Below are 54518 nucleotides of genomic sequence, written 5' to 3'. Positions count from 1 at the left end.
CGATCTCCCGGCCGGCACGCCGGAATGGAAAGCCGCGAGCGATGCGTTCGCCGACGACTTCCTGCGCGCGCTCGACGGCGAGCCGAGCGTGCGCTCATGGTGGACGTTCTGACTGCCTCACCGTTTCAGCCAGTCTAGCCATCCGAGCGCGATCGCCGCGTTGACGATGACGCCGGCCGTCGCCGCGAGCGCCGCGATCATCGTCCAGAAGGCCGAGCGGCGGGAAGCGAGCGCCGATTCGCGGGCAAGCTGCGCCGCATCGTTCGCGGATGAAACCGACGCGAACATCGCCCGGAACTGTTCGTTCTGGCGCTCGGTATCCTTGTCGCGCAGCCAGGCGCGTTTGCTGGCCGCTTCGGGATCGGCGTGCGAGGCTTCCTCGAGATCGGCGCGAATCGATGCTTCGCCGGCGGATTCGTACCGGCGATAGCGGGCCTGCCGGGCGGCTTCTTTGTCGTTGTCGCTCATCGTTCCTGAGAATATACGGCCGGTCGTCGCGCAAAAGATCGCTCCACGCACCGCGCAGCGCCGTGCGTCGCCAATCGAAAAGCGTCGCCGCTCCTGCGTCAGCGATCGTTCGCCATCGCCTTGAGACGATCGTTGCCGGCGTCGCGGGCGGCGTCGGCGGTGGCGAAGTTTTCTTCCGACACCATCGCGCGCTTGACCTCCTGCGCCTCGAAATCGACGAGCGCGAGCACCCACACGAAGCCGCCTGCCTGTTCCGCCGTCTGCACGAACGCGCGGAGCCTGCCTTCATTCGACGATGCCATCACGATCTCCCATTCTTGAATGCGCTGCCGTCAGGGTTCGAAGTCGAGTCCGCCGAGCAACACCGACGGCTCCGCTTGCGAGCGCGTGACGAAATCGACTTCGCGCGCGCCTTGCCATGCGGCGAACTTCGCGCCGAGCGAATCCAGATACCGTTGAAAGCGCGCTTCGCCGCCGGGGCGCAGCAGGCGCTCGATTTCGTCCTCGTCCCAGGTGAGGAACACGCTGAGATCGAACGGATATTGACGCGCCCGCTCGCCGTTGTCATGCGGCGGCGCACTGACGTGCAGCCGCGTCGGTGCAAAAGGATGTTCGTACGGAACGATGTCGATACGCAGGCCACGGCCGATCTGCCGCGCGACGCATTCGACGATGCGCGGCATGAATTCCGCTTCGAACCTGAGCGCCTGTTCCCGATTCAATGCATGTTCTCCGCTGCGCCCGAGCCGGATGCGCTCAGACGGGCGGCAGGTCTTCGAGCGATTTCTCGATCTGCCCGTCCTGCACGCGCGCCTCGATGCCGACGTGGCCGTTCGCGTAGGGCAACGCGCTGACCTTGGGTCCGAGAAACGTTCGGCCGCCGAGAGTGAAGAGCGTGCGGACTTCCTTGCCGCTTTTGATGGCGTCCACGACTTGCCGGACATCCACGATGCTGGTGGGAGCCGCCCATTCGTTCCTGGCGGAATCGAAACTGCCCCAGCGCACGTTGGTCACACGGTCGTTGACCCAGCGCACGCCGTCGATCGCCAAAGTAGCCATAGCTGCCTCCATGGTCGTCGTTCGGGGGTGGTGGTCTGACGATGCTAGCACGGTGCATCGTGCCGTGGCGCACTTGCTCTTCGGCTTACTTCGCGATGGCGTCGCTCGCGGGACTGTTATGCAGCATGCGGTCGCTGTTCGGCGGCGGGTTCGGGCGCTTGACGGGCATGTTGTCGGGGTTGTGCGGGCGCGTCGCGCTCGCTGCGGGCGACCCGGGCGCGTCGGGCGGCTTGACCATCGACGCGTTGTCGTCGGGGCGCGCGGCCTGCGTGTGTTGTGCCTGTGCGGCGAGCGCGGCGCAGAAAAGCGCGCCTGCCGCGATCAGTTGCTTTGCCATGGTCGCCTCCGTTCGAACGCCATCGTTCTGATGTGACAGGCGTTTGTCCGAAAGATTCGCGTCCCGGGCGGCGCAAACGTGATTGTCCCTCTGCGTTAAAATCGTGGATTCGCCGCCATCCGACGCCGTTCGTCTCATCGCCATGTCCGCCGTTCCCAAGATCAGCCCCCGCCGCGTGTCCGTTGCTCCGATGATGGACTGGACGGATCGCCATTGCCGGTCGTTGCACCGGCTCGTCTCGCGCCATGCGTGGCTGTACACAGAGATGGTGACGACCGGCGCGCTGCTGTACGGCGATGTCGCGCGGCATCTTGCCTTCACGCCCCACGAAGCGCCTGTCGCGCTGCAACTCGGCGGCAGCGAGCCCGACGATCTCGCCAGAAGCGCGAAGCTCGGCGAGCAGTGGGGCTACGACGAAATCAACCTGAATTGCGGATGCCCGTCCCAGCGCGTGCAGCGCGGCGCATTCGGCGCGTGCCTGATGAAGGAACCGCAGCTCGTCGCCGACTGCGTGAAGGCGATGCGCGATGCCGTTTCCATTCCGGTGACCGTCAAGCACCGCATTGGCGTCGATGCAGTCGAGGACTACGCGTTCGTGCGCGATTTCGTCGGCACGGTGGCGGATGCGGGGTGCGAGGTGTTCATCGTCCATGCGCGCAACGCCATCCTGAAGGGCCTCAGTCCGAAGGAGAATCGCGAGATTCCGCCACTCAAGTATGAGTATGCGTACCGGCTGAAGCGCGACTTTCCGCATCTGGAAATTTCGATCAACGGCGGCATCAAGACGCTCGATGAAGTCGAAGAGCACCTGAAGCATGTCGATGGCGTGATGCTCGGACGCGAGGCGTATCACAATCCTTTCGTCCTGGCTGAAGTCGATAAGCGCTTCTATGGCGCTGCGTCGCCGGTTCCGACGCGGGAGGACATCGAGGCGGGGCTGATCGAGTATGCGCGTGCGGAGCTCGCCCGCGGCACGTATCTCGGCGCGGTAACGCGGCATGCGCTCGGCTTGTATCGCGGCGAAGCGGGTGCGCGCGGATGGCGGCGCGTGTTGTCGGACAGCAAGAGACTCGCGAAGGGCGACCTCGGCATCTTCGATGAAGCGCGCGGCCACTTGCGCGATGGCGTCGAAGCGATCGAGGCGTGAAGCATGCCGGCAAGCACGGATCGCAAAAAAATGCTCGAAAGGGCTAGGCAAGCGGAAACTCAGTTCGTATAATCTCGCTTCTCGATCGGCAGGCAATTCTGCTGAAGCGAGAAGGCAGTAAAACTGCTGTCAGTGGTGGCTGTAGCTCAGTTGGTAGAGTCCAGGATTGTGATTCCTGTCGTCGTGGGTTCGAGTCCCATCAGCCACCCCAAGATTTCAGGCAAAAAGCCCAGTCGAAGACTGGGCTTTTTGCTTTCCGGCGCTTCCAAATGCGGTCGCGCATCGGCCGGCTGCTCAACGCCCGCCCCTATAATGGCGCTCGTCACGATAACCGAGCGAGCCGCCGTCTCGCCCGCCCGCGGTCCAGCCAATGCAAAAACTCATTCTGCCGTTCGTCTCAGGCTTTCTCGCCGCCCTCTTCTTTCGTGAATCGACTTACGCGCTGCTGCACGCAGCGGGACTCATCGATGCAACCGGCTTCTCCACCGCGCCGTTCCTGCCGCTCGGCATCCCCGAGTTCATCGCCCATGCGTTGTGGAGCGCCGTCTTCGCCGTCCTGATGGCGTGGCTGCTGCGCGTCGCGCCCGACAACCGCGCACCGTGGATCGGCGCGCTCGTGTTCGGCGGCATCGTGCTGACGGCGGTGAGCGCCTTCGTGATCGATCCGGCCCGCGGCATCTGGCCGGCCGGCAACATGTTGCCGCGCCTCGCGCCGAGCTTCATCGCGAACGCCATCTGGGGCTGGGGCGCGCTCGTCTTCATGCGCGCATTCATGGGACGCGGCGAAGCGCACTAGGCGCCTCACGCGCGAGCGCAACGACCGTCAGTCCTTGAGCAGCCGCAGCGGGTGCGTCGCCGGAGACCACGCGCCGTCGAACATGTGCTCGACGTCTTTCGGCTCGACATCCTCGGCGCGCCTGACCTTCCATGCCGGCTGGTCGTCCTTGTCGACGATACGCGCGCGTATCCCCTCCACCACGTCGCCGCGCTCGAACACCGAGCGCGTGAGATCGAGGTCGCGGCGCAGCGTCTCGGCCATCGTCGAGAAGCGCGCCCGATCTACCTGCTGAAGCGATACATCGACGGACAGCGGCGAGCGTTCGCGCAACTGCGCCGCCGTGCTGCGCGCCCACGCGCTTCCCGACGCGTCGGCTTCGCGTTCCAGCGACGCCAGAATCGCCGCGCCGTTGCCCGCCGCGAAACACTTGTCGATGAGCGGTCGGGCTTCCGCCAGCGCGCTGGCGTCGGGGATCGGCGAGACCTTGTACTTCGTCGTCTCGTTCTCGATGAAACGCATGATGTCCACGCCATCCAGAAAACGCTGGTGCCGCAGCGATTCGATCAGCCCGGGCAGCGCGCCATCGTCGAGATAGGCGTCGGCCATGCGGGCATAGAGCGCATCGGCCGCGCCCATGCTCGCGCCCGTCGCCGCGAGATAGCGGCCGATCGCGCCCGGCGCACGCGCCAGGAACCAGCTCACGCCGACATCCGGGAACAGGCCGATGCGCGTCTCGGGCATCGCCATCTTCGTGGACTGCGTGACGATGCGCAGCCCGCCCGTATGATGCGCGCCCTGCGAGATGCCCATGCCGCCGCCCATCACGACGCCGCTCACGACCGCGACATACGGCTTCGGAAACGTGAAGATCGCGTGGTTGAGCTTGTATTCGTCGATGAAGAACGCGTCGATCGCATCGCGGTCGCCCGCCTTCGCCGCGTCGTATAGAAAGCGGATGTCGCCGCCCGCGCAGAACGCGCGCGCATGCGGGCTGTAAATCATGACGGCGCGGATGGCCTGATCGTGACGCCAGGCCCGCAGCGCTTCGCTGATCGCGCGCAGCATCGGCGGCGTCAGCGCGTTGAGCGCCTTCGGACGATCGAGCGCAATGAAGCCGATGCCGTTGGCGGTGTCGATACGGATGTCTTCAGTGGTCATCGTGTTGAGAGTCGGAACGTTCTTTCGGTCAATCACCAGAGCCAGCGGCAAGCCCGGAGCCAGCGGCGAGCCACGCATCGAGCGACAGTTCGACGAGCGCCGCCACCGGCGTCGCTGGCGGCGTCGCGCCTGTCAGTTCCAGCGCGACGATGCCATGCAGGTTCGCCCACAACGCCTGCGCGCACGCAAGCGGCGCGACGGCCTTCAGCGCGGCAAACGCATCCGCGAAAACCGACAGCATCGCGGTGTCGGCGGCGCCCGCTGCATCGGCGGGTTCCATGAACATCAGCCGATACATCTCCGGCTCCGCCATGCTGAACTCGACGTACGCGCGACCCATCGCTCTCAGGCGCGCGGCGGGATCAGCAAGCGTCGCGTGCGGAGCAAAGGCCGCGCGCAGTTGCGCATTTCCTTCCTCGCGCAACGCTCGCGCGATCTCGCCGCGGCTCCTGAAATGAAGATAGAGCGCCGCCGGCGAGTAGTCGATCGCATCGGCCAGCTTGCGCATGGAGAGCGACGCGAGTCCCTCGCTCCTCACGATGCCGCGCGAGACTTCGAGTATGCGCTCACGCAGCGCGTCGCGCTGCCGTTGCTTGTGCTGGCGCAATTGCCGTGTCCGCTCTTCATCCGGACTCATGCGAGGCATTGTCGGCACCGTTACTTTCCACGTCAATTTTGAAAACGGGCGGCGATGCCGCGCAAGACGCCGCCGCTCAGACGATCATCGGTCCGTCGTCGTCCCTGCGTGTTGCCGAAGCCGCACGATAAAGCGGCTCGTCCGAGTCGCCCAGCACGGCGGAAGCGAACACGATGCAGAAGCCAAGAATCAGGACACCGACGGCCGCCCAGATGAGCCACAGTGCATTGGACTCGACGAGCGAATGAAGAAAAGAGTGAAGCATGACGACCCCGAGCGATTCTTATAATGGATGCTCTGTAGAGCGAGGGCTCCCGAGCAAGTAATATGCCGAGCGAATCGCATCGCACGCGGCAGAATCGTTGTCATGTTACTCCGAGGCGCGAGCGCGCGAAAGGAGACCGCCGCCGCTGGAAGCTCTTACACCGCATGCGTGTAAGAGGGTAAGAGGCGCTCATGTCACTCGCCTGTCACCGCAGCACTACTCCACCGTCACGCGTCCCGGCGGAAAATGCCCGCTTTTAAGAAGCACGGGCATGCCGTTCGTCACGCGCAAGTGTTCTCGCGCGACTTCCTCGATGCGCGCGCGCCCCGCATCGAACGCGCCGATCCAGCCGGCGCTGTCGTACGTCTGTGCGCCAAAGTGATCTTCGAGCGCTTCGACAGAAATGGCGCACGGCACGCGCCGGCCGTCGACCAGCGCGGCGAACTCGATCGTGAGATTGGAATCGCGATAATCCGGCGCGTCGGGAAGGAAACGAATGTCCATGATTGTCTCGTTGCAGAAACGTCTTTCCGCTCGGTGTCGCTGCGGCAAGCGGACTCGCGCGCGCATGACGTTCAGGGCGACCATGGTACTCGCCGATGCGCCGGCAGGTCCAGCGCGCGCCATCGCGCACGCGCGACTCAGGCGTCGAGCACGTCGTCGTCGATGTCGACGACGAGCAGTGAGCTCGCGCGCGGATCGGCGTAATTGAAATCGAGGTGACGGCTCATTTCGCGCACGCGCTGGCATACTCGCTCGCGTGCATCGTTCGGCAGATGCGGATAGTCGCGCAGCACGCGCGGGTTGAAGCGGTAATGTACGCCCCACGCGATATTGCCCGCATGATTCGCCACGCCGCCCGTGCGCCAGCTGACGAACAGCGCAGGTGTCGTGTCCGTGCCGATCTCGGCGATATCCGCACTGCTCGGAAACAGATCGACGAGGCAGTGCGCGATATCGTAAAGCACGGCGTGGCGAAGATGGATGGCTCGCATCATGTCGATTGCAGCAACCGGTCGATGTAATCGCGCGCCGCCTGTTCGACGTGCGCGAGTGCTTCCTCCTCGGTGGCGAAGCGCCGCTCGGGGCCGAGGTTGACGAGCGCCTCGAAGTGGCGCGCGTTGTCGGGACCGCCCTGCCCGAGGCTCACCGAACCGACGTAGATGCCCGCGCCCGCCTGACCGTCCTTGCCCTCGTGCGCGTGCACGAGTCGCGCCGATGCGCTGATGTAATAGCTCCGGTACGGTCCCGTGACTCTTTCCGCCATTGCTGTTGCCTCCTTGCCTGGTCGTGTGCTCGCGTCGCTCCGTACAGCACGAGGCGACTGCAAATCGAACCGATTACGAATCGAATAAGGCGCGCGATCCGGCAAATAGTTCACGGCACGTCAATGCTGGATCGAGCTCGCGCCTCGTGATCGACGCCTCGCAAGGGGCGCGCCCGCGTCGCGTCGCCGGCGTATGGGACAATGCGGATCTCAAAAAGACGCGCGGCGCGGGCTCGGCATCGCGCAGTCAGAACTCAAGAGGTACAGATGAAGCGATCCGATCGGCGAAAGAGCCGGCTCTCCGCTACTGCGAATACGGTTTCGATGCCGCGCGATATGCGCGACGTTTCATGGCTGCGCGCGTCCATGTTCGGCGCGGCGGCGTTAGCGATGGCGGGGCTGGGCGCCTGCGCGTCGTCGAATGATGCTTCGCTCATCAATCTGCCCGATGGGCAGACCGGCTACGCCGTCAATTGCAGCGGCGCGGACGCCGGATCGAGCTGGGCAAGCTGCTATGTGCTTGCCGGCAAGGCGTGCGGCGCGACGGGTTACGACATCGTGTCGAAGGACAACGAAGAAGGCGGGCCCACGGGCGGCGGCATCAGCAACGTGATATCGGCGAACGTGAAGAATCGTTCGATGATCATTCGCTGCAAGTAGGCTGGCGACGCCTGCCCCAGGCGACGCCGCCGTCTAGTGACGGTCGAGCGCGAGCGACGCGAAGCTGTGTCCGAGGACGGCGCACAACGCCTCGACGACCATCTCGTGATCTTTCCGCTGCGGCAGTCCCGACACCGCGACCGATCCGATCACGCCCGCATTCGCGACGCGAATCGGAAACGCCCCGCCATGCGCGGCGTACTGAACAGGATCGAGGCCGTATTTGTCGGCGAGCGTGGCGCCGCTTTGCTGGAGCGTCAGTCCGATGGCATATGAACTGCGGCGGAAGTGCTCGACCGTTTTCGATTTACGCTCGGCCCAACGCGCATTGTCGGGCGTAGCGCCATCGAGTGCGGCGAAGAACAGGCGATGGCCGAAGGTGCGCACGTCGATCGCCACGGCTGCATCGCGCGCAAGCGCCATCTCGCGCAATTGCGATCCCAATTGCCAGGAGTGATCGGCGTGGAACTGCGGGAACACGAGCGTGTTCTCCTGCTGCGCGATGGCTTGAAGATCGTGTGGAAGGTCCATCGTCTTTCCTTGCGTGAGTTGGACGGATGATGCCCGGATCGGCAGCGTGTCGCGCAAAAACAAAAAACCCGCTCAGAGGCGGGTTTGATGATGCGACGGGCTTTCCAGTTCTGCTAGTGGTTGCGGGGGTAGGATTTGAACCTACGACCTTCGGGTTATGAGCCCGACGAGCTGCCAGACTGCTCCACCCCGCGTCCGTCGAAGAAAAGATTATAGGGCATCGTTCTATCGAGCGCAATGATTAGTTGAACATTCGCGCTTTTGCCAAATAAACAAGCCGCGCGTTTTCGGCCACTCGGTCGCAAAGGCGTCCGAAGCGTGCGTGGCATAATCGACCGCTATCACTTCACCATCATCATCGATACAAGAACGCGGCATGCAGGCTTTGCGTCGGGGAAAAATCGGGAGAGTCGGCGGGATCGTGGCCCTGTGCGCGATGCTGCTGCTCTCGTTCGCGCCCGCCGCATCGCAATGGCTGAACGCACAGCGCGTCGATGCGCAGTTCGCCTCCGTCTGCGCGTCGGGAGACTCGCGGGCGGAAGCGCCATCGCACGCCGATGACCACGCCCTCACCCATCTCGAAGCCTGCGGCTATTGCGACTTCATTGCGCATGCTCCGACGCCGCCGGCGCCTCATGTCGCGCTCGCGTCATTGCGCTTGCCGCGCGACTCATTCCCTGCGATAGAACGCGCCGGCACCATGCATCGCGTCCGCTTCGACGATGCCCAACCGCGCGCACCGCCCGCGCTCGCCTGACCTGCTGTTTCTCTTGCAAGCTAATCAGGCATCACCAAGGACAACACCATGACGATCCAATCCGCCTTGCGCGGCATGCTCGCGTTCGCGCTCATCGCGTCGGCGCAAGTCGCATTCGCTCACGCGCTTCCCAAGCTGCAGCAACCCGGCCCCGGCGCAACGGTCAGCGCGCCCCACGAGGTGTCGATCGTATTCGGCGAAGCGCTCGAACCGACGTTCAGCTCCATGCTCGTCACCAACGCGCAAGGCACGCAAGTCAATACCGCGAAGTCCGTCGTCGATACGAACGACAAAAAACACATGAGCGTCGCACTGGGCGATCTGCCGCCGGGCGTTTATAACGTGCAGTGGACGGCGGTCGCCGCCGACGGACATCGCACGCAAGGTCACTACAACTTCACGGTCAAGTGAGGCCGCAATGAAAAAAACCGCTGTACTGTTGGGCGCGCTCGTGTGTGCGTCCTTCGCGCCGTTCCTCTCCGCCGCGCACGCGGCCACGCTCGAAGCGCGCGACTGCTGGGTCCGTGCGATGCCGCCGAATCTGCCGTCGTCGGGATACTTCGTGGTCGCGAACAACGGCGACAAGCCCGCGACGCTCAGCGCCGCCGACACCCCCGCATTCGGCATGACGATGATGCACAAGTCGGAAAACAAGGGCGGCACGGCGACGATGTCCGCGGTCGAAACCGTCGATGTCCCCGCGCACGGCACGCTCGCGTTCGCGCCGAAGGGCTATCACCTGATGCTCGAAGAGCCAGGCAAGGCGGTGCAGGTCGGCTCGACGATTCCGCTCACCCTCACGTTCGCCGACAAGAGCACGGTCAAGGTCGATTGCGCGGTGAAATCGGCGGCGACGGTCGGCAAGTAACGCCGCCGCAGAAGCGTTCGGAAAACAAAGCGCGCCGGGCGTCGTCAGACGCCCGGCGCGCTTTTTCATGCGTTCGACGAAGCCGTTACCTCACGGCCTGTTGAACATGTCCATGATCTGCCGGCGCTCGTCGGTGGTGACTTGCGGCACCGGCGGCGCCTGCATGCCGGCCGGGCCGACGCCGCCCGCCGTGGTGGAATCGCCGGCCATCGGATTGCTGTTGTCAAGGCCGATGCTCGCGACGAAGCCCGCGCCGGGCGTACGGTCGGCGAAGAAGAGTTCGCCGTCAACAGTCGCGATGCCGTCGGGCATCGGCATCTGCTGCTGCGGGATGCCACGCAGCGCGCGTCCCATGTACTCGACCCAGATCGGCAACGCGAGCTGCGCGCCGAATTCCTTGCTGCCGAGCGACTTCGGCTGGTCGTAGCCCATCCACGCCACCGCCACGAGCTGACGCTGATAGCCCGCGAACCAGCCGTCCTTCGCGTCGTTGGTCGTGCCGGTCTTGCCCTGCAGATCGTTGCGCTTGAGCACGTTGGTGCCGGAGCCGGTGCCCGACGTCGCCACCGTATGCAGCAGGCTGTTCATCACATACGCGTTGCGCGGCTCGAGCGTCTGCGGCGCATTGCTCCCCGCGGTCAGCGGATCGGCGCGAGAAATCACCGTGCCGCGCGCATCCGCGATCTGCGCGATCAGATACGGATTGATGCGATAGCCGCCGTTCGCGAACACCGAATATGCCCCGCTCAACTGCAGCGGCGTGACGAGTCCTGCCCCGAGCGCGAGCGGCAGATACGGCGGCGTCTTGTCCTTGTCGAAGCCGAATTTCTGCGTGACGAAGTCCTGCGCGTAGCTCGTCCCGATATACGAAAGGATACGGATCGACACGAGATTCTTCGATTTCTGCAAGCCGGTGCGCATCGACATCGGGCCGTCGGGCTGATCGTCGTCCTTCGGCTCCCACGGCTCGCCGCCCGCCGGCGCGGGGAAATACAGCGGCGCATCGTTGATGATGGTCGCGGGTCCGAGCCCCTTGTCGAGCGCCGCCGAATAGATGAACGGCTTGAAGCTCGAACCCGGCTGACGCCACGCCTGCGTGACGTGATTGAACTTGTTCTTGTTGAAGTCGAAGCCGCCGACGAGCGCGCGAATCGCGCCGTCTTGCGGCGTCATCGAAACGAGCGCGCCTTCCACTTGCGGCAACTGCGTGATCTGCCAGTTGCCCTTCGCATCCTTCGTCAGGCGAACGATGGAACCCGGCTTGATCGCAAGCGCCTTCGACGCATTGCTGCGCAGCGCCGCCGCGACGAAGCGCAAGGCGTCGCCGGAGATCGTCGCCGTCTCGCCGCCGACGAACTGCGCCGTCACCTGCTTCGGCGTCGCCGACGTGACTACCGCCGCGACGAGATCGCCGTTATCCGGATGATCGACGAGCGCATCTTCGATCGACTCGGCGCGATCGTCCGATGCCGACGGCAAATCGATATGCCCTTCCGGCCCGCGATAGCCGTGACGGCGCTCGTAATCCATCACGCCCTTGCGCACGGCGCGATAAGCGGCGTCCTGATCGGCGGAACTGATGGTCGTCGTGACGGTGAGGCCGCGCGTGTAGGTCTCTTCCTTGTACTGCGCGTACATCATCTGCCGCACCATTTCCGCGACGTACTCGGCATGCACACCGTATTCCGTTCCGGACGACTTCGTGTGCAGCTCTTCGGCGATGGCCTGATCGTACTGATCGCGCGTGATGAAGTTGAGGTCCAGCATGCGCTTGAGAATGTACTGCTGACGCACTTTCGCGCGCTTCGGGTTCACCACCGGGTTATAGGCCGACGGCGCTTTCGGCAGGCCGGCGAGCATCGCGGATTCCGCGAGCGTGATGTCCTTCAGGTCCTTGCCGAAGTACACGCGCGCCGCAGCGGAAAAGCCGTACGCACGCTCGCCGAGATAGATCTGGTTCATGTACAGCTCGAGAATCTGATCTTTCGTGAGCGCGCGCTCGATCTTGTACGCGAGCAGCATTTCGTAGATCTTGCGCGTGTAAGTCTTTTCGCTCGACAGGAAGAAGTTGCGCGCCACCTGCATGGTGATCGTGCTTGCGCCCTGCGATGCGCCGCCGTGCATCAGATCGGTCACGCCCGCCCGAAGAATGCCGATGAAATCGACGCCGCCGTGATCGTAGAAGCGATAGTCCTCGATCGCGAGCACCGCTTTCTTCATCTGATCAGGAATGTCCTGGAAGCGCACGAGGCTGCGCCGCTCTTCGCCGAATTCGCCGATCAGCACGTGATCGGCCGTATAGACGCGCAGCGGCACCTTCGGCCGATAGTCGATGAGCGCGTTGAGCGACGGCAGGTTGGGTTCCATCACGACGAGCGCATACCCGACGATCAGCGCGCCGACCACTGCGGCGATCGCCGCGAGGCCCGCGAACCACATTGCGATGCGTGCGAATGGAGAGCGTCCGCGTCCGCGTCCGCCACGGCCGTCGCGTCCGCCGCCGCTATTGCGGTCATTGCGGCCGTTGCGGCCATTGCGGCCGTTGCCGCCGCCATCGTCGCGTGAGTCGTTGCGTGAGTCGTTCCAGCGAGGCTCGCGGTCGTATCGCGATGTTTTCGAAGAGTCGGGACGTTTGATGATAGGCATGACAGGGATGGTTCCGCGCGCGTAGAAGCGCGCGCTGCGTCGCTGATCGAGGCGCCGGCGAGCGCATGTACGCGGACGCGGCAAAGACGAGACGAGCGGATGAGCGGGCCGGTATCGACCGTGGGTAACAGCGCATTTTAAAGAATTCGGCCACGCTGCTACAAAACACACCGCATTTTTTTGTAAGTAAATGCCGCCGGTCAGCCGTTTCGCGCGGCTCAGGGAAAACGCGCGGTTACCCACAGAAAGTGTTGAGAGCCTTGTGGACAACCTTATGAGAAAATAGGCAAGCCATTGATCGGCCGCGGTTTTCCCTGCACGCTCAAGCGCTGTCCAGTTCGAGGCGAGTGACGGCGAAAGCGGGACTGAGGGCACGCACACCGACGCGCCGAACCGATATGATGGATGCTCGTTTTCCCGCCGTTTCGCCGGCGAACGATCGCAATAATGAAGTGACGCTGTTTCGATAATCAGGACCGCGTTTGCTATGTTTGCAATCGCCTTACTGTCTGCGAGCTTCTCATGACGACCAAGCCAACCGAACGCATCGTTGTATTCGTGACCCCCGCGCAGAAGCTCGCTATCAGCAAGACTGCGGACGATCTCGGCGTCAGCGTGAGCGAGCTGATGCGGCGCGCGGTGCTCAACTTCAATGCGACGAGCGAGCAGATCAAGGCCGCAGGCATCGTCGATCGCCTGCGCGCGCCGAAGACGCCCGATCCTCTCCATATCGCGCTGCGCAGCGTCGCCGCGAAAGCCGCGGCCCGCGAAGCGCGCGAAGCCGCGAATGCAAACCGGCGCGCGGCGAGTACGCAGATCGTGACGGGTTCGCCGACACCGCAACCCGTGCTTCCCGCCGATGCGGAACCTGCTGGCGAAGACGCGTCGCTGACCGGCGACGGACGCGCCGGCCACTGACATCATCGCGCCTCTTTTCGTGCCGCCTTTCCTTCGCGGCATGCGCTCGCGCGCCTTCACGCGCCGTTACACTCCTTAACGTTGCTTAAGTCCACATTAAGTCGCGGCGTGCTTTAATAGACGGGGTAAACCCGCGCACGAACGTGACACGCACGAGGCTTGCAAACCGCTCGACGCCCCCTCACATTCGACGCGCGCACAACAGTTCATGCGCGCATATGCGCAACGCATGCAGCGGTTCCATCAAGGAGAAATACATGTCGCTTTTCGATTCCATCTCGCGCACCGTCAAGGGCCTTCTGAACGACGCCGCCGACACCATGCAGGACCCGTCGCGAGACGCGCGGCAGATCGTGCGCGAACTCGACGACAGCATCGGCAAGGCGGAGAACTCGCTCATCGAGATCGAGGCGCAGGTCGCCACGCAGCAAAGCAAGCGCGACGCCGCCGCCGACAAGGCGAAGAAGTACGAAGACGGCGCGAAGCGCGCCTTGCAGGCCGGCGACGAAGCCCTCGCACGCGAAGCGCTTGCCGCGCAAGCCAATGCCGAGACGGAACGGGATGCACTCGCCGCCGAACTGCTGACCCTCGTGCCCTCGGTCGATCATCTCAAGCAGCAGATTGCGGATATGCGTCAGCGCCGCAACGACCTCAACGCGCGCTCGAACATCCTGCAAGCGAAGCAGCAGATCGCGCAAGCGAAGGACACGGCGGCGACGGCGCTCGGCGGCATCGGTGGAAAGAATCTGTCCGAGGACTTCCAGAAGCTCGAAGACAAGGTGCAGCTTGCGAACGCCCGCTCGGACGCGCGCCTCAATTCCGCTGACCAGAAGTCCGGCAAGGCGCTCGACGACAAGCTGGCCGCGCTCAACCGCGGGCCATCCGTCGAAGACCGTCTGGAAGCGTTGAAGAAGCAGTTGAACACGCCGGCGCAGTAACGATGCCTCTTGCCGCGCCGGGCATTCGCCTTGCGTCGGCCCGGTATCTGGCAATTCGCATGAGACCGGAGCTCGAAGCTCCGGTCGACAATGGAGACGGGCGTTTATCGCGTCCGGCCCGCTCATGAAAAAAACACTGACGGCTCTGGCCTTATCGATGTCCATCGCGCTGTCCGTCGCGTCGCCGCTTGCGTTCGCGGTGCCGACGGCGCAGCAGGTCGAGCAATCGATGACGCAGGGCAACTGGCGGCAAGCCGATGCGCAACTGAGCGAAGTGCTTCAGGCGCATCCGAACAACGCCCACGCGCATTACCTCTACGCGCAGGTTCTCGACCGCGAAGGCCGCTATAGCGATGCCCTTTCGCACCTGCAGCAGGCCCGCTCGCTGGATCCTTCGATCAAGTTCACGGACCCGTCGCGGTTCGCGTCAACCGAGGCGCGCATCCGCAACGACGCGAGCCGCGCGAGCACGAACGCCGGTACCGCAACGAATCGCAGCTCGAATGGCTCGGTCACGCAGAATCCCTTCAACCCGGGACAGGCGGCGGCGCCTCGATCGCATGGCCCGTCGATGGGTATGTGGATCGGCCTCGCCGTCCTTGTCGCGGCGATTGCGCTCGTCTTGCGCTGGGGCCTGCGACGCGCCCGCGCCCGCGGCGACGGCCGCGCCACCGACGACCGCCGCGCGCAACTGAAGCGCGCGACCGAACTGCTGAACGACGTGCGTACGCTGAAGCTCGATGTGAAGCTGTCCACGGCGCCCGGCCACGAAGCGCTGCTGCGCGATGTCGAAGGCACGGAAACGCAGCTGCGCGAGATGGTGGAAGCGCTGTCGAACTCGAAGAATCCGGTGCCGCCGTATGCGATCGAGGACCTCGAGAATCAGATGGAAAGTCTGAAGGCGCGCGCGGAAGGCCGGCCCGATCCGAACGCCGCTCAGGCAGGTTCGCCGGGACAATCGCCGTATGCGCAGGAAGCCGAGCGTTTCGGGCGCTATCAGCAGCAGCCGTATCCGCAACAGGGACAAGCGCCCTATCCACAGCAGGGGCAACAGCCGCCCGTCATCATCCAGCAGGGCGGCGGCGGGTTCGGCGGCGGCATGGGCGGGCTTCTGACCGGCGTGTTGCTGGGCCAAGCGCTCTCGCATGGGCGCGACCGTGTGATCGAGCGCGAAGTCCCCGTCGAACATCGCAACGACGGCGGCAGCGGCGGCTTCGACTTCGGCAACAACGGGCTTGGCGACGCGGGCGGCGGCGGCCTCGACTTCGGCAACGGCTCGAACGACTGGAACGACAATAGCGGCGGAGGCATCGACCTCGGCAGCAACGACGACAACTGGCGCGATTCCTGATCGCGTCGTATCGATCAAGGCCCCGTTCCTACGGGGCCTTCGTCATTTCGGCCAGCGATTCACCCGCCGCCCAGAAAGCGGAGCAGCGCCCAGAGAAACTTGAAGAAGCCGACGATGAACTCCCAGACGCGCTCGAGCTGATCCCAGCTCGCGACGCGCAGCACGGTCTGTAGCATCATGCGGCATTGCCTGAAAAACGCATCGGAAACAATAAGGGCGGCTTTCGCCGCCCTTCTGCGATTGCAAAGATCGCATCATAACAATCGACGCCCGGCTCAACCGCCCGACTTGTTCTCGCCCTGCTCCGGCGGCACTTCGTCCGTCAGCGCGTCTTCCAGCCCCTCGATGATCCGTTGTGTCGCGCCACGCGCCTGAAGCGCGAAGAGCAGCAGCGAGCGGCCCGTCACCTGATAGACATCGCCGGCTTCGAACGTCGGCAATTCCTCGCGGATCGGCGCGTTCGTGTCGATCAGACAGCTCCACTGATCCGGCCCGGGGATATCCGGGAGCGTGAAGTCAACGACATCGTGATACGCGTTCACGACCAGCAGCAACGTCGCGTCCGATGCCGGCTTGCGGATGCCCGTCGCCTGCGCGCGGCCGTCGATGACGAGCCCGAAGCAGCGCATGCCGGGATCGTCCCATTGCTCGGGCGCGAGCGTATCGCCGCTCGGGCTCAGCCACTTCACGTCGGCGACATCCATGTCCTCGCGATATTCGCCCGTGAGGAAGCGCTGGCGGCGAAGCACCGGCAGCGTATGGCGCAGCGTCGTCAGCTTGCGGACGAAATCGGTCAGCGCGCGGCCGTCGTCGTCGATGTCCCAGTTGACCCAACTGATGTCGTTGTCCTGACAATACGCGTTGTTGTTGCCCTGCTGCGTGCGGCCGAACTCATCGCCGGCGAGCAACATGGGCGTGCCTTGCGAGAAAAGCAGCGTCGCGAGCAGATTACGCTTCTGGCGCTCGCGCAACGTGCGGATGTCGCTGTCGTCGGCCGGGCCTTCGACGCCGCAATTCCACGACTTGTTGTCCGAGTGGCCGTCCTTGTTGTCCTCGCCGTTCGCGTCGTTGTGCTTCTCGTTGTAGGAGACGAGATCGTTGAGCGTGAAGCCGTCGTGCGCGGTGATGAAGTTCACGCTCGCCCACGGACGACGCCCGCGCTTGTTGAACTTGTCGCCCGACGCGGTGATGCGTTTCGCCAGTTCCGCCGCTTCGCCCTCGTCGCCCTTCCAGAAGCCGCGCACGGTATCGCGATAGCTGTCGTTCCATTCGGCCCAGCCCGGCGGAAAGCCGCCGACCTGATAGCCGCCGGGGCCGCAATCCCACGGCTCCGCGATGAGCTTGACGCTCGAAAGAATCGGGTCTTGCCGGCAACTGTCCAGAAAGCCGCCGCCTTCGTCGAAGCCGTACGGCTCGCGGCCGAGGATAGTCGCGAGATCGAAGCGGAAGCCGTCGACGTTCATCTCCGTCACCCAGTAGCGCAGGCTGTCGGTGACCATCTGCAGCACGCGCGGATGCGAGAGATTGAGCGTGTTGCCGGTGCCGGTATCGTTGATGTAGTAGCGCGCCTGCTCCGGCATCAGCCGATAGTACGACGCGTTGTCGATGCCCCGGAACGACAGCGTCGGCCCACGTTCGTTGCCTTCGGCGGTGTGGTTGTAGACCACGTCGAGAATCACTTCGAGTCCGGCCTCGTGCAGCCGGTCGACCATCTCCTTGAACTCGGCGACGACGCCCGCGCCGCGCGCGAAGAAGCGCGGATCGGCCGCGAAGAAACCGATCGTGTTGTAGCCCCAGTAGTTCGTGAGGCCCTTGTCGAGCAGATAGCTGTCGTTCACGAACGCGTGGATCGGCAGCAGTTCGACCGACGTGACGCCCAGGCTCTTGATGTAGTCAACCACTTCCTTCTGGCCGAGCCCTTCGAACGTCCCGCGCATGTGCTCCGGAATCGCCGGATGCCGCTTCGTATAACCGCGCACGTGCGTTTCGTAGAAGATGGTGTGCTCCCACGGCACACGCACGCGCGTGGCATGCGTCCAAGTGAAATTCTGATCGACGACCTGACACTTCTGCATGAACGGCGCGCTGTCGCGTTCGTCGAAGGTGAGATCGTCGCCTTCCGCGTTCAGCGTGTAGCCGAACACGGCCGGGTCCCATTTCAGCTCGCCGACGTGCGCCTTGGCGTACGGATCGAGCAGCAGCTTGTTCGGATTGAAGCGATGCCCGCCTTCCGGCTCATACGGACCGTGCACGCGATACCCATAGACGGCGCCCGGCGCGAGGCCCTGCACGTAGACATGCCACACTTCGTCGGTGTATTCGGGAAGTTCGATGCGCTGCGTCTCCTTCTCGCCCTTCTCGTCGAAAAGGCAGAGTTCGACCTTTGTCGCGTTCGCGGAGAACAGGGCGAAGTTGACGCCCTTTCCGTCCCACGTGGCGCCGAGCGGGAACGGGGAGCCTTCGGCAATGCGATATTCGTTCGGCATGAGATGATAGTTGGATGAGGTGACGCGCACGGCGTCGGGAAAGAGGTCAGCTGCGTTGCACGGCGGAAATGGCTTAGGTCCGGCCTGGCGTCGCTATGTGTTACGTCGATCGAAGCAACGTCGAGCAAGCCGCGTACCCGCCCGGCGGCCGCGGCTGGCGCGATGCATGCTCCCGATCAATCGTTTCGCTCGCCGAAGGAGAACACGCTTTGTCCACGCGCCTTACCTCCATTTCGTCGGCAACCGCCACAGGCGCCGCCGACGAGAGCCGCGCGGCCGGTCGCGCGCTGCGCGACGCGGTCCCGTTCGAAGCCCACGCCGCATGGAAACCTGAGCCAGACCGGCCCGATCCCGTCGAGCGCGTGCTCGCGGGCAACGCGGGGCGCCAGGAACGCCTGCTGCCGCTGCGCATGGCGCGCATGGCGGAATCGCCGTTCGCGTTCCTGCGCGGGTCGGCCACCGTGATGGCGTGGGACCTTGCCAGATCGCCGTCCATCGGCCACAACGTCATCATCGACGGTGACGCGCACATCAATAATTTCGGGCTCTTTCGCACGCCGCGTCAGGACGTCGTCTTCGATCTGAACGATTTCGACGAGACGCTCGTCGGTCCGTGGGAGTGGGACCTGAAGCGCCTGACCGCGAGCATCAACGTCGCGGCGCGCGAGAATGGAGTCAACATGCCGGGGCGCGAGCGCGCGGTGCGTTCGGCGTGCGCGGCTTATCGGACGTCGATGGAAAAGCTCTGGCGCGTGAGCCCGTACGAGCTCTGGAACATGCGATCGTATGCGAGCGCGCTGCACATCGATGCGCCGACCGTGCTCACCGACGACGAGAAGGCCACGGTCGAGAAGACCGTCGAGCGGGCGATGAAACGCTCGCACGCGACGATGCTCGCCAAGATGGCTGAGCCGGTCGGCAAGAGCTGGCGCTTCATCGTCGATCCGCCGATCCTCACGAAGCTCGACGCCGCCGAAAAGAACCATGTGATCGACGGCCTCAAGGCTTATCTGCAGACCATCGCGGGCGAGTGGCGAATCATGCTCGAACGGTACGACGTCGTCGATGTCGCGCATCGCGTGGTCGGCGTGGGAAGCGTCGGCACGCGCGCCTATCTCGTGCTCATGCTCGGCCGCGCGCTCGGCGATCCGCTCTTCATACAGGTGAAGGAAGGCATCGTACCCGCCGCCGCGCCCTTCGTGCCGCCGCTCGAAGAGCCGTATCGTCATCAGGGCAGACGTGTCGTGCATGGACAGCGGCTGATGCAGAGCTCATCCGATGCGCTGCTCGGCTGGACGACCATCGCCGGCCGCGATTTCTACGTGCGCCAGATGAAGCAGATTCGCGGCTCGATTCCGGTCGACTGGCTCCACGGCGCGACCTTCGACTTCTACGCTTGGTGCCTCGGTCTGCTGCTCGCCCGCGCGCACGCCCGCAGCGGGGACGCCGCGCTCATTTCCGGCTATTGCGGAAGCTCCGACCGGCTCGACGCCGCCTATGCGACGTGGGCCGAACGCTACGGCGCGCAGACGGTGGCGGACCACGCGGCGTTTTGCGCGGCGATCAGCGTCGGGCGCGTGAAAGCGGCTTAGCGGCCCGGCCGGTCGCGGCACGGAATCGGCGGCTGTCGGTTCGATTGACTATCATGGCGAAGCCACGCTTCGATGCACTTCTCATTGCGACGCCTCACGGCGGCGCTGTATCCATCGTTTCTAACTTCAAAAGGAGGAAGCCCGCATGAGCATGATCCAGGAATTCAAGAACTTCGCTCTCAAGGGCAACGTGATGGACCTCGCGGTCGGGGTGATCATCGGCGGTGCGTTTTCGACGATCGTGAACTCCGTCGTGAAGGATCTGATCATGCCGGTCGTCGGCCTCGCGACCGGTGGCCTCGATTTCTCCAATCTGTTCGTCCGCCTCGGCAACATACCGCCGACCTTCAAAGGCAATCCCGATTCGTACAAGGACCTGCAGACGGCGGGCGTCGCCGTGTTCGGCTACGGCTCGTTCATCACCGTGCTGATCAACTTTATCATCCTGGCGTTCATCATCTTTCTGATGGTCAAGTTCATCAACAATCTGCGCAAGCCCGAGCAGACAGCGCCGGCCGCCACGCCGGAAGACGTGCTGCTGCTGCGCGAGATTCGCGACGAACTCAAGAAATCGCCGCGCGTCTAGCCGGATATTCCCGCCTTATTGGCGCCCTGGCGCCTCGATTCGCTCACGGCTCGCGGCGCGTACAGCTTCCGTACGCGCCGCTTGGTTCGCACGCCCGCTTTTTTCTTCGCGAAGGCTATTCGCGCGGCTAGCAGCAGGTCTATTATTGAGACAGAAGTCAGATCGACACCCACAGGGGCATGCCGAGGGGATACCAGCGGGCCGCCAAGGTCATCGGCACGATTCGTGCGCGTCAGGTGCGTATCGGCAACCAGCCGGTCGCACGTCCGGACGGCCCGATTCACCGTGACCTGATCACATCGATGCGCTATAAAAGATCGACGTGCGGCACGCAAGACGGGAGTGGCCGCATGAGGACGCTGCGTTATCTGCAATTCTTTTTCAGGCGAATTTTTATGTCCTTCCCGAAAAAGCGTAGACGCGTGAAGGCCGATGGCGACGAATCGTTTCTCGCCGTGCTGCGGCATTTCAAGCCGTTCGGTCAACTGGATACCAAGATTGCACGCGCTCGCGCGCAGGACGAACCGGTGCTCTATGCGCATGTGCTGCCGGGACTCGATGTCCTGCTGTGCAGCGTGCGGGGCGCGCAGCCGCCCTATCCTGCCATCGACGAGCTGCACAGGCGCTGCGTCGAGTCCATCACGAACGCACTGGAGCAGCCGCTCGACGGACTCGAGAACGGCGGCTACTGGTACGAGGCGAATGGCTTCGGTTTTCTCGTGTTCGCAAGCCGCGCCCGCACCCAGATCCTGAGTGAATTCGGCGCCACGGCATCGGCGCGCACGCGTCGCGGCACGCGCCGTCAGGATGCCGGCGACGCGGCTTCGCGTCCGCTGCGGTAGTTCTTTCGATGGTTTGAACCGGTCGGCGCCCGTTGGCCAGGGCACGCCGCGGCGCGCTCGCGCAAATGCGTTTCTCTGGCGTGGCGCGTGACTTGCTGCAGTGCGGCTTCGGGCACATCACAAGGAGAACATCATGTCGGAACACGTCTATAAGCAGATCGAACTCACCGGCTCGTCAACGCAATCGAGCGACGACGCCGTGCGCGTCGCGCTGGCCAAGGCATCGAAGACGTTGCGCAACATGCACTGGTTCGAAGTGACGGAGACGCGCGGACACGTCGAGAACGGTCAGGTGCTGCACTGGCAGGTGACGATCAAGGTCGGCCTGCGCATCGAAGACTGAACCGGGCGTCACGCCCAGTCGCTGCAAAAACGAACCGCGCCTCGAAGGCGCGGTTTGTCGTTTGTGGTGAATCGTGCGGGCAGCCGCTTACTTCGGCAGCGAGCCGTCCACGCCTTCCACGTACCAGTTGATGCGCTGCAGTTCCGGATCGGACAGCGTCTTGCCGGCCGGCACCTTCTCCGCGCCCGACTGGTCCTTGATCGGGCCGGTGAACACGTCGCGCTTGCCCGAGTGCAACTCTTCGCGCTTCGCAGCGACGTCCTGCATCGCCTTCGCCGGGATCACGCCGCTGTTCAGGTCTTCCAGATCGACGGCCTTCTGCGGGATACCGAGCCAGACCGGATCGTTCTTCCACTTGCCGTCCATCACCTTCTGGATCACGTCGTTGTAGTACACGCCCCAGTGCGCGACGACCGAGCCGAGATGCGCGTTCGGGCCGAACTTCTTCATGTTCGAGTCCCAGCCGAACGCATAGACGTGCTTCTCGTTGGCGGTGTTGAGCGTTGCGTTCGAATCGGTGTTCTGCAGCAGCACGTCCGCGCCCTGCCCGATCAGCGTTTCCGCCGCCTGCTTTTCCTTGCCCGGATCGAACCAGCTATTGATCCAGATGACCTTCGTATGGACCTTCGGATTCACCGAACGCGCGCCCATCGTATACGCGTTGATGTTGCGCACCACTTCGGGAATCGGCACGGACGCGACGAAGCCGAGCGTGTTCGTCTTCGTCACATAGCCCGCGGCCACGCCCGCGAGGTACGCACCCTGATACATCCGCACGTCGTACGTGCCGAAGTTCTTCGCCTTCTTGAAGCCGGTCGCCGACAGGAAAACCGTGTCCGGAAAGTCCTTCGCCACCTTCAGCGCGAAGTCCTGATACCCGAAGCTGGTAGCGAAGATGATCTTGTTGCCCTTGTTCGCCAGGTCACGGAATACGCGCTCCGAATCCGCCGATTCCGGCACGTTCTCGACTCGCGTGATCTTGATCTTGTTGCCGAACTTCGCTTCCGCTTCCTTCGTGCCGGCGTCGTGCGCGAACGTCCAGCCGGCATCGCCCGGATTGCCGATATAAACGAACGCGACGCCGGGCGCATCGGCGGCATGTGCGCTCGCCGCCGCGAGCGTCGCGGACAGCGCGACCGTGGCCGCGATCGCCTTCAGTCCTGCTCTATTCATTGCGTGATTCTCCTTTTGGATGTTGTATGCAAAACAGAAAACGGTTCGCCTGAGTGTCGGCGGTCAAAAAGCGGCGGCAGGCTCGGCGGGCACGTGCCGCTTGCGAGCAACAGCGCCGCGCGTGATCGTTCGGGGCTGGTTCTGCATGTTGCGTGATGCATGCAATGACTGCATGCAAAGAAAGCATGCAAAAAACCGAACGCAAAGAACCCAGAGCCGGCGCGCATCAGCTCGCCGCGAAAAACGGCTTGCCGAGCGATGCCGGCGCGTTGAGCTTGATCGTGTTCGGGTTACGCGAGATCAGCACGAGCACGACGATCGTCGCGAGATACGGCAGCATCGCGAGGAACTGCGTGGGCACCGGCACGCCGATGGCCTGCGCGTAAAACTGCAGCGCCATCACCGCGCCGAAGAGCAGCGCGCCGATGAGCAGCCGCCCCGGCCGCCACGTCGCGAAGACGACGAGCGCGAGCGCGATCCAGCCGCGCCCCGACGTCAGTTGCTCCTGCCAGACGTGCAGATAAACGATCGAGTAGTAGCCGCCGGCGATGCCGGCCATCGCGCCGCCGAAGAGCGTCGCGCCGTAGCGCACGCCGACGACCGGAAAGCCGACCGAATGCGCGACCGCCGGCGATTCGCCGACCGAGCGCAGCACGAGCCCGGCGCGCGTCTTGTACAGAAACCAGCCGATCAGCGCGAACATCGCGAACGCGAGATAGCCGAGCGGCGTCAGCGAGAAGATTGCGGGCCCGAGCACGGGAATGCCGGAGAGTGCCGGAATCGGCATGACGTCGATACTGGCGCGCACCGCCGCCGACGTGTACGGCTTGCCGACATACGCCGAGAAACCGATGCCGAAGATCGTGAGCGACAGGCCCGTCGCGACCTGATTGGCGAGCATCGTGATGGTGAGAAAGCCGAAAAGCAGCGCCATCGCGAGTCCGGCGAACACCGAGGCGCCGATGCCTAGCCACGGGCTGCCGGTCATCGCCGTGACCGCGTAGCCGGTGACTGCGCCCATCAGCATCATTCCCTCGACGCCGAGATTGAGCACGCCCGATTTCTCCGCGACGAGTTCGCCCGCGCCCGCGAACATCAGCGGGATCGCCGCGACGACCGCACTCGATGCGAGATTGCTGGCTTGATTGATGTCCATCTGTCTCTCTCTTAAGCGACGTGATGCGCGGGCGTGCGACGCCGGATGCGGTAATTGACGAAGAGATCGCAGCCGAGCAGGCAGAACAGCAGCAGCCCCTGAAACACGCCCGCCAGCGCCTGCGGCAGTTGCAGCGACGTTTGCACCGCTTCGCCGCCGAGGTAGAGCAGCGCCATCAGCAAACTGGCGAGCACGATGCCGACCGGATGCAGCCGCCCGACGAACACCACGATGATCGCCGTGAAGCCATAGCCCGGCGACCAGCTCGCCTGAAGCTGCCCGATCGGACCGGCGACTTCGCCCATGCCTGCGAGGCCCGCGAGGCCGCCTGACAAGAGCAGCGACGTCCAGACCGTCTTCTTGTCGGAGAAGCCCGCGTAGCGCGCGGCGAGCGGCGCGAGACCGCCGACGTTCATCCGGAAGCCCGCGAAGCTCTTGCGCATGAAAAGCCACACGAGCGGGACCGCGATCGCCGCGAGAAACACCGAGGCGTTGATGCGCGTGCCCTTGAGCCAGGTCCAGTGCCAGTCGCCGTAGAGTCGCGGGAAAAGCGCATCGTCGGCGAACATCGCGGAGATCGGGAAGTTCATGCCTTCCGGGTCGCGCCAGGGGCCGCTCACCAGGTAGATCAGCAACTGGGTCGCGACATAGGTGAGCATCAGGCTCGTGAGAATCTCGTTGGTGTTGAAGCGGCTCTTGAGCAATGCGGGAATCGCGGCCCAGGCCATGCCGCCCGCGACGCCGCCCGCCATCATCAGGGGCAGCGTCCACCAGCCGGAGGCGTCGCCGGCGTGGATCGCAATGCCGCCCGCGACGATCCCGCCGAGCAGCATCTGCCCTTCCGCGCCGATGTTCCACACGTTCGCGCGATACCCGACCGCGAGCCCGAGCCCGATCAGGCACAGCGGCGACGCCTTCAGCACGAGCTCCGACCAGCCGTTCACGTTCGACAGCGGTTCGATGAAGAACGCGTGCATCGCGCGCAGCGGGTCCTGCCCGACCACGCTGAAAATCAGGAAGCCGATGACGAGCGTGGTCACCGCGGCGACCACCGGCACGGCAAGCTGCATGACGCGCGACGGCGTCGGGCGCGCTTCGAGTCGATAGGGAAAGATCATGCTTTGTGGCTCAGGGAGTCGGGTTCGGCGGCGGCCGAGCGTTTGCCGTCGAAGAGGCCTGCCATGAAGAGGCCGATTTCCTCGGCATTGGTTTCGCCCGTCGCGCGCACCGGCGAGAGCTTGCCGCGCGCGAGGACGGCGAGCCGGTCGCAGATATCGAAGAGTTCTTCGAGTTCTTCGGAAATGACGAGGATAGCGACGCCGCGCGCGGCCAGATCGAGCAATTGCTGGCGGATGAAACCCGCTGCGCCGACATCGACGCCCCAGGTCGGCTGCGCGACGACGAGCACCTTCGGCGCCTGCAGAATCTCACGCCCGACGATGAACTTCTGCAGATTCCCGCCCGAGAGACTTTGCGCGAGCGCGCCGCTGCCGCCGCACCGTACGTCGAATGCCTCGATGCAGCGGTCGGCGAATGCTTTCATCGCATTCGACCTGATCCAGCCGCCGCGCACCAGGTCCTGGCGATGCGCGGTCAGCAGGCCGTTATCGGCGAGCGACATGGCCGGCACCGCGCCGCGTCCGAGACGTTCTTCGGGTACGAACGCGAAGCCGAGCCGCCGGCGCGCGCCCGCCGTCAGACGCGCGGCGGGCGTGCCGCAGATCGCGACGGCATCGGCCCGCGCGTGACGATCGCGAATCTCGCCCGAAAGCGCGGAGAGCAACTCCGCCTGGCCGTTGCCCGAGACCCCGGCGATGCCGAAAATCTCCCCCGCCCGCACCGTGAACGATACGTTCTGCAGCGAGGTGCCGAAGGGATCGGGACTCGCCACCGACAGATCGTTGACCGCGAGCCGGACATCGCCCGGCGTATGCGCGCGCCGCGTGTAATCGGGCAGGCTGTGGCCGACCATCAGCTGCGCGAGCGACGCGTGCGTTTCGTTGCGCGGATCGACGTTGCCGGTCACGCGGCCGCCGCGCATCACGGTGGCGTTCTCGCAAAGCGACTGGATCTCGTCGAGCTTGTGGCTGATATAGAGGATGCTGCAGCCCTCCGCAGCCAGCCGGCGCAGGACCGTGAAGAGCTTCTGAACCGCTTGCGGCGTGAGGACGGACGTCGGCTCGTCCATGATGAGCAGACGGGGATTCTGCAGCAGGCATCGCACGATTTCCACGCGCTGCCGTTCGCCGACCGTCAGGCCGTGAACGTGCCGCTGCGGATCGACGTCGAGCCCATAGTCCGCCGATACCTCGCGGATGCGCTTCGACAGCGCCTTCATGTCGAACTTGTCGTCGAGCGCGAGCGCGATGTTCTCGGCGACGGTGAGCGTCTCGAACAGCGAGAAGTGCTGAAACACCATGCCGATGCCGAGCTTGCGCGCCGCAGCCGGACTGCCGATCTCGACGGCTTCGCCCTGCCAGCGAATCTCGCCTTCATCCGGACGCACCGCGCCGTAGATGATCTTCATCAGCGTGGACTTGCCCGCGCCGTTTTCGCCGAGCACGGCGTGAATCTCGCCCGGCATGACGACGAGGTTCACGCCGTCGTTCGCCCGCACGGACGGGTACTGCTTGCTGATGCCGGACAACGCCAGGCGCGGTGGCGTCATCGAATTCGAAATGGCGTCGCCCATTGAGTTCAGGAGATGCGTCCGGCCACCGAGCAGGCCGGACTGGAAAAGTTACCGCGACAGCGAACGAACCTGGGAACGTCGCGCATTTTCATGCCGCGGGCAGAATTTACAGAATTCGAGACACTAAGTCGATAACTCAAAATTATGCGCCGCTCCCCGCAGAGCCAATATTTGCGGGTTAGCCACACCTTGACGTCACGTCGGCGTCATATTAAAAATGATATGCTGCACCCCTGCATCGATCAGCCAGAACATATAGTGGAGATAACATGAGTCAGCAACGCGAGGCGATCGATACGTACTTGTTGCGCGTCTTGCACACCCTGCTGATGGAGCGCAGCGTCACCCGCGCGGCCGTCAAGCTCAATCAGTCACAACCTGCCATCAGCGCCGCGCTGCGCCGGCTGCGCGACATCACCGGCGACCCGCTACTCGTGCGCGGCAAGTCCGGCATGGTGCCGACCGAGTACGGCCTGCGCCTTCTGGAGCCGACGCAAAACGCCTTGCGCGAAATCGAGCGCATCAAGGTTCAGCAGCACAACTTCGACCCGTCAACGTCCGTTCGCTGCTATCGCATCGGCTGTCCGGACTATCTGAACGTGCTGTTCGTGCCGACCGTCGTCGAACGATTTCGCCAGGCGGCGCCGAACGCGACGCTCGAATTCCATTCGCTCGGGCCGGCATTCGACTACGAACTCGCGCTGGAGGACGGCAAGCTCGATATCGTCGTCGGCAACTGGCCGGAGCCGCCCGAACAACTGCATCTGTCGAATCTCTTCGTCAACAAGATCGTGTGTCTCGTCAGCAACACGCATCCGTTCGCCAAGCGCGGCGGCCTCACGCTCGATCAGTACCTCAACGCGCCGCATCTCGCGCCGACGCCCTACTCCGTCGGGCAACGCGGAGCAATCGACGTGCATCTCGCGCGCGAGCGGTTGAAGCGCCATGTCGTCGTCACGCTGCCTTACTTCAATCTCGCGCCTTACGTGCTGATCAAGTCAGACCTCGTCTTCACGACCACGCGCCTCTTCGCCGACCACTACGCGAAGTTTCTGCCGCTCGCGGTCGTGCCCGCGCCGCTCGATTTTCCGCCGATGCAGTATTACCAGTTGTGGCACGAGCGCTGTCATTACTCCGATGAAGTCCGCTGGCTTCGCGGTCTCGTCGCCGAAGCCACGCGCTCGCTCATCGATCAGCCCTGACGCTTTCGCGTTATCGCGCGCGGTTCGCCAGATCGCGCGCGAGCGTGTTGTGCCGCTCGACGACCGCCTGCAGGTCCACCGTCGCAAGCCGCCCCTCCTTCACGACCACTTTTCCATCGATGACGCTCGTCGCGACCTGCGACGGCGCGCAGAACACCAGCGCCGCGACGGGATCGTGCAGCGCGCCCGCGAACGCCGGTTGCGACAGGTCGAACGAGACGAAGTCCGCCGCCATGCCGGGCGCGAGCGCGCCGATGTCGTCACGGTTGAGCACTCTTGCGCCGCCGAGCGTCGCGATTTCGAGCGCTTCGCGCGCCGTCATCGCGTCGGGGCCGAAGCCGACGCGCTGCAGCAGCAGCGCCTGCCGCACTTCGGCGACCATCTGCGCGCCGTCGTTCGATGCGGAACCGTCCACGCCGAGGCCGACGGGCACGCCGGCGTCGCGCATCGCTCGGATCGGCGCGATGCCGGACGCGAGCCGCATGTTCGAGCACGGGCAGTGCGCGACGCCCGTGCCGGTGCGCGCGAAAAGTTCGATGCCCGGCTTGTCGAGTTGCACGCAGTGCGCGTGCCATACGTCGTGGCCAACCCAGCCGAGGTCCTCGGCATATTCGGCGGGCGTCATGCCGAACTTCTCGCGGCTGTACGCGACATCGTTCACGTTCTCCGCCAGATGCGTGTGCAGCGAGACGCCGTGTTCACGGGCGAGCAGCGCGCTGTCGCGCATCAATTCGCGGCTCACCGAAAAAGGCGAGCACGGCGCGACGACCACGCGCAGCATCGCGTAGCGGCCTGCGTCGTGATAGGTCTCGATGAGGCGCTGCGAGTCTTTCAGAATCGCGTCTTCCTTCTCGACGACCGAATCCGGCGGCAGGCCGCCATCTTTCTGGCCGACGCTCATGCTGCCGCGCGCCGCATGAAAGCGCATGCCGATGCCACGCGCGGCCGCGATGCTGTCGTCGAGCCGGCTGCCGTTCGGATAGATGTAGAGATGATCGCTGGATGTCGTGCAGCCGGAGAGCAGCAGTTCCGCCATCGCGGTCGTCGTCAACACGTGGATCATCTCGGGCGTGAGGTGCGCCCAGATCCTGTAGAGATTCGTGAGCCAGCCGAACAGCTCGGCGTTCTGCGCGGCCGGAATGGCGCGCGTGAGGCTCTGATACATGTGGTGATGCGTGTTGACGAGGCCCGGAATCACGAGATGGCCTTGCATGTCGAGCACGTCGTCGGCGGTTTGCGGCAGTTCGCGCGTCGGGCCGACGGCGACGATGCGGTTGTCTTCGATATAAAGCCCGCCATCGGCGATTTCGCGGCGATCCGCGTCCATCGTGACGAGCATGTGGGCGTTCTTGACTAGCAGTGTGGGCATCGATCGATTCTCCGCAGACGGTTCGAACAAGGAATGAGGACAATAAATCCCGGTTACCCAGCGTTCGATCGCCGTCTTCGGGACGCGCATGCGTGCCACTGTCCGCAGCCAAAAACATCGCCGCAATCAGTCAGCCGTCATAGTCGTCGCCAGCCGCGCGATATGTACGCGATTTTTGGCGAAGGTAGCATCGCGCTGACGAGCGCCGCATCTGTCGTCACCGGCCGCCATGCGAAACATGCGCCCGGCATTATCTTTCTTATCGCGGGCGCACGGCGCATCTCAAATTTCTACAATGCTGTACACGGCGCGCATCTGACAACGCCGACGGGTATGTAGCCACTGACGTGGAGCCTCGATCCGCCGCCGCCGCACGACTCCCCAGTGCGGACCTGGATCGATGCGCGAGCCGGACATCGCACAACACAAGGAACATGCGAATGGGCAAGCTCACCACCCACGTCCTCGACACCGCGCACGGCCGACCCGGCGCCAACATCAAAGTCGAGTTGCTCGCGCTCACCGGCGACACCCGCCGCGCGATCAAGACCACGCTCACCAACGACGACGGCCGCTGCGATTCCCCGCTGCTCGAAGGCGCGGAACTCCAGCCGGGCGAATACGAACTCGTTTTCCACGCAGGCGATTACTTCGCGGCGCTCGGCGTGCGCGTGCCCGAGCCGCGCTTCGTCGATCGCGTGGTCTTGCGCTTCGGCATCGCGGATGCGGCGGCGCACTATCACGTGCCGCTGCTCGTCTCGCCGTGGGCGTACAGCACTTATCGCGGCAGCTAATCATCAAGACCAGCACGACGTGCATATAACGAATCGGTAGTGGAGGAGTACATGGAAGGCTTTATCACCGACTGGCTCAATCTGGCCTTGCGCTGTCTGCACGTGATCGTGGCGATCGCGTGGATTGGCGAATCGTTCTACTTCGTCGCACTCGACAACAGCCTGAAACCGCCGCAGGACCCGAACGCGCGCCGGCGCGGCGTGTTCGGCGACTTCTGGCATGTGCACGGCGGCGGTTTCTATCACATGCAGAAGTACTCGGTCGCACCGCAGGACATGCCCGAAAACCTGCACTGGTCGTTCTGGCCGTCGTACACCACGTGGATGTCGGGCTTCGGTCTCTTCCTCGTGCTGTATCTGCTGTCGCCGAGCACGTATCTCATCGACAAGAACGTGCTCGACATGGGGCCGGTGGTCGCCGTGGCGTCCGCGATCGGCTTTCTGCTGGCTGGGTGGATCGTCTATGACTCGCTGTGCCGTCTGCTCGGCACGAAGGACAAGCTGCTCGGCATCTGCGTCGGCATTTACGTGCTGATCGCGGCGTTCGTCGCGTGTCACGTGTTCTCGGGCCGTGCGGCGTATCTCATTACGGGCGCGATGCTCGCGACGATCATGTCGGCCAACGTGTTCTTCGTGATCATTCCGGGGCAGCGCAAGATGGTCGCGTCGATGCTGAAGGGGGAAACGCCGAACGCGATCTACGGCAAGCGCGGCAAGCAGCGCTCGGTGCACAACACGTATTTCACGCTGCCCGTGGTCTTCGCGATGCTGTCCAATCACTACGCGATGACCTACACGCACAAGTACAACTGGGTGATCCTCGTGCTCATCATGCTGGCGGGCGCGCTGATCCGTCAGTTCTTCGTGATGCGGCATCGCGGACAGGTGCTGTGGTACATGCCCCTCGCCGGTCTCGTGCTGGTGCTCGGCGCCTTCGCCTGGACGATGCCCGCGCCGACCGTGCCTGTCGCGCAAGCCGCCGGCGCGCCGACGATCAAGGTCGCCGACATTCAGCCGATCATCCAGCAACGCTGCGCGACGTGTCACTCCGCGCATCCGTCGATGATGGGCAGCGCGCCCGCCGGCGTCGTGCTCGATACACCCGCCGAGATCAAGCAGAACGCACAGCGCGTGCACCAGCAGGCGGTGACATTGAAGGCGATGCCGCTTGGCAACGTCACGCAGATGACCGACGCCGAGCGGCAGAAGATCGCTGCGTGGTTCAGTGGGGGCGCGGTGCAGTAAGCGTCGCCGAAAGGCAATGCCCGCTCGAGACGCGGGCATTGCCGCTTGGTGCAGCGTCTGCGGCCCCGCTCCGCAACAGTGCTTGTACTTTCCCTCGCTGCCGCACGGACACGGCTCGTTGCGGCCGATCTTCCGCTCCTCGCGTCGCATCGGCATGTTGCCGACCCGTGTCCCCGGTCGGCGGGAGGGTTCGAAATAGTGATAGACGAATAGCAGGCGGGCGATCATCTCATCGATGATCCTTTCGCGTTCCGCTGAAGTCATCTCCAGACGCCCGACTCCGTCTTCTTCGAGGCCGCTCTCATCGAGTCACAAGAAGGGCGCAAGCACACCGCCATTCTTTTTATCCTCCGTCAGGGGACGCCAGCCGTCCATCCTGATCTGCATGCCGTACGTGAAACGCACCACCCAGTCGTTCGCGCGTGCGGTGCGGCCGTCGTGCTGAAGCACGATCGGATCGAAGGCGTACCCCTGCTCGCCAGCGCGCACGAACCTGTCCACGATCGTATTCCAGTGACGCATCAGCAGTACACGCATCGGCTCCGCTCGTTCGTCGGCTGCGAAGTCGATGTCCTTGCCCCCGATTAGCGGCAGATACTCGGACGGCGGCACGGCTTCCGGGCCGCGAATGTGCGCAGCGAAGAACCCGTCAACCGCTAGAGATTCATGACTTCACCGGGCGGGCTATCCAGAAAGGCCGATAGGTGATCCAGTTGGTCTTCGGTCAGAGGAGTAGTGATGTTCGAATCGTTCATCACGGTCATGCCATTGACAGTTAGTGCGCCGCGAAGTAGCGCTTCACCGCAGCGATCACCGTATCGATATCTTCGCGCGAGACATCACGATGCGTCACGAACCGCGACGCGTAAAGCATCTGCGTGAGAATGCCGCGCTCTTTGAGCCACGCTTCGAGCCGCTCGCAATGCGCTTGCGGAATCTGCGCGAATACCATGTTCGTCGCTTGCGACTGGATGACGATGCCGTCGATCTGCGCAAGCCCCGCGGCAAGACGCGCCGCGTTGTCGTGATCCTGCGCGAGTCCCGCGACGTGATGGTCCAGCGCATACAGACACGCCGCCGCGAGCAGTCCCGCCTGCCGCATGCCGCCGCCAAGCACCTTGCGCCAGCGCGCGGCGGCATCGATCAGCGCCCTGGAACCCACGAGCACCGAGCCGACCGGCGCGCCGAGTCCCTTGGAAAAACAGATGGACACCGAATCGAACGGTGCGCAGAGTTCGCTGACGGGGCGGTCCGAGGCAACCGCCGCATTGAACACGCGCGCGCCGTCCAGATGCATCGACAGTCCGCGATCGCGTGCGAGCTTCGCCGCCGCATCGACATAGGAAGACGGCAGCACTTTCCCGCCGATGGTGTTTTCCAGCGCCAGCAGCTTCGTGCGCGCGAAGTGATTGTCGATCGGCTTGATCGCCGCCGCGATCTTCTCGAGCGGCAGGGAGCCGTCGGGCGCATTCTCGATCGGTTGCGGCTGGATGCTGCCGAGCACCGCCGCGCCGCCGCCCTCGTATTTGTACGTGTGCGCCGCCTGTCCGACGATGTACTCGTCGCCGCGCGCGCAGTGCGCCATCAACGCGGCGAGATTGCTTTGCGTGCCGCTCGGAAAGAACAGGCCCGCTTCCTTGCCGGTGCGCCCGGCGAGCGTCAACTGGAGCTGAACGACGGTGGGATCGTCGCCCCAGACGTCGTCGCCGACTTCGGCGCTGCACATGGCCGCGAGCATCGCCTGGCTCGGACGGGTGACGGTATCGCTGCGCAGGTCGATCATGCGTTCGGGCATCGTGGGCATCGCTCGTGGAGAAGGAACCGCCTATGGTAGCGGGTTCTCGCATCGCAAACAAAAAAGACCGGCGTTGCGCGCGCCGGTCTTTCGGGTGATGCCTTCAGGTGGATGAACGCTAACGCAGCGCTTCATCCGTCAGCCACAGCGATTCGCTCAAGTCCTGCTCGTTGAGATTGTGCCCTTCCCCGCTGCGATCGACGACGATGAAATCGCTCACCTTGTCGAGCGCGAGCAGCGGATGATGCCACACGCCCTTCGCATAGTTCACGCCCTGCCAGCCGCGCGTGACGAAGGCGCGTATCTCCGATTCGTCGAGATCGCCCGCGGGGGCGACAACGACGAGATACGGCCGGTCGTCGAGCGGCACGAAGGCCTGGCTGCCGAGCGGATGCCGCTCAAGCATCTTCACTTCGAATGGCAGCACGCGCGGCTGTCCGCGAAACAGATTGACGATCGCGCGGCCGCCCTCGTCCGTCACGTCCACGTTGCACAGGTCGTGAAAGCGGATGGTGGTGCCGAGGTTGATCGGAATCTGCTTGGCGCCTTCGAGCTCGATCACATCGCCGAAAGGCTCGAACGCAGCGCGCGTCAGCGGTTCGATAGTGAGTTTCTTCATCATGCGAGCGTGCCGAAAAGACGCAGGCGCGACACGCCGCCGTCCGGGTAGATATTGAATCGCACGTGCGTCACCGGACCGAGCGCGGCAAGCTCGGATTCGAAGAAGTGCTGCTTGTCCATCTGCAGCTTCTGCTCGCCGAGCAGCACGGGCCAGAACATCGCCTGCGTGACGAGCGAGCTGTCCGTGCCGCCCGTGACGTGCGCGGCCTGCAGCGAGCAGCGGTCCGGGAAATTGCCCTTGAAGTGCGCGGTATCGACTTCCACCTTCTTGATGATGCCCGGCTGCGCCAGCGCGACGATGCACCAGTCGTTACCCGGCTCGCGGCGACGGCGCGTTTCCCAGCCATCGCCCATATTGACGCCGCGGCCGGGCATCAGCAGCGTCGAGGCAAGCCCGAAGTGCTGGTTGTTCGTGCCGACCATGTACGCGCCATTCTCCATCGCGGCGAGGTCGAAAAGCTCGTTGCGATCCGCGTTGCGCCAGTCGAGTTGCGGCTGGCCGTACACACGCAAACGCGCGATGCCGCCATCCGGATAGATATTCACGCGCAAGTGCGTGAACGGCTGCCCGGCGCTGACATCGAGATAGTGGTGGCTGTTGCCCTGCAGGGTCGTCGACGGCACGACTTCGGTCCACTGCGTCAACTGGTTCGGCGAGCCGTCGGCGACATGCGCGCCTTCGATCGACGCCGCCGGCGGGAAATTGCCCGTGAAGTGGCTCGTGTCGAGGTCGATGCCCTTGATCACGCCCGGCCGCGCCAGCTTGACGATGCACCAGTCATAGCCGCTCGTGCGCTTGCGGCGGGTTTCCCAGCCGTCCATCCACTTGCCGTGACCGTCGAATTTGCCGGGAATGAACACGGCCGGCTCGGCGTTCAGCATGCGTTCCTTCGGCGCGAAGAAATCGTCGCTCGCCTCGAGCGCCTGCGCGCCGAGACGCGGGTCCGCGAGGTTCACATAGCGGCGCGTGAAGTCGGGCGCGTTGGGATCGAGTGTCGGAATTGCCATTGTCTTCGTCCTTGGTTTACGGGTGAATGGATCAGGCCGCGATGAGGTCGTTCAACCTGAAACGGGCGATCCGGTAGATCTGATCGAGACTCGTGCGAAGCTCTTCGTCGCGGTCGTGATTCACCCGCTCTTCGAAGTTCGCGATGATGCCGTGACGGTCGTAGCCGCGCACAGCCAGGATGAACGGAAAGCCGAACTTCTGACGATACGCCGCATTCAGCGACTGCAGCTTGTCGAACTCTTCCTGCGTGCAGAGGTCGAGGCCCGCGCCGCTCTGCTCGCGCGTCGATTCAGCGGTCAGTTCGCCGCGCACCGCCGCCTTGCCCGCAAGTTCCGGGTGCGCGTTGATGAGCGCGAGCTGCCTCTCGCCGCCGGCTTGTTCGACGGCCTGCGACATTGCCGCATGCAGCGCGTCGATGCTCGCGAACGGCCGCTTCTGCGCCGCGATCTCGGCGACCCAGGGCGAATGTTCGAAGATGCCCGCGAGCACGGTCACGAACGCATCGGCGGGCATGACGTTGAGTTGTTCGAGTGTGGTTTGCATCGCTTTCATGCCGCCGTCCCGTTGTTGGTTTCGCCCTTGGTTTCGGTGTTCCCCTGATACGGATGATGCTCGCGCCAGTGCCGCGCGATATCCACGCGCCGCGTCACCCAGACGCGATCATGCTTCTCGATGTGATCGAGAAACTTCTGCAGTCCCCGGAATCGCCCGGGACGCCCGAGCAGCCGGCAATGCATGCCGATGGAGAGCATCTTCGGCGCCTCGTCGCCTTCTTCGTAGAGGACATCGAAGGCATCGCGCAGATAGGTGAAGAAGTGATCGCCCGTGTTGAAGCCCTGCGGGGTGGCGAAGCGCATGTCGTTGGTATCGAGCGTGTACGGCACGATCAGTTGCAAGGCGGTCTTGCCGCCCGTCACGTCAACGTCCATCCAGAACGGAAGGTCGTCGCCATAGTAGTCCGAGTCGTACAGGAAGCCGCCGTACTCGGCGACCAGCCGGTGCGTATTCGGACTGTCGCGCCCGGTGTACCAGCCGAGCGGACGCACGCCGGTGACGCGCTCGATCGCTTCCATGCCAAGCCGCATGTGCTCCGCTTCGCGCTCGGGCGACATGTCCTGATAGTGAATCCACCGATACCCATGACACGCGATCTCATGTCCCAGCTCGACGAACGCCTTCCCCAGCTCGGGATGCCGCTCGATCGCCATGCCGACGCCGAACACCGTGAGCGGCAGGCCGCGCTTCTCGAACTCGCGCAGGATGCGCCAGACGCCCGCGCGCGATCCGTATTCGTAGATCGATTCCATGCTCATGTGACGCGACGGATACGCCGCCGCGCCCACGATTTCCGACAGGAACTGCTCCGAGCCGGCATCGCCATGCAGCACGCAGTTTTCGCCGCCTTCTTCGTAATTCAGCACGAATTGCACGGCGACGCGCGCGCGTCCCGGCCAGTTCGCCTGCACGGGGTGGCGGCCGTAGCCGATCAGGTCGCGCGGATAGTTCGGATCAAGAGACATGGCTGGGGTAGAAAGCTGGGCGTTGAACAACGGATTGTCAACGATTCAGTGTAGCGAAAAGGCCCGCACGCGCCCATACAGCGGCGCAGATATTGGCAATCAGCGCGGACTGAAATCGGCGAGCACGCCGTCGTAGCGTTTCGCGAGCGGACGAGCGAAGTCGCCGCGTTTCGCCGTATGCAGCCTGAGTGCCGCCAGCGCCTCCGCCCACTTGACCGCCGCCGTGACGCCTTCGACGACCGGCGCGCCGATCGCGTCCTCGACTTCGCGGCAGAACTCGGCCATGCCCGCGCAGCCGAGCACGATCGCGTCCGAACCGTCTTCGTCCAGCGCGCGCCGGCATTCGTCGACGATCGTCGCGCGCGCCGCCGATCCCGGCTCGTCGAGCTCGAGCACGGCGACGTTGGTCGCACGCACGTTCTTGCAGAAGCGCGACATGCCGTAGCGTTCGGCGAGATGCCACGCCATGCCGCACGTGCGCTGCAAGGTCGTCACGACCGAGAACCCCGGCGCGATAACGCTCGCCGCGTGCATCGCGGCTTCCGCGATGCCGATCACCGGCCCGCGCGCCAGTTCGCGGGCCGCGTACAGCGCGGGGTCGCCGAAGCACGCGATCACGTAGGCATCGACGCCCTGCCGCTCGCCCGCCTCGACTTCGGCGAGCAGGCCGAGCGATGCGATCGCTTCGTCGTAGTACCCTTCGATGGACGGCGGGCCCATCGTCGGGCTGACGGCGATGATCTCCGTGCCCGGTGCGGCGACTTCACGGGCGCAGCGGGCCATCGAAGCGGTCATGCGCTGCGTCGTGTTCGGGTTGATGAGTTTGATGCGCATTGCTGTCTCCTTCCTTTATTCGCCTTGCGCTGCACGCTTGCGGTCTGCCAGCATCCAGTAGAACACCGCGCCCAGCCCCGCGCCGATGAACCACGAGAAGTTCGCGGCGCCTTCGAGCGACGGCAGCATCACGCACAGAATCGCGATGACTGCGGCGGGCAGCAGCGCCATCACCGCGCGGCGATTCACGCCCTTCGTGTACCAGTACTTGCCGCTCTCGGACGTGGTGTACAGGTCGTCCACTACGAGCTTGCCGCGCTTGACCAGATAGAAGTCGATGATCAGGACGCCGTACAAAGGCCCGATGAAGCTGCCGAGAATGTCGAGCGTGTAATGGATCACGGCCGGGTTGTTGAACAGATTCCACGGCGTAATGAAGATCGACGCCGTGGCGGCCAGCATTCCGCCCATGCGCCAGCTAATGAGACGCGGTGCGACGTTGGAGAAATCGAAAGCCGGCGACACGAAGTTGGCCACGATATTGATGCCGATAGTCGCGATGGTGAACGTCAGCGCGCCGAGGATCACCGCGGTCGGATGATCGATGCGGCCCACGGTTTCGACGGGATCGGTAATCAGTTGTCCGAACACCGGCAAGGTCGCGGCAGTCGTAATGACGGTGACGAGCGAGAACGCGAGGAAGTTGACCGGCAAGCCCCAGAAATTGCCGCGCTTCACGCTGCGAAAGCTCTTGCAATAGCGCGAGAAGTCGCCGAAATTCAGCATCGGCCCGGAGAAATACGACACGACGAGCGAGATGGCGGTGATCATCACCGGCACCACTTCCATGCCGTGATACTTCACGCCGCCCAGATTCAGCCCGATGTTGCCGATGCCCGCGCGCCACACCATATAGCCCGCGAGAATGAACATCACGACGTACACGGCGGGACCGGCGAAGTCGATGAACTTCTTGATCATCTCCATGCCGCGCCAGAACACCACGGCCTGCAGCACCCAGAGCAGCATGAAGCCCGCCCATCCGAGCGCCGATAATCCGACGAAGCCATAGCGATGCACATCGGCATAAGGCATCAGCGAAGGCACGAACTTCAGCACGACGATCACGAGTGCGCTCGACGCCAGATACGTCTGGATGCCGTACCACGCGACCGCGATCAGCCCGCGAATCACGGCGGGAATGTTGGCGCCGAGCACGCCGAAGGTCGCGCGGCACGCGACCGGATACGGCACGCCCGCCACCTGGCTCGGCTTCGCGATGAGGTTGCACAGCACGTTCACAAGCCCGATGCCGATCAGGAGCGATATGAGCACCTGCCAGCTCGTCAGGCCCAGCGCGAAGAGACTGCCCGCGAACACATAGCCGCCGACGCTGTGCACATCCGACATCCAGAACGCGAAGATGTTGTATGCACCCCAGGTCTGATTCTTCAGGGGTGCGAGGTCTTCGTTATACAGGCGATCGCTGTAACCGGCGGGCATGCCGATCTCATGCGCGGGGGATTGTCCGTCGTACTGGTTCTCATACGGCGGCAGCGCGGAACTGCCGGGCGTTGCACTGAACTGAGCCATGACCTCTCCTTGGATGGGCGGCTTGCGAAATGAAAGCGGCAAATGCTCGGGCGACAAGCGTCGATCGGATACCTTCGGCAGTTCGGGCAAGCGCCCGGCCACACGCGGCATTCTTCGGATTTGCTGAAGTCTTCACGGCGTCGTGCCAAGGGCGAACGGGACGTGTGCCCTGTTCGCCCGCCGATGGACGTTTTCATTGCACGCTCTTGCGAGCGCTCTGTTCAGTGCTGCGCATGCTGCGTCTGCCGCGCATGCGTCTCTTCACGCGCTCGTCTTGCGAGCGCGGTCTCCAGTTCGTTATGTCGTGATACAGCGCATCATGCGCCGAACGCCTTTTCGCGTTCGCCGGGGCGCGCGAATACTTCCTTCAGATCGACGGCGCCGCGTGCGGGCCGCTCGAGCATCTTCAATTCGACATCCCGCAGATGCTGGGCCATCAAAGCGGCCGCTTTTGCAGCATCGCCGGCATCCAGTGCGGCGAGAATTGCTTCGTGATCCTCAAAGGAACACGAGCTCTTGCCGAGCGATTCGTACAGCGCCGAAATCAGCGTAGAACGCGCGACGAGTCCCGACAGGCAATCGCACAGCACGGTATTGCCGGTGAGCGCCGCGAGTTCCGTATGAAAGTCGCCCGACAGGCGAATCCATGCGGAAAAATCGTGGTTCTCGAACGCGCGCCTTTCACGTCCGATGGTCGCGCTGATCGACTTGAGCCGGCGCGTGCCGTGCCCCTTCCCTATCCGCTCGACGACCGCCAGCTCGATGATGCGGCGCATTTCGAATACTTCATGCACTTCCTGCAGCGACGGACTCGCGACGAACGCGCCGCGATTCGGTTCGAGATCGACGAGCCGTTCGTTCGCCAGCTGCGCGAGCGCCTGACGGACCGGACCGCGCTTCACATCGAACACTTCGCATAACTGCGCTTCGGTCAGCTTCGCGCCTGGCGCCAGGCGATGTTCGAGGATCGCGGCGCGGATGCTCTCGGCGATCGACTCGGCATTCGCGCCGGCTGAAGCGTTCGATGCAGCACTCGGTTTAGTGTCGGACATGATGTGCTCGCTTGCATGTTGAACATCTTAGAATCGACATAAAGATTGTCAACAATTGAATTTGGATTTCCGGGCTTGAGGGGACGTTCGGACGTGACCGACCGGGGTCGAACGCCTTTGCCGACCGGTCTTTCGACGGATTCAGATAAAATTTGTCAGCATTGACGGCACTTTTTTGTCGACAATTTCGGCGCTGGCGTGGTGCGCTATGTTTTCTGGTTGGCGCAAAATCGGACGGTTAGTTGCGGACTATGGCTCAGATAAAGGCGCTCGGGGAGCGCCTTTAGTTACTGCGTTAAGCGAGGTGCGGATAGTCGCTCATCCTGAGCGTAAAGCCGCGCTCCGTCGCGACGAGATGCGCCGTCGCACCGAACGGCAGCGTCAGCAGATTCTCCACATGCCCGAACTGCAGGCCGGTCACGAACGGCACGCCCGTCACTGCCCTCACCTGATCGATCATCGCGTCGAGCGTGTAGCCGTTGTCGTATTCCGACAAGCGTCCGCCCGAGAACTCGCCCATCACGACCGCCTGCTGCCGTCCCAGCACGCCCGCCTGATGAAGCTGATAGATCATCCGTTCGATGCGAAACGGATGCTCGTTCACGTCCTCGATGAAAAGAATCCCGTCATCGACAGGCGGCAGATAGGGCGTGCCTACCAGCGCCGCCAGCATCGCGAGGTTGCCGCCCCACAGCATGCCCGTCACGTCAACGGACTGGCGCTGCGGCGCGTGGCTCGTCACGGTGAAGCTCGGCCGGGAAATGGCCTGCCAGAAGTTGTGCATCGTGAAGGCGCTGACGTTCTCCGCGCCGAAATCGCCGGCGAACATCGGGCCGCCGAAGCTCTTCACGGCGGCGCGCGCATAGAGCGCACACTGGATCGCCGTGAAATCGCTGTGGCCGACGAGCGCGACCGGCTGATCGGCGAGCCGCCGCAGGCCGTCGTAATCGAGACCATGCAGGATGCGCGACGCCCCATACCCGCCGCGCACGGCGAGCACGATGTCCGGCAGCCGCCGCGACGGGTCCGCGAGGCGGTTGAGATCGGCGGCGCGCTCGCTGTCGGTGCCGCCGAAGCGCTGGAAGCGCCGTCGCGTCGCTTCGACGTTCTCGACGCGATGGCCCTGCGCCCGCAATCGCCCGATGCCTCGCTCAACGGCTGCCGGATCCTGCGGATAACCAGAAGGCGCGACGAGATCGATGGTGCGTGATTTCACGGTTCTATGGTGTGTTGGTTTAGGAAGCGTGAGCCTCGCGGGCCTGACGCGCAGCACGTTCTTCGCGTGCGAGGCGCCGGCGTTCGGCGAAGAAATTCTTGAGCGCGTGACCGCATTCGTCGGCGAGCACGCCGCCCGTGACCGTCGTGTGATGATTAAGCTGCTCGTTCGCGAACATGTCGACGACACTGCCGCACGCGCCCGTCTTCGGGTCCGTCGCACCGAACACCACCCGCGCGATGCGCGCATGCATGATCGCGCCGGCGCACATGAGGCAAGGCTCGAGCGTCACGTACAGTTCGCAGCCCGGCAGCCGATAGTTCCGAAGCGCCTGCGCGGCGGCGCGAAGCGCGGCCATTTCGGCATGCGCGGAAGGGTCGTGCCCGCGAATCGGGTGATTGAATCCCGTCGCGATGACTTCGTCGCCCAGCACGATGACCGCGCCCACCGGCACTTCGCCCGCGCGGCGCGCTTCATCGGCGGCGTGCTGCGCCATCGTCATGTAGCGGCGGTCCCGCTCGCTGGCCAAAAGGCGCGCAGCATTTTCGGCCGCATCGGGCGTAAGAATGACCGTCAAGATTCCTTCGACTCCATGTCGCCTGCATCGCCTTGTGCGGCCGCGCGCTCCGACAACCGCTCGGCGATGCGCCGGCGATATTCATGCGGCACGCAGCCGCCGCCGCGCAGCGATTCGATCGCCATGTCGAGGGCGAGCATCTTCACCTGGATACGGCAGCGGGCGGCAGGGTCCGTCACCTTGTCCAGCTCTTCCTGGAGACCGCGCAGCGCGCGAAGCTGTTCGACGGCCGGCGGGACAAAGCCCGCGTTCTTGAGTATGCGATTGGCGACGCGCACTTCCTCGGGCACGAGGAGGTCGTCGTCGAGTTGCTGCGGGGCGCCTGCACCCGGCAAGTCCTTGAACTCGCCGCGGGCTGCGGCTTCGTTGATCCGCTGTTCGACTAAAGCATCTAGCAATTTCATCGGGGATTGCGACCGGCTTTCATCCAATACGGACGCGGTCTGTCACGATTTGCGTGGTTAGCCTGAAGTCGGACGGCAGCCGGAATGACGCGCTCGCGCGTTGTTCGGCACATCTCGACAATCCATCTCGTATTCTATCAGCGGCCGCCTATTGCCATCGGCGCCGCGCACGGACGTTCGGCGCGTGCGGATTTTCGCGCAACACCGGGGTTGCAACATACGCCAGCCGTGGCGTGCGTTATCTCGCCTCCTGTCGGGCTTACATCAGCCGCAAGGGGCCGCTTGCTTCGTTGTCGATGAGCGGAAAGTCTCGCGAACCGGGCAATTCGTAATGCCACCACTCGCTTGCGATATGCGTGAAGCCCGCGCCATGCATGACGCCGAGCAGCAGCGTGCGATTGCGTTGCACGTAGATCGGCAGGCCGGCGTGGAAGTGGGCGGACTCGGGCACCATCGCGTCGAATCCGGTGCCCATGTCGAGCTCGCTGCCGTGTTCGTCGACGAGCGTGAGGTCGATCGCCGTGCCACGGCTGTGGTTCGAGCCGCGGCCCAGTTCGGCGATGAAGTTCGGATCCGGCAGGAAGTCCCACAGCACTTTCTGCGCTTGCGGCGGGCGGTACGCGTCGAAGATTTTCAGCGTCATGCCGAAGCTACCCGCAATGCTGACCGCGCGGCGCAGCGCGGCTTCGGCGGGTTCGAGCAGCAGGCAGTGCCCGGCCTTGTAGATGGCTTTGCCGGTGAGATTGCGATCGGTCGCGTAGACGAGATCGATGTGGACGTGATGCGTTTCCGGTGTGACGTGCAGCAGACGGGATCGAGTCATGTAATCGGAATCCTGGCGTGTTTTTCGTCTTCGTGGCAACGGTCGATGCGGCTACCGCTAACCATAACCCCGACCAAGAAATACGTGAACGGTTTCGCGCAATCGTCGTGCGTCGGTCAGGACGCGAGCGGCCAGCACGCCAAGATTTCGTGCTGCGAACGCCCGAGCAGACTGCGAACGAGCGAGAACTCGCGCACGGTCCATTCGATAGGCTCGATGGTTTGTCGGGCGATGCGCTGCTCCGTGTACAGCAAGGTCACGTGCGGGATGAACTGCGGATGCGATCTCACGGTGATGCCGGCCGCTTGCAGCGCGTTGCCGAGACGATCGACGAAAACGGAAAACGCCTGGTTCGGATTGCCGGCGAGGACGAGCGGACGTCGCGGGCGGCGCGATGAGAAGGTTTCGATGCGGTCGAGCGCGAGGTCGAATGGCGGCGCCGCGACGGAGGATGCCGCGACGCGCGCCTGATGGATGACATCGGCAGGCAGGCCCGCGAACGCGCCGAGGTAATGCAGCGTGATGTGCAGACGATCAGCAGCGATGGGCGTCGCACGCAGCCTGTGCTCGATGCGCAGGCGCGCCGCCTCGTCGTGGATGCGCGAGGCGGCGGAGGCGTCGGGGTGGATAGCGAGGAAGAGGGAGTCGGTGGGCCTTGGGGTGCTCATGTCACTGACTCCCGCTTTGGGGGGCTAGATTACTCCCACTCGATCGTCGCAGGCGGCTTCCCCGAAATGTCGTACACGACGCGATTCACACCGCGCACTTCATTGATGATCCGATTGCTCACATTCCCGAGCAATTCATGCGGCAGATGCGCCCAATGCGCGGTCATGAAGTCCAGCGTCTGCACCGCGCGCAGCGCGACGACGTACTCGTAAGTCCGTCCATCGCCCATCACGCCGACGCTCTTGACCGGCAGGAACACCGCGAAGGCCTGGCTCGTCAGGTCGTACCACGACTTGCCCGTCTCCGGATCGACGGTATTGCGCAGCGTCTCGATGAAAATCGCATCCGCCTTTCGCAGCAGGTCCGCGAACTCGCGCTTCACTTCGCCAAGAATACGCACCCCGAGGCCCGGTCCAGGGAACGGATGACGATACACCATCGCCGGCGGCAGTCCGAGCTTCACGCCCAGTTCGCGCACTTCGTCCTTGAACAGCTCGCGCAGCGGTTCCAGCAGTTTCAGATTGAGCGTCTCGGGCAAGCCGCCGACGTTGTGGTGGCTCTTGATCGTATGCGCGCCCTTCTTGCCCTTGCCCGCCGATTCGATCACGTCCGGATAAATCGTGCCCTGCGCGAGCCACTTCGCATCGGTCAGCTTCTCCGACTCGGCATGGAACACTTCGACGAACTCCGCGCCGATGATCTTGCGCTTCGCTTCCGGATCGGTGACGCCGGCGAGCTTCTGCAGGAACGCTTCGCTGGCGTCGACGTGAATCACCTTCACGCCCAGGTGATCCGCGAACGTCGACATCACCTGCTCGGCTTCGTTCTGACGCAAGAGGCCATGATCGACGAACACGCACGTCAGCTGATCGCCGATCGCGCGATGCAGCAGCGCCGCCGCCACCGACGAATCCACGCCGCCCGACAGACCGAGAATCACGTGCTCCCCGCCGACTTGCGCGCGAATCTTCTCCACGGCTTCATCGATGTAGTGGCCCATCTCCCAATCGGCCCGCGCGCCGCACAGTTCGAGCACGAAGCGATCGAGCATCGCGCGGCCTTGCACCGTGTGCGTGACTTCCGGATGCCATTGCACGCCGTAGAAACGGCGATCGTCGTCGGCCATCGCGGCGATCGGGCATGCGGGCGTCGAGGCCATCAGCTTGAAACCTGCCGGCAGGTCCGCGACCTTGTCGCCGTGGCTCATCCACACCTTGAGCATCGCCTCGCCTTCCGCATTCCTGAAGTCCTCGATGCCCTCCAGAAAGCCCGTGTGATTCAGCGCCTGCACTTCCGCATAGCCGAATTCGCGCACCTTGCCGAGTTCGACCTTGCCGCCGAGCTGGTCGGCCATCGTCTGCATGCCGTAGCAGATGCCGAGCACAGGCACGCCGAGATCGAAAACGATCTGCGGCGCACGCGGCGACTTCGCCTCGGTGACCGAATTCGGCCCGCCCGACAGGATGATGCCCTTCGGCGCGAACTCGCGGATGAAGGTTTCGTCGACGTCATACGGATGAATCTCCGAGTAGACGTGCGACTCGCGGATGCGCCGGGCGATCAGCTGGGTGACTTGGGAGCCGAAATCGAGAATCAGGATTTTGTCGTGCATGGCTGCGGGCAAAGGCTAAGTGAACGAATGAGGTGTGGGCCGACAAGCGTGCATTCAGGCGGCTTGTCGCCAATAAATCGACGGCCGGCGCGAAGGCCGACCGTACTTGTGCTTCCTGCTTGCGCGCGTCGATGTGACGGGCTGACCGTCGGCGCGCCGTGCGCGTGTGCCTGTGTCTGCGTGCGCGCGTTCAGCGTGGTGCTCCGCTCGCCGGATCGGGAACGACACGCCCCGTCAGCGGATCGACGCGCCGGCCCGTCGCCGGATCGATTTCCCCGCTGATGACCGGATCGATGCGTTTTCCCGTGACCGGATCGATCTCGCGGCCCGTTTGCGGATCGAGCGTGCGGCCCGTCACCGGATCGACCATGCCGGCTTCGGATCGCACGCGCGAGGCGGCAGCGGGCGTGGCGGCATCCACCGTGCGGCCGGTGACCGGATCGATAGCGGTGACGTCGGGGGCGCGTGCGGCCGGACGAGTGGCGGTATCCGGCGGCGTCGGGACCGCCACGACGGGCGGACGCGTTGCATCGCGCGTCTGCGCGGCTTTCTTCTCCGCGCGTTCCGCGGATGCCGCGCCGGCCGCCGCCGCGCGCTCGCGCCGCCGCACCGCGGACGCGAGCCGCACGCTGCCGAGCCCCAGCACCACCAGCACGATGCCGATCAGCGCCGCGCTCACCTGACCGAAGCCGTCAACCTGCGGCGTGCGCAGTCCGAGCAGCCACACCAGCACGATCACGCCTGACAGCCACTGCACGTGACCCGACGCCTTAGCGGCCGCCGCGGTCAACGCGCCGTCGATCGCGGCATGCAGCGAGAGCCACGCGAATCCGAGCAGCGCGACGCCGAGCAACTGCCCGGCGAACGCGGGTTCGACGCGCATCGCCCCGAGCTGCAGCCCTTCATAAAGACCGGCCCAGGGCGTCAGCAGGAACAGCACGCCGAACACCACGAAAATCAGGGCATTGACGACCAGCACGGCGCGCAGCAACGGTTTCATGATGGGTCCACCAGGGTTATCGACGCACTCACGGACAAACGCGTCAACGCATTAATCGACGTGATAATTCGGCGCTTCCTTCGTGATCTGCACGTCATGCACATGCGATTCGCGCATGCCGGCCGCCGTGATCTGCACGAACTCCGCCTTCTCATGCAGTTCGGCGATGGTGCGGCAACCGCAATAGCCCATGCTCGCGCGCACCCCGCCGACGACCTGGAAGAGAATGGCGTTCACCGAACCCTTATAGGCCACACGCCCTTCGATGCCTTCCGGCACGAGCTTGTCGATGTTCGCCGAGTTGTCCTGGAAGTAGCGGTCCGCCGCGCCGTCCTTCATTGCGCCGACCGAGCCCATGCCGCGATATGCCTTGTACTGGCGGCCCTGGAACAGGAACACGTCGCCCGGTGATTCTTCGGTGCCCGCGAGCATGCTGCCCATCATGACGACGTTCGCGCCCGCTGCGAGCGCCTTCGACACGTCACCCGAGAAACGCACGCCGCCGTCCGCGATAACCGGCACGCCGCTGCCGCGCAGCGCTTCGGACACGTTGGCGATGGCCGTGATCTGCGGCACGCCCACGCCCGCGACGATCCGCGTGGTGCAGATGGAGCCCGGTCCGATGCCGACCTTCACCGCATCCGCGCCGTACTCGACGAGCGCCTTGGCCGCCGCCGCCGTCGCGATATTGCCGCCGATGACCTGAACGCGCGGATAGTTCTGCTTCACCCAGCGCACGCGTTCGAGCACGCCTTGGCTATGGCCGTGCGCGGTATCGACCACGATGACGTCAACGCCTGCCTGCGCGAGCAGGTCGACGCGCTCTTCGTTGTCCGGGCCCACGCCCACGGCCGCGCCGACGCGCAGCTTGCCGTCTTCGTCCTTGCACGCGTCGGGGTTTTCGGTCTGCTTGGTGATGTCCTTGACCGTCATCAGGCCGCGCAGCTCGAATGCGTCGTTGACCACCAGCACGCGCTCCAGGCGATGGCTATGCATCAGCGCCTTGGCTTCGGCGAGCGAGGTGCCTTCCTTGACCGTCACGAGACGCTCGCGCGGCGTCATGATGTTGCGCACGGGCTCGTCCAGCCGCTCTTCGAAACGCAGGTCGCGGTTCGTCACGATGCCGATGAGTTGCGCGCCCTCCACCACCGGGAAGCCGGAGATGCCGTGTTGCTGCGTCAGCGCGATCACGTCGCGCACGCGCATTTGCGGCGGCACGGTGATCGGATCGCGGACGACGCCCGATTCGAAGCGCTTGACCTTGGCGACTTCGCGCGCCTGCTCTTTTGCGGTGAGATTCTTGTGAACGATGCCGATGCCGCCCATCTGCGCCATTGCGATGGCGAGCCGGCCTTCGGTGACCGTGTCCATGGCGGCGGACACGAGGGGCATGTTCAGGGAAATGTTGCGAGTCAGCTGGGATTTCAGGCTGGTGTCGCGCGGGAGAACGCTGGAGAACGCGGGCACGAGGAGCACGTCATCGAACGTGAGTGCTTTCTGGATAAGACGCATGGCAAATCCTATGGGCGCAAAAGCAGATTATACCGATAGTTCCCCGGGTTTTCACTGTCTGGACAGCAGCTTACGACATTCACCTGCAAAGATCGGGCCTCGGCGCGGCCGCGCTTGCGTGCAGCTTTCGACAAGACGCCGGGCCGGCGGCGCGTGTAACCTCCGCCGTCGAACGGATCAAAGCAGGGAGTCGGGCAATGCAGCGCGGTGTGATGTATGGAATGCTGGCGGGAGCCATCTGGGGCTTCATTTTTCTCGCGCCGCGCCTGTTGCCGGACTTCTCGCCGCTCATGCTGAGCGTAGGGCGTTATCTGATGTACGGGGCGGTATCGGTTGCCGTCGCGTTGCCCTTCGCGCGGCGGCTTCTCGCAAAGCTCACGCGCGCCGATCTAATCGCGCTCGTCAAGCTCGCGCTCGTCGGCAACCTGCTCTACTACATGCTGCTCGCGAGTGCGGTGCAACTCGTGGGCGTCGCGCCGTCATCGCTGATCGTCGGCATTTTGCCGGTGACGGTCACGCTCGCCGGGCGGCGCGATCATGGCGCGGTCGAACTGAAGCGCCTCGTTGCGCCGCTCGCGCTGGTGCTCGCGGGCATCGCGTGCATCAATCTCGACGTCTTCAGCGACGTGCTCATGCATCACGGCGACGCGCCCGCTGCGAGCGTGCTGACGCGGATCGCCGGGCTCGCGTGCGCCGTCGGCGCGCTGGCTTCGTGGACGTGGTACGCGGTCGTCAACGCGCGCTATCTGCAGGCGAATCATCACTTCGACGGCAACGAATGGTCCGTGCTGTGGGGCATCGTGACCGGCCTGTTGGGGGCAATGCTCGGCGCGGTCGTCTGGATGCTGCCTGCGGGCATGGTCCAGGCGAGCGTGCCGGATGCGCGGTGGCATCTCTTCTGGATCGTGTGCTTCGCGCTCGCGACCGGTGGATCGTGGCTCGGCAACATGCTGTGGAACGCGGCGGCGAAACGCTTGCCGCTCACGCTATCGGGCCAGATGATCGTATTCGAAACGCTGTTCGCGCTTCTCTACGCATTCGTCTACGACGGCCGGTGGCCCCGCGTGCCGGAAGTGCTGGCTATCGTGCTGCTGATCGCGGGCGTGTGCTGGTCGGTGCGGCAACATAGCGTCGAGCCGGCTGCCGCGAGCAAGGAAGCGCCGGCGCATTGACGCGGTTAGCGCGCATCCTTCGATTGCCACTTGCGGCCTTCGATCGACCCCGCCTTGCGCGCCTTGTCAACGCGCCGCTGACGCGCGGTCTTCGGATCGACCTTCAGCGGCCGATAAATCTCGACTCGATCCAGATCGACGAGCGCCGCATACAGCGGCTTCAGCTTGCCGAACACGCCGACCTTCTGCGTCGACAGATCGATCTCCGGGTGCTGCCTGAGCACCCCGCTTGCCTCGATAGCCTCGCCCACCGTCGCGCCGTCGCTCAGATCGACATGCGCGTAGAAGCTGTCGCCGCCGGGCAAGCCGTAGCAAACATCGATACGCAGGTTCATTTCTTGCCGTAGCGCTGGTCGGCGCGCTTCACGAAGGAATCGACGAACGTGTTCGCGATATGACTGAAGACCGGCCCGATGATCTTTTCCAGAATGAGATTCGAGAACTCGTAGTGCAGCGCGAATTCGATCTTGCAGGCATCCGCGCGCAACGGCGTGAAGCGCCAGTAGCCCGTGAACTTCTTGAAGGGGCCGCTCAGGAACTCCATATCGATATGCGTCGGGCGCTTCTGGACGTTGCGCGTCGCGAAGTGCTGCTTGATGCCCTTGAAGCTAATGTCGATCTTCGCCTCCATGCCGTGCTCGTCCTGGCGTCCGATCTCGACGCCGCCGCACCACGGCAGGAAGTTCGGGTAGTCGGCGACATCGGTGACGAGGTCGAACATTTCTTCCGCCGAATGGCGGATCAATACGGTTTTCTGGACGTCGGCCATAAGGGCGCAGCGGGTGGCTTGTTGGGGTGGCGGCGCGCAGGACCCGCGAAGACGGCTTCGTTTGTCGGGCGGCGCGCTGCTAAAATCGTGATTTTAAACGAGTTGGGCACTTTCCATTCATGAGCATCATTGACAATAGAAAAGCCTTCTTCGATTACTTCATCGAAGAACGCTACGAGGCCGGTCTCGTGCTCGAAGGCTGGGAAGTCAAGGCGCTGCGCGCAGGCCGCGCGCAGATCAAGGAAGGCTACGTGGTGATCAAGAACGGCGAGCTGTTCCTGATCGGCACGCACATCAGCCCGCTGCCCGAGGCGTCGAAGTTCGCCAATCTGGACCCGGTGCGCACGCGCAAGCTGCTGTTGCATCGCGAGCAGATCGACAAGCTAATCGGCAAGATTGAGCAGCGCGGTCACACGCTCGTGCCGCTCAACTTTCACTACAAGGAAGGCCGCGTGAAATGCGAAATCGGCCTTGCGAAGGGCAAGAAGCTGCATGACAAGCGCGAGACCGAGAAGAAGCGCGACTGGGAACGCGAACGCGGCCGCCTGATGCGAACGGCAACGCGTTAAAACAATCGGGGCGCTCTTCAGCGCCCCGATTGTTTTCAGCTCTTGCGAATGACGCTTCCGCCCTCGCCCTTCACGATGGCCAGCGCCGACGCGATCATCGAACTCATGTCCGACATGTTGCCCGGCACGATCAACGTGTTGCCCGTCTTGGCGATGTTCGAAAACGCGCCGACATACTGCTCCGCCACCTTCAGGTTCACGGCCTCCATGCCGCCCGCCGTCTGAATGGCCGCACCGATCTTCTCGATGGCCTGCGCATTCGCTTCAGCCACCGCGAGAATGGCCGATGCCTCACCCTGCGCCTGATTGATCGCCGCCTGACGCTCGCCTTCCGACTTCTGGATCGCGGCCTCGCGCGCGCCCGACGCCAGATTGATCTGCTCCTGCTTGCGCCCTTCGGATGCCGCGATCAGCGCGCGCTTCTCACGCTCGGCGGTGATCTGCGCCTGCATCGCGTGGAGAATCTCCTTCGGCGGCGTCAGGTCCTTGATTTCGTAGCGCAGCACTTTCACGCCCCAGTTCGACGCGGCTTCGTCGAGCGCGTTCACGATGCTGTGATTGATGTACTCGCGCTCTTCGAAGGTCTTGTCGAGCTCCAGTTTGCCGATGACCGAGCGCAGCGTCGTCTGCGAAAGCTGCGTGATCGCGATCACGAAGTTGCTCGATCCATACGACGCCTTCATCGGGTCCGTGACCTGAAAGTACAGCACGCCATCCACCTGAAGCTGCGTGTTGTCGCGCGTGATGCAGACCTGGCTCGGCACGTCGAGCGGAATCTCCTTGAGCACGTGCTTGTACGCGATGCGGTCGATGAACGGCAGCACGATGTTGAGACCAGGCGTGAGCGTGGCGTGATAGCGGCCGAGCCGCTCCAGCACCCATGCGTGCTGCTGCGGAACGATCTTGACCGTGTTCACGACGATCACGATGGCGATCACGAGCAGGATGACAGCAAAAATCATTATGTGACTCCTTCAATGCTTGTTGGTGAGGCGGTTCATCGCCTGGCCGCGACGACGAGCCGGCTGCCTTCCAGCGCCGTGATGCAATACCAGCGGGCGCCCTCCGATTCGCCCGGCGCGAGTTCGACGTCCCACTGCGCGCCGCGATACATCGCGCGAGCACGGCGGTCGTGCCATTGCGCGACTTCCACGGTCGCGCCGATGTCGAGGTTCACGGCCGTATCCCGTGAAGCGTCGCGCCGCTTCCAGCTTCCGAAGCGCGAACGCCGCAGCAGCACGACCGCGATCAGTGCGAAGAGCGCCGCGACGCCCATCTGCACGTGCAACGCGAGCCCGACGGCGAACGCGATGCCGCCCGCGAGCAGTCCGAGCGCGATCATCAACAGATAGAACGTGCCGGTGAACAACTCCGTGACGATCAACACGCCCGCCGCTATCCACCAGATCAGTCCACTCATCGCCATGCCAGTCTCCAAACGAAAACACCCCGGACGAAACAGTCCGGGGTGTTTTTTATAGCATGCCGCACCTATCCGTAAGCAAGCGGAAAGGCGTGCTCACGACTCATTTTGACAAGGTCTTTGCCAACTGCTGCCACGTGTCAATGATCGTGTCCGGGTTCAGCGACATCGATTCGATGCCCTGCTTCGCCAGCCATTCGGCGAGGTCCGGATGATCGGACGGACCCTGGCCGCAGATGCCCACATACTTGTTGAGTCGCAGGCAAGTCTCGATGGCGCGCTTCAGCATGAACTGCACGGCTTCGTCGCGCTCGTCGAAGTCGGCCGCGAGCAGTTCCATGCCGGAGTCGCGGTCGAGGCCGAGCGTCAGCTGCGTCAGATCGTTAGAGCCGATCGAGAAACCGTCGAAGCGCTGCAGGAACTCTTCGGCGAGGATCGCGTTGGACGGCACTTCGCACATCATCACGAGCTTGAGGCCGTTGACGCCACGCTCCAGACCGAACTTCTTCAACAGTTCGACCACGCGATCCGCCTGCTTCAGCGTACGCACGAACGGGACCATGATCTGCACGTTGTCGAGGCCCATCTCTTCGCGAACCTTCTTCAGCGCGACGCATTCCATGTGGAACGCCTCGGCGAAGTCTTCCGCGATATAGCGCGATGCGCCGCGGAAGCCGAGCATCGGGTTCTCTTCGTCCGGCTCGTAACGCGAACCGCCGATCAGCTTCTTGTACTCGTTCGACTTGAAGTCCGACAGACGCACGATGACGGGCTTCGGATAAAACGCCGCCGCGATCGTGGCGATGCCTTCGGTCAGCTTGTCGACGTAGAACGCGCGCGGCGACGCATGACCGCGCGCGACGCTTTCGACCGCCTTCTTCAGATCGGCGTCGATGTTCGGGTACTCGAGAATCGCCTTCGGGTGCACGCCGATGTTGTTGTTGATGATGAACTCGAGCCGCGCGAGGCCGACGCCCGCATTCGGCAACTGCGCGAAGTCGAACGCGAGTTGCGGATTGCCGACGTTCATCATGATCTTGACCGGAATCTTCGGCAGTTCGCCGCGCTGGACTTCGGTCACTTCCGTTTCGAGCAGGCCGTCGTAGATTTTGCCTTCGTCTCCTTCGGCGCAAGACACGGTCACGAGCGCGCCGTCCTTCAGTACGTCGGTGGCGTCGCCGCAGCCCACCACTGCCGGCACGCCCAGCTCACGCGCGATGATCGCCGCGTGGCAGGTGCGCCCGCCGCGATTGGTCACGATGGCCGATGCGCGCTTCATCACCGGTTCCCAGTTCGGGTCGGTCATGTCGGCGACGAGCACGTCGCCCGGCTGCACGCGTTCCATCTCCGACGGATCGTGAATGACGCGCACGGGGCCCGCGCCGATCTTCTGGCCGATTGCCCGGCCCGTGGCGATGACGTTCGACTGGCCCTTGAGCTTGAAGCGCATCTCGGCCTTGCCCGCAGCCTGGCTCTTCACCGTTTCCGGGCGCGCCTGAAGGATGAACAGCTTGCCGTCGCGGCCGTCCTTGCCCCACTCGATGTCCATCGGACGCTGGTAGTGCTTCTCGATGATCACCGCATACTTCGCGAGCTGAATGACGTCCTCGTCCGTCAGCGAGAAGCGGTTGCGCTGCTCGTGCGCCACGTCCACGGTCTTCACGCGGCCCGCCTCGCCCGGCTGCGTGAATTCCATCTTGATGAGCTTCGAGCCGATCGAGCGGCGGATGATCGGATACTTGTCCTGCGCGAGCGTGGTCTTGAAGACGTGGAATTCGTCCGGATTGACCGCGCCCTGCACGACGGTCTCGCCGAGGCCGTAGCTCGACGTGATGAAGACGGTGTCCTTGAAGCCGGATTCGGTGTCAATGGTGAACATGACGCCCGCCGCGCCGACGTCCGAGCGGACCATGCGCTGCACGCCCGCCGATAGCGCGACTTCGGCGTGAGTGAACCCCTTGTGAACGCGATAGGAAATGGCGCGGTCGTTATAGAGCGACGCGAAAACGTGCTTCATGCGATCGAGCACGTCTTCGATGCCGACCACGTTCAGATAGCTTTCCTGCTGGCCCGCGAACGATGCGTCGGGCAAGTCCTCGGCGGTCGCGGACGAACGCACGGCGAACGACAGCTCTTCGGGCGAGCCGTTTTGCAGGACTTCGAATTGACGGCGGATTTCGTCTTCGAGACGCGGCTGCAGCGGCGCGTCGACGATCCACTGGCGGATTTCCTTGCCCGCTTCGGCAAGCGACTTCACGTCGTCGACGTCGAGCGTCTCGAGACGTTTGGCGATGCGATCGGTCAGGTCGTTGTGCTGCAGGAAGTCGCGGAATGCGAGCGCGGTCGTGGCGAAGCCCGTCGGCACGCTGACGCCGGCTTCGGAAAGCTGGCTGATCATTTCGCCGAGCGACGCATTCTTGCCACCGACGATTTCCACGTCGGTCATTCGCAACTGCTCGAATGGAACTACATACGCCTGATCCTTTGCGACATCGTTCGCAACATTGACTGCGTTAGTCATACAAGCCCCTAAGGTGGATGGAATTCACGATCGCACGAGTGGGCTCACATGCGGCGGCGCTCATTGGAAGCGCCGCCGCATCTCGTACAACCTGTTTGATAAGCCTTCGCTCAAGACATGGGCTCGTGCGGACCACGCACGGGACAGAAGGAAGCGGCCGTCCGAATGTGCTCTGATCGTGCCTTTAAGCCGCAAAAAGCCACGAAACGACCGCGATTCGACGAAAATCCGACTCGAATTGTCCGCAATTGCTTATCGAACAGGTTGCCGCTATTCTACCGTGCCGTATATGGAATTTGTCTCAGCAGAGACAGTCATTCCACGGCAAAATCGAGGTGTTTCACGCCTCATGGTTCGCCTGCGCACATGCACGGGTCGCTCAATGTAACACAGCGGCTCGCACCCGCGCCGCGTCGCCGGCGTTACCCTTTGAGCACCTTCAACGCAACACGTTCCCTTCTGATCAGCCGCCGATGCCGCCCTCCGTATTCATCGTTTCCGACGGTACCGGGATCACTGCCGAAACCTTCGCGCACTCGATCCTCGCCCAGTTCGACCAAAAGTTCCGGCTCGTGCGCGTGCCGTTCGTCGATTCCATCGACAAGGCGCATGCGACCGTCGA

The 54518-nt window shown here is 63.9% G+C and carries 61 protein-coding genes, 2 tRNA genes and 2 pseudogenes (2 of these 65 running past the window's edge); 22 read left to right on the top strand and 43 right to left on the bottom strand.

Annotation, left to right across the window (positions count from 1 at the left end):
- Nucleotides 1-112: the 3' portion of a hypothetical protein gene (locus P9255_RS25550; RefSeq protein WP_309764958.1), read on the top strand. Its footprint begins 80 nt before the window's first position; the window shows 112 of its 192 coding nt (coding positions 81-192); its start codon lies off the left edge, out of view; the stop codon is at nucleotides 110-112.
- A 5-nt stretch (nucleotides 113-117) separates the two neighbouring features.
- On the opposite strand, the gene P9255_RS25545 is transcribed toward P9255_RS25550, so the two are convergent.
- The 5 genes from P9255_RS25545 to P9255_RS25525 form a co-directional block, all read right to left on the bottom strand.
- Entirely contained in the window at nucleotides 118-468 is a 351-nt protein-coding gene (locus P9255_RS25545; protein WP_309764959.1) for a hypothetical protein, read from the bottom strand.
- 98 nt (nucleotides 469-566) lie between these two features.
- A complete protein-coding gene (locus tag P9255_RS25540; RefSeq protein WP_309764960.1) occupies nucleotides 567-770 on the bottom strand; it encodes a hypothetical protein in 204 nt (67 codons plus the stop codon).
- A gap of 30 nt (nucleotides 771-800) precedes the next feature.
- Nucleotides 801-1190 (bottom strand): DUF5594 family protein, encoded by a 390-nt coding sequence (locus tag P9255_RS25535; RefSeq protein ID WP_309790629.1) that lies wholly within the window; start codon nucleotides 1188-1190, stop codon nucleotides 801-803.
- 34 nt (nucleotides 1191-1224) lie between these two features.
- The gene (locus tag P9255_RS25530) at nucleotides 1225-1527 is read right to left on the bottom strand and encodes a hypothetical protein (RefSeq protein ID WP_250451351.1); all 303 of its coding nucleotides are present in this window, start codon (nucleotides 1525-1527) and stop codon (nucleotides 1225-1227) included.
- Nucleotides 1528-1612: 85 nt separating this feature from the next.
- Nucleotides 1613-1864, bottom strand: a complete 252-nt coding sequence (locus tag P9255_RS25525; RefSeq protein WP_309764962.1) for a hypothetical protein — start codon at nucleotides 1862-1864, stop codon at nucleotides 1613-1615.
- 142 nt (nucleotides 1865-2006) lie between these two features.
- Here P9255_RS25525 and dusA point away from each other — a divergent pair, with 142 nt between their 5' ends.
- The 3 genes from dusA to P9255_RS25510 all read left to right on the top strand — a co-directional run bounded on the left by dusA (nucleotide 2007) and on the right by P9255_RS25510 (nucleotide 3807).
- Entirely contained in the window at nucleotides 2007-3011 is a 1005-nt protein-coding gene (gene dusA, locus P9255_RS25520; RefSeq protein ID WP_309790628.1) for a tRNA dihydrouridine(20/20a) synthase DusA, read from the top strand.
- A 135-nt stretch (nucleotides 3012-3146) separates the two neighbouring features.
- A tRNA-His gene (locus P9255_RS25515) sits at nucleotides 3147-3222 on the top strand.
- Nucleotides 3223-3381: 159 nt separating this feature from the next.
- Nucleotides 3382-3807 (top strand): hypothetical protein, encoded by a 426-nt coding sequence (locus tag P9255_RS25510; protein WP_309764964.1) that lies wholly within the window; start codon nucleotides 3382-3384, stop codon nucleotides 3805-3807.
- A 27-nt stretch (nucleotides 3808-3834) separates the two neighbouring features.
- Here P9255_RS25510 and P9255_RS25505 read toward each other — a convergent pair whose 3' ends face one another.
- From P9255_RS25505 to P9255_RS25480, 6 genes are all read right to left on the bottom strand, one after another.
- The gene (locus P9255_RS25505; RefSeq protein WP_309790627.1) at nucleotides 3835-4947 is read right to left on the bottom strand and encodes an enoyl-CoA hydratase/isomerase family protein; all 1113 of its coding nucleotides are present in this window, start codon (nucleotides 4945-4947) and stop codon (nucleotides 3835-3837) included.
- A gap of 28 nt (nucleotides 4948-4975) precedes the next feature.
- A complete protein-coding gene (locus P9255_RS25500) occupies nucleotides 4976-5593 on the bottom strand; it encodes a TetR/AcrR family transcriptional regulator (RefSeq protein WP_309790626.1) in 618 nt (205 codons plus the stop codon).
- Between the two features lie 67 nt (nucleotides 5594-5660).
- Nucleotides 5661-5849 carry a hypothetical protein gene (locus P9255_RS25495; protein ID WP_309790625.1) on the bottom strand — a complete coding sequence of 63 codons (189 nt, stop codon included), beginning with the start codon at nucleotides 5847-5849 and terminating at the stop codon, nucleotides 5661-5663.
- 216 nt (nucleotides 5850-6065) lie between these two features.
- On the bottom strand, nucleotides 6066-6353 hold the full coding sequence (locus tag P9255_RS25490; RefSeq protein WP_309764968.1) for a DUF1488 domain-containing protein: 288 nt from the start codon (nucleotides 6351-6353) through the stop codon (nucleotides 6066-6068).
- A gap of 137 nt (nucleotides 6354-6490) precedes the next feature.
- Complete coding sequence (locus P9255_RS25485; protein WP_309764969.1) at nucleotides 6491-6847, bottom strand: hypothetical protein; 357 nt, start codon at nucleotides 6845-6847, stop codon at nucleotides 6491-6493.
- Entirely contained in the window at nucleotides 6844-7116 is a 273-nt protein-coding gene (locus P9255_RS25480) for a hypothetical protein (RefSeq protein ID WP_309790624.1), read from the bottom strand. Before P9255_RS25480 ends, P9255_RS25485 begins: the two co-directional genes overlap by 4 nt.
- Before the next feature lie 336 nt (nucleotides 7117-7452).
- Here P9255_RS25480 and P9255_RS25475 point away from each other — a divergent pair, with 336 nt between their 5' ends.
- The gene (locus tag P9255_RS25475; protein ID WP_404980453.1) at nucleotides 7453-7776 is read left to right on the top strand and encodes a hypothetical protein; all 324 of its coding nucleotides are present in this window, start codon (nucleotides 7453-7455) and stop codon (nucleotides 7774-7776) included.
- A 33-nt stretch (nucleotides 7777-7809) separates the two neighbouring features.
- On the opposite strand, the gene P9255_RS25470 is transcribed toward P9255_RS25475, so the two are convergent.
- Entirely contained in the window at nucleotides 7810-8307 is a 498-nt protein-coding gene (locus tag P9255_RS25470; protein WP_309790623.1) for a heme-degrading domain-containing protein, read from the bottom strand.
- A gap of 117 nt (nucleotides 8308-8424) precedes the next feature.
- Nucleotides 8425-8501, bottom strand: a tRNA-Met gene (locus tag P9255_RS25465).
- A gap of 227 nt (nucleotides 8502-8728) precedes the next feature.
- On the opposite strand from P9255_RS25465, the gene P9255_RS25460 reads away from it, so the two are divergent.
- Genes P9255_RS25460 through P9255_RS25450 form a run of 3 tightly spaced genes read left to right on the top strand, consistent with a single transcriptional unit; the run spans nucleotide 8729 to nucleotide 9932 of the window.
- Entirely contained in the window at nucleotides 8729-9064 is a 336-nt protein-coding gene (locus tag P9255_RS25460; protein WP_309790622.1) for a DUF2946 domain-containing protein, read from the top strand.
- A 48-nt stretch (nucleotides 9065-9112) separates the two neighbouring features.
- On the top strand, nucleotides 9113-9475 hold the full coding sequence (locus P9255_RS25455; protein WP_309790621.1) for a copper resistance protein CopC: 363 nt from the start codon (nucleotides 9113-9115) through the stop codon (nucleotides 9473-9475).
- Between the two features lie 7 nt (nucleotides 9476-9482).
- Nucleotides 9483-9932: a copper chaperone PCu(A)C gene (locus P9255_RS25450; RefSeq protein ID WP_309790620.1), complete on the top strand. Its 450-nt coding sequence runs from the start codon at nucleotides 9483-9485 to the stop codon at nucleotides 9930-9932.
- A gap of 90 nt (nucleotides 9933-10022) precedes the next feature.
- Here P9255_RS25450 and P9255_RS25445 read toward each other — a convergent pair whose 3' ends face one another.
- Nucleotides 10023-12578 carry a penicillin-binding protein 1A gene (locus P9255_RS25445; RefSeq protein WP_309790619.1) on the bottom strand — a complete coding sequence of 852 codons (2556 nt, stop codon included), beginning with the start codon at nucleotides 12576-12578 and terminating at the stop codon, nucleotides 10023-10025.
- A gap of 522 nt (nucleotides 12579-13100) precedes the next feature.
- Between P9255_RS25445 and P9255_RS27345 the strand changes: the two genes are divergently transcribed.
- From P9255_RS27345 to P9255_RS25430, 3 genes are all read left to right on the top strand, one after another.
- Complete coding sequence (locus tag P9255_RS27345; RefSeq protein WP_404980420.1) at nucleotides 13101-13496, top strand: plasmid mobilization protein; 396 nt, start codon at nucleotides 13101-13103, stop codon at nucleotides 13494-13496.
- Nucleotides 13497-13753: 257 nt separating this feature from the next.
- Complete coding sequence (locus P9255_RS25435) at nucleotides 13754-14434, top strand: PspA/IM30 family protein (RefSeq protein ID WP_309764977.1); 681 nt, start codon at nucleotides 13754-13756, stop codon at nucleotides 14432-14434.
- Between the two features lie 124 nt (nucleotides 14435-14558).
- The gene (locus P9255_RS25430; protein WP_309790618.1) at nucleotides 14559-15785 is read left to right on the top strand and encodes a tetratricopeptide repeat protein; all 1227 of its coding nucleotides are present in this window, start codon (nucleotides 14559-14561) and stop codon (nucleotides 15783-15785) included.
- Between the two features lie 275 nt (nucleotides 15786-16060).
- Here P9255_RS25430 and glgX read toward each other — a convergent pair whose 3' ends face one another.
- Nucleotides 16061-18271: a glycogen debranching protein GlgX gene (gene glgX / locus P9255_RS25425; RefSeq protein ID WP_309790617.1), complete on the bottom strand. Its 2211-nt coding sequence runs from the start codon at nucleotides 18269-18271 to the stop codon at nucleotides 16061-16063.
- Between the two features lie 209 nt (nucleotides 18272-18480).
- Between glgX and P9255_RS25420 the strand changes: the two genes are divergently transcribed.
- The 4 genes from P9255_RS25420 (at nucleotide 18481) to P9255_RS25405 (ending at nucleotide 21634) form a co-directional block, all read left to right on the top strand.
- Complete coding sequence (locus tag P9255_RS25420; RefSeq protein WP_309790616.1) at nucleotides 18481-19863, top strand: DUF2252 domain-containing protein; 1383 nt, start codon at nucleotides 18481-18483, stop codon at nucleotides 19861-19863.
- A 145-nt stretch (nucleotides 19864-20008) separates the two neighbouring features.
- On the top strand, nucleotides 20009-20449 hold the full coding sequence (gene mscL / locus P9255_RS25415) for a large conductance mechanosensitive channel protein MscL (RefSeq protein ID WP_309764981.1): 441 nt from the start codon (nucleotides 20009-20011) through the stop codon (nucleotides 20447-20449).
- Nucleotides 20450-20799: 350 nt separating this feature from the next.
- The gene (locus P9255_RS25410) at nucleotides 20800-21291 is read left to right on the top strand and encodes a hypothetical protein (RefSeq protein ID WP_309764982.1); all 492 of its coding nucleotides are present in this window, start codon (nucleotides 20800-20802) and stop codon (nucleotides 21289-21291) included.
- Between the two features lie 133 nt (nucleotides 21292-21424).
- The gene (locus tag P9255_RS25405; protein WP_309764983.1) at nucleotides 21425-21634 is read left to right on the top strand and encodes a dodecin; all 210 of its coding nucleotides are present in this window, start codon (nucleotides 21425-21427) and stop codon (nucleotides 21632-21634) included.
- Between the two features lie 87 nt (nucleotides 21635-21721).
- Here P9255_RS25405 and P9255_RS25400 read toward each other — a convergent pair whose 3' ends face one another.
- From P9255_RS25400 to P9255_RS25385, 4 genes are all read right to left on the bottom strand, one after another.
- Nucleotides 21722-22807 (bottom strand): BMP family ABC transporter substrate-binding protein, encoded by a 1086-nt coding sequence (locus tag P9255_RS25400; RefSeq protein WP_309790615.1) that lies wholly within the window; start codon nucleotides 22805-22807, stop codon nucleotides 21722-21724.
- 226 nt (nucleotides 22808-23033) lie between these two features.
- Nucleotides 23034-23963 (bottom strand): ABC transporter permease, encoded by a 930-nt coding sequence (locus P9255_RS25395; RefSeq protein ID WP_309764985.1) that lies wholly within the window; start codon nucleotides 23961-23963, stop codon nucleotides 23034-23036.
- A gap of 11 nt (nucleotides 23964-23974) precedes the next feature.
- On the bottom strand, nucleotides 23975-25081 hold the full coding sequence (locus P9255_RS25390; protein ID WP_309790614.1) for an ABC transporter permease: 1107 nt from the start codon (nucleotides 25079-25081) through the stop codon (nucleotides 23975-23977).
- On the bottom strand, nucleotides 25078-26655 hold the full coding sequence (locus P9255_RS25385; protein WP_309790612.1) for an ABC transporter ATP-binding protein: 1578 nt from the start codon (nucleotides 26653-26655) through the stop codon (nucleotides 25078-25080). Before P9255_RS25385 ends, P9255_RS25390 begins: the two co-directional genes overlap by 4 nt.
- Before the next feature lie 269 nt (nucleotides 26656-26924).
- Here P9255_RS25385 and P9255_RS25380 point away from each other — a divergent pair, with 269 nt between their 5' ends.
- On the top strand, nucleotides 26925-27857 hold the full coding sequence (locus tag P9255_RS25380) for a LysR substrate-binding domain-containing protein (protein WP_309790611.1): 933 nt from the start codon (nucleotides 26925-26927) through the stop codon (nucleotides 27855-27857).
- 10 nt (nucleotides 27858-27867) lie between these two features.
- Here P9255_RS25380 and P9255_RS25375 read toward each other — a convergent pair whose 3' ends face one another.
- On the bottom strand, nucleotides 27868-29226 hold the full coding sequence (locus P9255_RS25375) for an 8-oxoguanine deaminase (protein ID WP_309790610.1): 1359 nt from the start codon (nucleotides 29224-29226) through the stop codon (nucleotides 27868-27870).
- Between the two features lie 162 nt (nucleotides 29227-29388).
- Here P9255_RS25375 and P9255_RS25370 point away from each other — a divergent pair, with 162 nt between their 5' ends.
- From P9255_RS25370 to P9255_RS25360, 3 genes are all read left to right on the top strand, one after another.
- Nucleotides 29389-29565 (top strand): hypothetical protein, encoded by a 177-nt coding sequence (locus P9255_RS25370; RefSeq protein ID WP_309764990.1) that lies wholly within the window; start codon nucleotides 29389-29391, stop codon nucleotides 29563-29565.
- A gap of 101 nt (nucleotides 29566-29666) precedes the next feature.
- The gene (gene uraH / locus P9255_RS25365) at nucleotides 29667-30020 is read left to right on the top strand and encodes a hydroxyisourate hydrolase (protein WP_309764991.1); all 354 of its coding nucleotides are present in this window, start codon (nucleotides 29667-29669) and stop codon (nucleotides 30018-30020) included.
- A gap of 51 nt (nucleotides 30021-30071) precedes the next feature.
- Nucleotides 30072-31265, top strand: a complete 1194-nt coding sequence (locus tag P9255_RS25360) for a urate hydroxylase PuuD (protein ID WP_309764992.1) — start codon at nucleotides 30072-30074, stop codon at nucleotides 31263-31265.
- A gap of 69 nt (nucleotides 31266-31334) precedes the next feature.
- Here P9255_RS25360 and P9255_RS27340 read toward each other — a convergent pair.
- The 18 genes and pseudogenes from P9255_RS27340 to guaB form a co-directional block, all read right to left on the bottom strand.
- Nucleotides 31335-31415 (bottom strand): annotated as a pseudogene (locus P9255_RS27340) (SEC-C metal-binding domain-containing protein); the annotation flags it as partial.
- Nucleotides 31416-31574: 159 nt separating this feature from the next.
- Nucleotides 31575-31910, bottom strand: a pseudogene (locus tag P9255_RS25355) (UPF0149 family protein); the annotation flags it as partial.
- 130 nt (nucleotides 31911-32040) lie between these two features.
- Complete coding sequence (gene ltaE, locus P9255_RS25350) at nucleotides 32041-33048, bottom strand: low-specificity L-threonine aldolase (RefSeq protein WP_309790800.1); 1008 nt, start codon at nucleotides 33046-33048, stop codon at nucleotides 32041-32043.
- A gap of 130 nt (nucleotides 33049-33178) precedes the next feature.
- Nucleotides 33179-33679: an ureidoglycolate lyase gene (locus P9255_RS25345; RefSeq protein ID WP_309790799.1), complete on the bottom strand. Its 501-nt coding sequence runs from the start codon at nucleotides 33677-33679 to the stop codon at nucleotides 33179-33181.
- Nucleotides 33679-34689: an allantoicase gene (gene alc, locus P9255_RS25340; protein ID WP_309790609.1), complete on the bottom strand. Its 1011-nt coding sequence runs from the start codon at nucleotides 34687-34689 to the stop codon at nucleotides 33679-33681. Before alc ends, P9255_RS25345 begins: the two co-directional genes overlap by 1 nt.
- A gap of 31 nt (nucleotides 34690-34720) precedes the next feature.
- Complete coding sequence (uraD, locus tag P9255_RS25335; protein ID WP_309790608.1) at nucleotides 34721-35242, bottom strand: 2-oxo-4-hydroxy-4-carboxy-5-ureidoimidazoline decarboxylase; 522 nt, start codon at nucleotides 35240-35242, stop codon at nucleotides 34721-34723.
- Nucleotides 35239-36210, bottom strand: coding sequence for an allantoinase PuuE (gene puuE / locus P9255_RS25330; protein ID WP_309790607.1), 972 nt, complete (start codon nucleotides 36208-36210; stop codon nucleotides 35239-35241). Before puuE ends, uraD begins: the two co-directional genes overlap by 4 nt.
- Nucleotides 36211-36309: 99 nt before the next feature.
- Nucleotides 36310-37044 (bottom strand): aspartate/glutamate racemase family protein, encoded by a 735-nt coding sequence (locus P9255_RS25325; protein WP_309764996.1) that lies wholly within the window; start codon nucleotides 37042-37044, stop codon nucleotides 36310-36312.
- Between the two features lie 15 nt (nucleotides 37045-37059).
- Nucleotides 37060-38577, bottom strand: a complete 1518-nt coding sequence (locus P9255_RS25320) for an NCS1 family nucleobase:cation symporter-1 (RefSeq protein WP_309764997.1) — start codon at nucleotides 38575-38577, stop codon at nucleotides 37060-37062.
- A gap of 317 nt (nucleotides 38578-38894) precedes the next feature.
- Complete coding sequence (locus P9255_RS25315) at nucleotides 38895-39629, bottom strand: GntR family transcriptional regulator (RefSeq protein ID WP_309790606.1); 735 nt, start codon at nucleotides 39627-39629, stop codon at nucleotides 38895-38897.
- A 295-nt stretch (nucleotides 39630-39924) separates the two neighbouring features.
- Nucleotides 39925-40845: a muramoyltetrapeptide carboxypeptidase gene (ldcA, locus tag P9255_RS25310; protein ID WP_309790605.1), complete on the bottom strand. Its 921-nt coding sequence runs from the start codon at nucleotides 40843-40845 to the stop codon at nucleotides 39925-39927.
- A gap of 19 nt (nucleotides 40846-40864) precedes the next feature.
- Nucleotides 40865-41422 carry a tRNA adenosine(34) deaminase TadA gene (gene tadA, locus P9255_RS25305; protein WP_309790604.1) on the bottom strand — a complete coding sequence of 186 codons (558 nt, stop codon included), beginning with the start codon at nucleotides 41420-41422 and terminating at the stop codon, nucleotides 40865-40867.
- Nucleotides 41419-41826, bottom strand: a complete 408-nt coding sequence (locus tag P9255_RS25300) for a DnaJ family domain-containing protein (protein ID WP_309790603.1) — start codon at nucleotides 41824-41826, stop codon at nucleotides 41419-41421. The genes tadA and P9255_RS25300 overlap by 4 nt, the downstream gene beginning before the upstream one ends.
- Before the next feature lie 259 nt (nucleotides 41827-42085).
- The gene (gene ddpX / locus P9255_RS25295; RefSeq protein ID WP_309765003.1) at nucleotides 42086-42649 is read right to left on the bottom strand and encodes a D-alanyl-D-alanine dipeptidase; all 564 of its coding nucleotides are present in this window, start codon (nucleotides 42647-42649) and stop codon (nucleotides 42086-42088) included.
- Nucleotides 42650-42765: 116 nt separating this feature from the next.
- Nucleotides 42766-43317, bottom strand: a complete 552-nt coding sequence (thpR, locus tag P9255_RS25290; protein WP_309790602.1) for an RNA 2',3'-cyclic phosphodiesterase — start codon at nucleotides 43315-43317, stop codon at nucleotides 42766-42768.
- Nucleotides 43318-43346: 29 nt separating this feature from the next.
- Nucleotides 43347-44930, bottom strand: coding sequence for a glutamine-hydrolyzing GMP synthase (gene guaA, locus P9255_RS25285; protein WP_309765005.1), 1584 nt, complete (start codon nucleotides 44928-44930; stop codon nucleotides 43347-43349).
- 190 nt (nucleotides 44931-45120) lie between these two features.
- The gene (locus P9255_RS25280) at nucleotides 45121-45930 is read right to left on the bottom strand and encodes a hypothetical protein (RefSeq protein WP_309790601.1); all 810 of its coding nucleotides are present in this window, start codon (nucleotides 45928-45930) and stop codon (nucleotides 45121-45123) included.
- A gap of 51 nt (nucleotides 45931-45981) precedes the next feature.
- Nucleotides 45982-47442: an IMP dehydrogenase gene (gene guaB, locus P9255_RS25275; RefSeq protein WP_035969465.1), complete on the bottom strand. Its 1461-nt coding sequence runs from the start codon at nucleotides 47440-47442 to the stop codon at nucleotides 45982-45984.
- 197 nt (nucleotides 47443-47639) lie between these two features.
- Here guaB and P9255_RS25270 point away from each other — a divergent pair, with 197 nt between their 5' ends.
- On the top strand, nucleotides 47640-48614 hold the full coding sequence (locus P9255_RS25270; protein ID WP_309765007.1) for a DMT family transporter: 975 nt from the start codon (nucleotides 47640-47642) through the stop codon (nucleotides 48612-48614).
- A 5-nt stretch (nucleotides 48615-48619) separates the two neighbouring features.
- Here P9255_RS25270 and P9255_RS25265 read toward each other — a convergent pair whose 3' ends face one another.
- Nucleotides 48620-48949 carry an RnfH family protein gene (locus tag P9255_RS25265; protein WP_309765008.1) on the bottom strand — a complete coding sequence of 110 codons (330 nt, stop codon included), beginning with the start codon at nucleotides 48947-48949 and terminating at the stop codon, nucleotides 48620-48622.
- Nucleotides 48946-49383 (bottom strand): type II toxin-antitoxin system RatA family toxin, encoded by a 438-nt coding sequence (locus P9255_RS25260; RefSeq protein ID WP_309765009.1) that lies wholly within the window; start codon nucleotides 49381-49383, stop codon nucleotides 48946-48948. The genes P9255_RS25265 and P9255_RS25260 overlap by 4 nt, the downstream gene beginning before the upstream one ends.
- Before the next feature lie 119 nt (nucleotides 49384-49502).
- Here P9255_RS25260 and smpB point away from each other — a divergent pair, with 119 nt between their 5' ends.
- Nucleotides 49503-49952 (top strand): SsrA-binding protein SmpB, encoded by a 450-nt coding sequence (smpB, locus tag P9255_RS25255; protein WP_309765010.1) that lies wholly within the window; start codon nucleotides 49503-49505, stop codon nucleotides 49950-49952.
- 35 nt (nucleotides 49953-49987) lie between these two features.
- Here the strand turns inward: smpB and P9255_RS25250 are convergent, their stop codons facing one another.
- The 3 genes from P9255_RS25250 to ppsA form a co-directional block, all read right to left on the bottom strand.
- Entirely contained in the window at nucleotides 49988-50914 is a 927-nt protein-coding gene (locus P9255_RS25250) for an SPFH domain-containing protein (protein WP_309765011.1), read from the bottom strand.
- 35 nt (nucleotides 50915-50949) lie between these two features.
- Nucleotides 50950-51378 (bottom strand): NfeD family protein, encoded by a 429-nt coding sequence (locus tag P9255_RS25245; protein WP_309790600.1) that lies wholly within the window; start codon nucleotides 51376-51378, stop codon nucleotides 50950-50952.
- 100 nt (nucleotides 51379-51478) lie between these two features.
- Nucleotides 51479-53896: a phosphoenolpyruvate synthase gene (gene ppsA, locus P9255_RS25240; RefSeq protein ID WP_309765013.1), complete on the bottom strand. Its 2418-nt coding sequence runs from the start codon at nucleotides 53894-53896 to the stop codon at nucleotides 51479-51481.
- A gap of 473 nt (nucleotides 53897-54369) precedes the next feature.
- On the opposite strand from ppsA, the gene P9255_RS25235 reads away from it, so the two are divergent.
- Nucleotides 54370-54518: the 5' end (the start) of a pyruvate, water dikinase regulatory protein gene (locus P9255_RS25235; protein WP_309765014.1), read on the top strand. Its footprint extends 670 nt past the window's final position; 149 of the gene's 819 nt are visible here — the first part of the coding sequence; the start codon lies at nucleotides 54370-54372; the stop codon falls past the right edge of the window.

It is taken from the genome of Caballeronia sp. LZ019, assembly GCF_031450825.1.
Lineage (GTDB): Bacteria > Pseudomonadota > Gammaproteobacteria > Burkholderiales > Burkholderiaceae > Caballeronia.
The sequence above is the reverse complement of the archived record's forward strand: the minus strand, read 5'-3'. Positions and strand labels throughout refer to the sequence as shown.

Coding starts and splice junctions, on each gene's coding strand:
- P9255_RS25545 (WP_309764959.1), bottom strand. CDS start 468: ATGAGCGACAACGACAAAGAAGCCGCCCGGCAGGCCCGCTATCGCCGG.
- P9255_RS25540 (WP_309764960.1), bottom strand. CDS start 770: ATGGCATCGTCGAATGAAGGCAGGCTCCGCGCGTTCGTGCAGACGGCG.
- P9255_RS25530 (WP_250451351.1), bottom strand. CDS start 1,527: ATGGCTACTTTGGCGATCGACGGCGTGCGCTGGGTCAACGACCGTGTG.
- P9255_RS25525 (WP_309764962.1), bottom strand. CDS start 1,864: ATGGCAAAGCAACTGATCGCGGCAGGCGCGCTTTTCTGCGCCGCGCTC.
- dusA (WP_309790628.1), top strand. CDS start 2,007: ATGTCCGCCGTTCCCAAGATCAGCCCCCGCCGCGTGTCCGTTGCTCCG.
- P9255_RS25510 (WP_309764964.1), top strand. CDS start 3,382: ATGCAAAAACTCATTCTGCCGTTCGTCTCAGGCTTTCTCGCCGCCCTC.
- P9255_RS25505 (WP_309790627.1), bottom strand. CDS start 4,947: ATGACCACTGAAGACATCCGTATCGACACCGCCAACGGCATCGGCTTC.
- P9255_RS25500 (WP_309790626.1), bottom strand. CDS start 5,593: ATGCCTCGCATGAGTCCGGATGAAGAGCGGACACGGCAATTGCGCCAG.
- P9255_RS25495 (WP_309790625.1), bottom strand. CDS start 5,849: ATGCTTCACTCTTTTCTTCATTCGCTCGTCGAGTCCAATGCACTGTGG.
- P9255_RS25490 (WP_309764968.1), bottom strand. CDS start 6,353: ATGGACATTCGTTTCCTTCCCGACGCGCCGGATTATCGCGATTCCAAT.
- P9255_RS25485 (WP_309764969.1), bottom strand. CDS start 6,847: ATGATGCGAGCCATCCATCTTCGCCACGCCGTGCTTTACGATATCGCG.
- P9255_RS25480 (WP_309790624.1), bottom strand. CDS start 7,116: ATGGCGGAAAGAGTCACGGGACCGTACCGGAGCTATTACATCAGCGCA.
- P9255_RS25475 (WP_404980453.1), top strand. CDS start 7,453: ATGCGCGACGTTTCATGGCTGCGCGCGTCCATGTTCGGCGCGGCGGCG.
- P9255_RS25470 (WP_309790623.1), bottom strand. CDS start 8,307: ATGGACCTTCCACACGATCTTCAAGCCATCGCGCAGCAGGAGAACACG.
- P9255_RS25455 (WP_309790621.1), top strand. CDS start 9,113: ATGACGATCCAATCCGCCTTGCGCGGCATGCTCGCGTTCGCGCTCATC.
- P9255_RS25450 (WP_309790620.1), top strand. CDS start 9,483: ATGAAAAAAACCGCTGTACTGTTGGGCGCGCTCGTGTGTGCGTCCTTC.
- P9255_RS25445 (WP_309790619.1), bottom strand. CDS start 12,578: ATGCCTATCATCAAACGTCCCGACTCTTCGAAAACATCGCGATACGAC.
- P9255_RS27345 (WP_404980420.1), top strand. CDS start 13,101: ATGACGACCAAGCCAACCGAACGCATCGTTGTATTCGTGACCCCCGCG.
- P9255_RS25435 (WP_309764977.1), top strand. CDS start 13,754: ATGTCGCTTTTCGATTCCATCTCGCGCACCGTCAAGGGCCTTCTGAAC.
- P9255_RS25430 (WP_309790618.1), top strand. CDS start 14,559: ATGAAAAAAACACTGACGGCTCTGGCCTTATCGATGTCCATCGCGCTG.
- glgX (WP_309790617.1), bottom strand. CDS start 18,271: ATGCCGAACGAATATCGCATTGCCGAAGGCTCCCCGTTCCCGCTCGGC.
- mscL (WP_309764981.1), top strand. CDS start 20,009: ATGAGCATGATCCAGGAATTCAAGAACTTCGCTCTCAAGGGCAACGTG.
- P9255_RS25410 (WP_309764982.1), top strand. CDS start 20,800: ATGAGGACGCTGCGTTATCTGCAATTCTTTTTCAGGCGAATTTTTATG.
- P9255_RS25405 (WP_309764983.1), top strand. CDS start 21,425: ATGTCGGAACACGTCTATAAGCAGATCGAACTCACCGGCTCGTCAACG.
- P9255_RS25400 (WP_309790615.1), bottom strand. CDS start 22,807: ATGAATAGAGCAGGACTGAAGGCGATCGCGGCCACGGTCGCGCTGTCC.
- P9255_RS25395 (WP_309764985.1), bottom strand. CDS start 23,963: ATGGACATCAATCAAGCCAGCAATCTCGCATCGAGTGCGGTCGTCGCG.
- P9255_RS25390 (WP_309790614.1), bottom strand. CDS start 25,081: ATGATCTTTCCCTATCGACTCGAAGCGCGCCCGACGCCGTCGCGCGTC.
- P9255_RS25385 (WP_309790612.1), bottom strand. CDS start 26,655: ATGGGCGACGCCATTTCGAATTCGATGACGCCACCGCGCCTGGCGTTG.
- P9255_RS25380 (WP_309790611.1), top strand. CDS start 26,925: ATGAGTCAGCAACGCGAGGCGATCGATACGTACTTGTTGCGCGTCTTG.
- P9255_RS25375 (WP_309790610.1), bottom strand. CDS start 29,226: ATGCCCACACTGCTAGTCAAGAACGCCCACATGCTCGTCACGATGGAC.
- P9255_RS25370 (WP_309764990.1), top strand. CDS start 29,389: ATGTACGCGATTTTTGGCGAAGGTAGCATCGCGCTGACGAGCGCCGCA.
- uraH (WP_309764991.1), top strand. CDS start 29,667: ATGGGCAAGCTCACCACCCACGTCCTCGACACCGCGCACGGCCGACCC.
- P9255_RS25360 (WP_309764992.1), top strand. CDS start 30,072: ATGGAAGGCTTTATCACCGACTGGCTCAATCTGGCCTTGCGCTGTCTG.
- ltaE (WP_309790800.1), bottom strand. CDS start 33,048: ATGATCGACCTGCGCAGCGATACCGTCACCCGTCCGAGCCAGGCGATG.
- P9255_RS25345 (WP_309790799.1), bottom strand. CDS start 33,679: ATGAAGAAACTCACTATCGAACCGCTGACGCGCGCTGCGTTCGAGCCT.
- alc (WP_309790609.1), bottom strand. CDS start 34,689: ATGGCAATTCCGACACTCGATCCCAACGCGCCCGACTTCACGCGCCGC.
- uraD (WP_309790608.1), bottom strand. CDS start 35,242: ATGAAAGCGATGCAAACCACACTCGAACAACTCAACGTCATGCCCGCC.
- puuE (WP_309790607.1), bottom strand. CDS start 36,210: ATGTCTCTTGATCCGAACTATCCGCGCGACCTGATCGGCTACGGCCGC.
- P9255_RS25325 (WP_309764996.1), bottom strand. CDS start 37,044: ATGCGCATCAAACTCATCAACCCGAACACGACGCAGCGCATGACCGCT.
- P9255_RS25320 (WP_309764997.1), bottom strand. CDS start 38,577: ATGGCTCAGTTCAGTGCAACGCCCGGCAGTTCCGCGCTGCCGCCGTAT.
- P9255_RS25315 (WP_309790606.1), bottom strand. CDS start 39,629: ATGTCCGACACTAAACCGAGTGCTGCATCGAACGCTTCAGCCGGCGCG.
- P9255_RS25300 (WP_309790603.1), bottom strand. CDS start 41,826: ATGAAATTGCTAGATGCTTTAGTCGAACAGCGGATCAACGAAGCCGCA.
- ddpX (WP_309765003.1), bottom strand. CDS start 42,649: ATGACTCGATCCCGTCTGCTGCACGTCACACCGGAAACGCATCACGTC.
- thpR (WP_309790602.1), bottom strand. CDS start 43,317: ATGAGCACCCCAAGGCCCACCGACTCCCTCTTCCTCGCTATCCACCCC.
- guaA (WP_309765005.1), bottom strand. CDS start 44,930: ATGCACGACAAAATCCTGATTCTCGATTTCGGCTCCCAAGTCACCCAG.
- P9255_RS25280 (WP_309790601.1), bottom strand. CDS start 45,930: ATGAAACCGTTGCTGCGCGCCGTGCTGGTCGTCAATGCCCTGATTTTC.
- guaB (WP_035969465.1), bottom strand. CDS start 47,442: ATGCGTCTTATCCAGAAAGCACTCACGTTCGATGACGTGCTCCTCGTG.
- P9255_RS25270 (WP_309765007.1), top strand. CDS start 47,640: ATGCAGCGCGGTGTGATGTATGGAATGCTGGCGGGAGCCATCTGGGGC.
- P9255_RS25265 (WP_309765008.1), bottom strand. CDS start 48,949: ATGAACCTGCGTATCGATGTTTGCTACGGCTTGCCCGGCGGCGACAGC.
- P9255_RS25260 (WP_309765009.1), bottom strand. CDS start 49,383: ATGGCCGACGTCCAGAAAACCGTATTGATCCGCCATTCGGCGGAAGAA.
- smpB (WP_309765010.1), top strand. CDS start 49,503: ATGAGCATCATTGACAATAGAAAAGCCTTCTTCGATTACTTCATCGAA.
- P9255_RS25250 (WP_309765011.1), bottom strand. CDS start 50,914: ATGATTTTTGCTGTCATCCTGCTCGTGATCGCCATCGTGATCGTCGTG.
- P9255_RS25245 (WP_309790600.1), bottom strand. CDS start 51,378: ATGGCGATGAGTGGACTGATCTGGTGGATAGCGGCGGGCGTGTTGATC.
- ppsA (WP_309765013.1), bottom strand. CDS start 53,896: ATGACTAACGCAGTCAATGTTGCGAACGATGTCGCAAAGGATCAGGCG.